This window comes from Zwartia vadi (genome assembly GCF_030410375.1).
Classification (GTDB): domain Bacteria; phylum Pseudomonadota; class Gammaproteobacteria; order Burkholderiales; family Burkholderiaceae_B; genus Zwartia; species Zwartia vadi.
The window spans coordinates 112,164-168,410 of sequence record NZ_JAUHHE010000007.1; the positions used below are offsets into that span (position 1 = coordinate 112,164).

The 56,247-nt window shown below is 49.1% G+C and carries 53 protein-coding genes (1 of these 53 cut by a window edge); 22 read left to right on the top strand and 31 right to left on the bottom strand.

Annotated elements, in window-relative coordinates:
* Positions 1 to 184, top strand: the end of a protein-coding gene (locus QWY27_RS07935) for an aspartate carbamoyltransferase (RefSeq protein WP_290196443.1). It extends 1,079 nt beyond the left edge of the window; the window shows 184 of its 1,263 coding nt (coding positions 1,080-1,263); its start codon lies off the left edge, out of view; it ends in the stop codon at positions 182 to 184.
* A 57-nt stretch (positions 185 to 241) separates the two neighbouring features.
* Here the strand turns inward: QWY27_RS07935 and QWY27_RS07940 are convergent, their stop codons facing one another.
* A complete protein-coding gene (locus tag QWY27_RS07940; RefSeq protein ID WP_290196445.1) occupies positions 242 to 1,084 on the bottom strand; it encodes a PhzF family phenazine biosynthesis protein in 843 nt (280 codons plus the stop codon).
* 16 nt (positions 1,085 to 1,100) lie between these two features.
* Complete coding sequence (locus QWY27_RS07945; RefSeq protein ID WP_290196447.1) at positions 1,101 to 1,706, bottom strand: TMEM175 family protein; 606 nt, start codon at positions 1,704 to 1,706, stop codon at positions 1,101 to 1,103.
* A 90-nt stretch (positions 1,707 to 1,796) separates the two neighbouring features.
* Between QWY27_RS07945 and QWY27_RS07950 the strand changes: the two genes are divergently transcribed.
* From QWY27_RS07950 to QWY27_RS07975, 6 genes are read left to right on the top strand one after another with little or no spacing between them, the layout of a single operon-like run.
* Positions 1,797 to 2,660, top strand: a complete 864-nt coding sequence (locus QWY27_RS07950) for an ABC transporter ATP-binding protein (RefSeq protein ID WP_290196449.1) — start codon at positions 1,797 to 1,799, stop codon at positions 2,658 to 2,660.
* Positions 2,650 to 3,849, top strand: a complete 1,200-nt coding sequence (locus tag QWY27_RS07955; RefSeq protein ID WP_290196451.1) for an ABC transporter substrate-binding protein — start codon at positions 2,650 to 2,652, stop codon at positions 3,847 to 3,849. Before QWY27_RS07950 ends, QWY27_RS07955 begins: the two co-directional genes overlap by 11 nt.
* Positions 3,850 to 3,858: 9 nt before the next feature.
* Positions 3,859 to 4,608, top strand: a complete 750-nt coding sequence (locus tag QWY27_RS07960; RefSeq protein ID WP_435433461.1) for an ABC transporter permease — start codon at positions 3,859 to 3,861, stop codon at positions 4,606 to 4,608.
* Positions 4,605 to 5,156, top strand: a complete 552-nt coding sequence (locus QWY27_RS07965) for an OsmC family protein (protein WP_290196454.1) — start codon at positions 4,605 to 4,607, stop codon at positions 5,154 to 5,156. Before QWY27_RS07960 ends, QWY27_RS07965 begins: the two co-directional genes overlap by 4 nt.
* Positions 5,157 to 5,170: 14 nt before the next feature.
* The gene (locus tag QWY27_RS07970; RefSeq protein ID WP_290196456.1) at positions 5,171 to 6,289 is read left to right on the top strand and encodes an acyl-CoA dehydrogenase family protein; all 1,119 of its coding nucleotides are present in this window, start codon (positions 5,171 to 5,173) and stop codon (positions 6,287 to 6,289) included.
* Positions 6,286 to 7,539, top strand: coding sequence for an FAD-dependent oxidoreductase (locus tag QWY27_RS07975; RefSeq protein ID WP_290196458.1), 1,254 nt, complete (start codon positions 6,286 to 6,288; stop codon positions 7,537 to 7,539). Before QWY27_RS07970 ends, QWY27_RS07975 begins: the two co-directional genes overlap by 4 nt.
* On the opposite strand, the gene QWY27_RS07980 is transcribed toward QWY27_RS07975, so the two are convergent.
* Together QWY27_RS07980 and QWY27_RS07985 are read right to left on the bottom strand one after the other, a co-directional pair.
* Positions 7,536 to 8,339 (bottom strand): DODA-type extradiol aromatic ring-opening family dioxygenase, encoded by an 804-nt coding sequence (locus tag QWY27_RS07980; protein WP_290196460.1) that lies wholly within the window; start codon positions 8,337 to 8,339, stop codon positions 7,536 to 7,538. The genes QWY27_RS07975 and QWY27_RS07980 overlap by 4 nt on opposite strands.
* Before the next feature lie 47 nt (positions 8,340 to 8,386).
* Positions 8,387 to 8,806, bottom strand: a complete 420-nt coding sequence (locus tag QWY27_RS07985; RefSeq protein ID WP_290196461.1) for a DoxX family protein — start codon at positions 8,804 to 8,806, stop codon at positions 8,387 to 8,389.
* Between the two features lie 118 nt (positions 8,807 to 8,924).
* Here QWY27_RS07985 and QWY27_RS07990 point away from each other — a divergent pair, with 118 nt between their 5' ends.
* A complete protein-coding gene (locus tag QWY27_RS07990; protein WP_290196464.1) occupies positions 8,925 to 9,818 on the top strand; it encodes a LysR family transcriptional regulator in 894 nt (297 codons plus the stop codon).
* A gap of 14 nt (positions 9,819 to 9,832) precedes the next feature.
* Here QWY27_RS07990 and QWY27_RS07995 read toward each other — a convergent pair whose 3' ends face one another.
* Positions 9,833 to 11,557 carry a thiamine pyrophosphate-dependent enzyme gene (locus tag QWY27_RS07995; RefSeq protein WP_290196466.1) on the bottom strand — a complete coding sequence of 575 codons (1,725 nt, stop codon included), beginning with the start codon at positions 11,555 to 11,557 and terminating at the stop codon, positions 9,833 to 9,835.
* A 161-nt stretch (positions 11,558 to 11,718) separates the two neighbouring features.
* Between QWY27_RS07995 and QWY27_RS08000 the strand changes: the two genes are divergently transcribed.
* Entirely contained in the window at positions 11,719 to 12,876 is a 1,158-nt protein-coding gene (locus tag QWY27_RS08000) for a thiolase family protein (RefSeq protein WP_290196468.1), read from the top strand.
* A gap of 4 nt (positions 12,877 to 12,880) precedes the next feature.
* Positions 12,881 to 13,282 carry a Zn-ribbon domain-containing OB-fold protein gene (locus QWY27_RS08005; RefSeq protein ID WP_290196470.1) on the top strand — a complete coding sequence of 134 codons (402 nt, stop codon included), beginning with the start codon at positions 12,881 to 12,883 and terminating at the stop codon, positions 13,280 to 13,282.
* A gap of 24 nt (positions 13,283 to 13,306) precedes the next feature.
* Here QWY27_RS08005 and QWY27_RS08010 read toward each other — a convergent pair whose 3' ends face one another.
* From QWY27_RS08010 to QWY27_RS08025, 4 genes are read right to left on the bottom strand one after another with little or no spacing between them, the layout of a single operon-like run.
* Entirely contained in the window at positions 13,307 to 14,464 is a 1,158-nt protein-coding gene (locus tag QWY27_RS08010; RefSeq protein ID WP_290196471.1) for an ABC transporter ATP-binding protein, read from the bottom strand.
* On the bottom strand, positions 14,461 to 15,126 hold the full coding sequence (gene modB / locus QWY27_RS08015; protein ID WP_290196473.1) for a molybdate ABC transporter permease subunit: 666 nt from the start codon (positions 15,124 to 15,126) through the stop codon (positions 14,461 to 14,463). Before modB ends, QWY27_RS08010 begins: the two co-directional genes overlap by 4 nt.
* A 4-nt stretch (positions 15,127 to 15,130) precedes the next feature.
* Positions 15,131 to 15,916 carry a molybdate ABC transporter substrate-binding protein gene (gene modA, locus QWY27_RS08020; protein ID WP_290196475.1) on the bottom strand — a complete coding sequence of 262 codons (786 nt, stop codon included), beginning with the start codon at positions 15,914 to 15,916 and terminating at the stop codon, positions 15,131 to 15,133.
* A 59-nt stretch (positions 15,917 to 15,975) separates the two neighbouring features.
* Entirely contained in the window at positions 15,976 to 16,749 is a 774-nt protein-coding gene (locus QWY27_RS08025; protein ID WP_290196477.1) for an IclR family transcriptional regulator, read from the bottom strand.
* A gap of 113 nt (positions 16,750 to 16,862) precedes the next feature.
* On the opposite strand from QWY27_RS08025, the gene QWY27_RS08030 reads away from it, so the two are divergent.
* From QWY27_RS08030 to QWY27_RS08040, 3 genes are read left to right on the top strand one after another with little or no spacing between them, the layout of a single operon-like run.
* Positions 16,863 to 17,849, top strand: a complete 987-nt coding sequence (locus tag QWY27_RS08030) for a tripartite tricarboxylate transporter substrate binding protein (protein ID WP_435433462.1) — start codon at positions 16,863 to 16,865, stop codon at positions 17,847 to 17,849.
* Positions 17,850 to 17,861: 12 nt separating this feature from the next.
* Positions 17,862 to 18,656, top strand: coding sequence for an enoyl-CoA hydratase/isomerase family protein (locus QWY27_RS08035; protein ID WP_290196479.1), 795 nt, complete (start codon positions 17,862 to 17,864; stop codon positions 18,654 to 18,656).
* Between the two features lie 8 nt (positions 18,657 to 18,664).
* Positions 18,665 to 20,761, top strand: coding sequence for an acetate--CoA ligase family protein (locus QWY27_RS08040; RefSeq protein ID WP_290196481.1), 2,097 nt, complete (start codon positions 18,665 to 18,667; stop codon positions 20,759 to 20,761).
* Here QWY27_RS08040 and QWY27_RS08045 read toward each other — a convergent pair.
* The 3 genes from QWY27_RS08045 to QWY27_RS08055 form a co-directional block, all read right to left on the bottom strand.
* Positions 20,748 to 21,692 (bottom strand): CapA family protein, encoded by a 945-nt coding sequence (locus QWY27_RS08045; protein WP_290196483.1) that lies wholly within the window; start codon positions 21,690 to 21,692, stop codon positions 20,748 to 20,750. The genes QWY27_RS08040 and QWY27_RS08045 overlap by 14 nt on opposite strands.
* On the bottom strand, positions 21,692 to 22,033 hold the full coding sequence (locus QWY27_RS08050; RefSeq protein ID WP_290196485.1) for a hypothetical protein: 342 nt from the start codon (positions 22,031 to 22,033) through the stop codon (positions 21,692 to 21,694). The genes QWY27_RS08045 and QWY27_RS08050 overlap by 1 nt, the downstream gene beginning before the upstream one ends.
* An 88-nt stretch (positions 22,034 to 22,121) precedes the next feature.
* Positions 22,122 to 22,991: a pirin family protein gene (locus tag QWY27_RS08055; RefSeq protein WP_290196487.1), complete on the bottom strand. Its 870-nt coding sequence runs from the start codon at positions 22,989 to 22,991 to the stop codon at positions 22,122 to 22,124.
* Between the two features lie 281 nt (positions 22,992 to 23,272).
* On the opposite strand from QWY27_RS08055, the gene QWY27_RS08060 reads away from it, so the two are divergent.
* Genes QWY27_RS08060 through QWY27_RS08070 form a run of 3 tightly spaced genes read left to right on the top strand, consistent with a single transcriptional unit; the run spans position 23,273 to position 29,302 of the window.
* Positions 23,273 to 25,486, top strand: a complete 2,214-nt coding sequence (locus QWY27_RS08060) for a glycosyl transferase family protein (RefSeq protein WP_290196489.1) — start codon at positions 23,273 to 23,275, stop codon at positions 25,484 to 25,486.
* Positions 25,487 to 25,499: 13 nt separating this feature from the next.
* Complete coding sequence (locus QWY27_RS08065; protein ID WP_290196491.1) at positions 25,500 to 28,409, top strand: NfrA family protein; 2,910 nt, start codon at positions 25,500 to 25,502, stop codon at positions 28,407 to 28,409.
* Positions 28,406 to 29,302, top strand: a complete 897-nt coding sequence (locus QWY27_RS08070) for a DUF4434 domain-containing protein (protein ID WP_290196493.1) — start codon at positions 28,406 to 28,408, stop codon at positions 29,300 to 29,302. Before QWY27_RS08065 ends, QWY27_RS08070 begins: the two co-directional genes overlap by 4 nt.
* Here the strand turns inward: QWY27_RS08070 and wecB are convergent.
* Positions 29,282 to 30,442, bottom strand: a complete 1,161-nt coding sequence (wecB, locus tag QWY27_RS08075) for a non-hydrolyzing UDP-N-acetylglucosamine 2-epimerase (RefSeq protein WP_290196495.1) — start codon at positions 30,440 to 30,442, stop codon at positions 29,282 to 29,284. The two genes, QWY27_RS08070 and wecB, sit on opposite strands and share 21 nt — an antisense overlap.
* A complete protein-coding gene (locus QWY27_RS08080) occupies positions 30,429 to 33,806 on the bottom strand; it encodes an EAL domain-containing protein (protein ID WP_290196496.1) in 3,378 nt (1,125 codons plus the stop codon). Before QWY27_RS08080 ends, wecB begins: the two co-directional genes overlap by 14 nt.
* A 113-nt stretch (positions 33,807 to 33,919) precedes the next feature.
* On the opposite strand from QWY27_RS08080, the gene QWY27_RS08085 reads away from it, so the two are divergent.
* Positions 33,920 to 34,588 (top strand): cupin domain-containing protein, encoded by a 669-nt coding sequence (locus QWY27_RS08085; protein ID WP_290196498.1) that lies wholly within the window; start codon positions 33,920 to 33,922, stop codon positions 34,586 to 34,588.
* Positions 34,589 to 34,591: 3 nt separating this feature from the next.
* Here QWY27_RS08085 and QWY27_RS08090 read toward each other — a convergent pair whose 3' ends face one another.
* The 6 genes from QWY27_RS08090 to QWY27_RS08115 all read right to left on the bottom strand — a co-directional run bounded on the left by QWY27_RS08090 (position 34,592) and on the right by QWY27_RS08115 (position 41,619).
* Entirely contained in the window at positions 34,592 to 35,560 is a 969-nt protein-coding gene (locus QWY27_RS08090) for a Bug family tripartite tricarboxylate transporter substrate binding protein (RefSeq protein ID WP_290196500.1), read from the bottom strand.
* A 48-nt stretch (positions 35,561 to 35,608) separates the two neighbouring features.
* A complete protein-coding gene (locus QWY27_RS08095) occupies positions 35,609 to 36,682 on the bottom strand; it encodes a calcium/sodium antiporter (RefSeq protein ID WP_290196503.1) in 1,074 nt (357 codons plus the stop codon).
* 12 nt (positions 36,683 to 36,694) lie between these two features.
* Entirely contained in the window at positions 36,695 to 38,179 is a 1,485-nt protein-coding gene (gene pap, locus QWY27_RS08100) for a polyphosphate:AMP phosphotransferase (protein ID WP_353958768.1), read from the bottom strand.
* 75 nt (positions 38,180 to 38,254) lie between these two features.
* Positions 38,255 to 39,148 carry a hypothetical protein gene (locus QWY27_RS08105; protein ID WP_290196505.1) on the bottom strand — a complete coding sequence of 298 codons (894 nt, stop codon included), beginning with the start codon at positions 39,146 to 39,148 and terminating at the stop codon, positions 38,255 to 38,257.
* Between the two features lie 166 nt (positions 39,149 to 39,314).
* On the bottom strand, positions 39,315 to 39,794 hold the full coding sequence (locus tag QWY27_RS08110; RefSeq protein ID WP_290196507.1) for a hypothetical protein: 480 nt from the start codon (positions 39,792 to 39,794) through the stop codon (positions 39,315 to 39,317).
* A 106-nt stretch (positions 39,795 to 39,900) separates the two neighbouring features.
* The gene (locus tag QWY27_RS08115; protein ID WP_290196509.1) at positions 39,901 to 41,619 is read right to left on the bottom strand and encodes a cation:proton antiporter domain-containing protein; all 1,719 of its coding nucleotides are present in this window, start codon (positions 41,617 to 41,619) and stop codon (positions 39,901 to 39,903) included.
* 150 nt (positions 41,620 to 41,769) lie between these two features.
* Here QWY27_RS08115 and QWY27_RS08120 point away from each other — a divergent pair, with 150 nt between their 5' ends.
* Positions 41,770 to 42,357 carry a YqaA family protein gene (locus QWY27_RS08120; protein WP_290196511.1) on the top strand — a complete coding sequence of 196 codons (588 nt, stop codon included), beginning with the start codon at positions 41,770 to 41,772 and terminating at the stop codon, positions 42,355 to 42,357.
* Positions 42,358 to 42,414: 57 nt separating this feature from the next.
* Positions 42,415 to 42,789 carry a hypothetical protein gene (locus tag QWY27_RS08125; protein WP_290196512.1) on the top strand — a complete coding sequence of 125 codons (375 nt, stop codon included), beginning with the start codon at positions 42,415 to 42,417 and terminating at the stop codon, positions 42,787 to 42,789.
* Here the strand turns inward: QWY27_RS08125 and QWY27_RS08130 are convergent.
* The 4 genes from QWY27_RS08130 to QWY27_RS08145 form a co-directional block, all read right to left on the bottom strand.
* Positions 42,758 to 43,663 carry a lysophospholipid acyltransferase family protein gene (locus tag QWY27_RS08130; protein ID WP_290196514.1) on the bottom strand — a complete coding sequence of 302 codons (906 nt, stop codon included), beginning with the start codon at positions 43,661 to 43,663 and terminating at the stop codon, positions 42,758 to 42,760. The genes QWY27_RS08125 and QWY27_RS08130 overlap by 32 nt on opposite strands.
* 62 nt (positions 43,664 to 43,725) lie before the next feature.
* Complete coding sequence (locus tag QWY27_RS08135; protein ID WP_290196516.1) at positions 43,726 to 43,968, bottom strand: hypothetical protein; 243 nt, start codon at positions 43,966 to 43,968, stop codon at positions 43,726 to 43,728.
* Between the two features lie 112 nt (positions 43,969 to 44,080).
* A complete protein-coding gene (locus QWY27_RS08140; RefSeq protein WP_290196517.1) occupies positions 44,081 to 46,315 on the bottom strand; it encodes a xanthine dehydrogenase family protein molybdopterin-binding subunit in 2,235 nt (744 codons plus the stop codon).
* A 35-nt stretch (positions 46,316 to 46,350) separates the two neighbouring features.
* On the bottom strand, positions 46,351 to 46,812 hold the full coding sequence (locus tag QWY27_RS08145; RefSeq protein WP_290196519.1) for a (2Fe-2S)-binding protein: 462 nt from the start codon (positions 46,810 to 46,812) through the stop codon (positions 46,351 to 46,353).
* A 268-nt stretch (positions 46,813 to 47,080) separates the two neighbouring features.
* Between QWY27_RS08145 and QWY27_RS08150 the strand changes: the two genes are divergently transcribed.
* Positions 47,081 to 47,572, top strand: coding sequence for a cupin domain-containing protein (locus QWY27_RS08150; protein WP_290196521.1), 492 nt, complete (start codon positions 47,081 to 47,083; stop codon positions 47,570 to 47,572).
* Between the two features lie 17 nt (positions 47,573 to 47,589).
* On the opposite strand, the gene QWY27_RS08155 is transcribed toward QWY27_RS08150, so the two are convergent.
* The gene (locus QWY27_RS08155; protein ID WP_290196523.1) at positions 47,590 to 48,069 is read right to left on the bottom strand and encodes a hypothetical protein; all 480 of its coding nucleotides are present in this window, start codon (positions 48,067 to 48,069) and stop codon (positions 47,590 to 47,592) included.
* 141 nt (positions 48,070 to 48,210) lie between these two features.
* Between QWY27_RS08155 and QWY27_RS08160 the strand changes: the two genes are divergently transcribed.
* Complete coding sequence (locus QWY27_RS08160; protein WP_290196525.1) at positions 48,211 to 49,077, top strand: dienelactone hydrolase family protein; 867 nt, start codon at positions 48,211 to 48,213, stop codon at positions 49,075 to 49,077.
* 1,340 nt (positions 49,078 to 50,417) lie between these two features.
* Here the strand turns inward: QWY27_RS08160 and acdA are convergent.
* Positions 50,418 to 51,620, bottom strand: a complete 1,203-nt coding sequence (acdA, locus tag QWY27_RS08165; RefSeq protein ID WP_290196527.1) for a 3-sulfinopropanoyl-CoA desulfinase — start codon at positions 51,618 to 51,620, stop codon at positions 50,418 to 50,420.
* The gene (locus QWY27_RS08170) at positions 51,617 to 52,822 is read right to left on the bottom strand and encodes a CaiB/BaiF CoA transferase family protein (protein ID WP_290196529.1); all 1,206 of its coding nucleotides are present in this window, start codon (positions 52,820 to 52,822) and stop codon (positions 51,617 to 51,619) included. The genes acdA and QWY27_RS08170 overlap by 4 nt, the downstream gene beginning before the upstream one ends.
* 302 nt (positions 52,823 to 53,124) lie before the next feature.
* Here QWY27_RS08170 and QWY27_RS08175 point away from each other — a divergent pair, with 302 nt between their 5' ends.
* Positions 53,125 to 54,576: a DUF1254 domain-containing protein gene (locus tag QWY27_RS08175; protein WP_290196531.1), complete on the top strand. Its 1,452-nt coding sequence runs from the start codon at positions 53,125 to 53,127 to the stop codon at positions 54,574 to 54,576.
* Positions 54,577 to 54,770: 194 nt separating this feature from the next.
* Here the strand turns inward: QWY27_RS08175 and QWY27_RS08180 are convergent, their stop codons facing one another.
* The 4 genes from QWY27_RS08180 to QWY27_RS08195 form a co-directional block, all read right to left on the bottom strand.
* The gene (locus QWY27_RS08180; protein ID WP_290196533.1) at positions 54,771 to 55,046 is read right to left on the bottom strand and encodes a type II toxin-antitoxin system RelE/ParE family toxin; all 276 of its coding nucleotides are present in this window, start codon (positions 55,044 to 55,046) and stop codon (positions 54,771 to 54,773) included.
* Positions 55,043 to 55,315, bottom strand: a complete 273-nt coding sequence (locus QWY27_RS08185; protein ID WP_290196535.1) for a hypothetical protein — start codon at positions 55,313 to 55,315, stop codon at positions 55,043 to 55,045. The genes QWY27_RS08180 and QWY27_RS08185 overlap by 4 nt, the downstream gene beginning before the upstream one ends.
* A gap of 182 nt (positions 55,316 to 55,497) precedes the next feature.
* Positions 55,498 to 55,827, bottom strand: a complete 330-nt coding sequence (locus QWY27_RS08190; protein ID WP_290196537.1) for a type II toxin-antitoxin system RelE/ParE family toxin — start codon at positions 55,825 to 55,827, stop codon at positions 55,498 to 55,500.
* Positions 55,824 to 56,063, bottom strand: a complete 240-nt coding sequence (locus tag QWY27_RS08195; protein WP_290196539.1) for a hypothetical protein — start codon at positions 56,061 to 56,063, stop codon at positions 55,824 to 55,826. Before QWY27_RS08195 ends, QWY27_RS08190 begins: the two co-directional genes overlap by 4 nt.
* Positions 56,064 to 56,247 lie beyond the last annotated feature (184 nt).

Here is a 56,247-nt window from a genome sequence, read left to right on the forward strand (position 1 = left end):
CGATTTGAATGCCGATCCTCGTTTGGCAATTTTCAGACAAACGGATAACGGCATTCCGATTCGTATGGCGATTTTTGCAAAATTGCTTGGCGTGGATCGACTGGTGCAGCGTTCAATGAAAGATGTGACTTGGGTCACACCAGCGCATATCGGACCCGATGACGCGTTGCCGGACTTTGAATAACTCGTAATGTGGAGGCTGCGGCTGCGCATGCGTCTGAGCATCGTGTGCGCAGCTTGTTTAAAGATACACACTGCCCTCAATTAAAATGTGTACTTGCCCGCCAATCCAGGCAACATCCTTTCCGACAGGGGTGACGGTCACTCGTCCCGAGCGACCGATGACGGTCCCCTGGGCAGCGACATAAGGCTTGAGCAAGCGTCCTGAGGTAAGCAACCATTGCGCGATGGCTGCATTGAGTGAGCCCGTAATGGGATCTTCACTCATGCCGCTCGAGGGCGCTAACATTCTCACTTCATAGTCACATTCTTTGCCGGCTGAGTGCGGCGCGATCAGACCGATGGCTTTGAAGTCGGGCCATCTCACTCGAGACGAATCAAGTGCGAGCACCTGTTCGGCGTGTTTGAGCTCGAAGAGTTGCCAGACGGGTCCATTACACAGCTCCGCAGTATTCACGACCGCATCAACTGGAATACTCAGCGCACGCATGATCTCAGCCTGCTTGGCGGGATCCATTTTTTGAATAGTAGTCGGGGGCGCTGAAAAAGAAAGTGTGGATCCCTGCGATACATCCACTTCAACAATACCAATGCCACATTCCTGGCGAACGAGACCGGACGTTTTAGGTTTGCCTCCGCAGTGCAACCAGGAGGCACAGCTTCCAAGTGTAGGATGGCCCGCAAATAACATCTCGCGGCTTGGCGTAAAAATGCGCACGCGGTAGTCAGCGCTCGGATCAACCGGTGGCAAAAGAAATGTCGTCTCCGCCAGGTTGGTCCATGCGGCAAAGCGCTGCATGTGTTCGTCGCTCAGCCCCTCTGCATCAACAACGACGGCCAAACCATTGCCTTGAAAAGGAATGGGGCTAAAGACATCACATTGAATAAAGCGGCGAGTTTTCATATGAAAGGTTGAGAACTTAATGATGGATTGTGTGACGCAAGTAACGAGGTAAAAAAATCAAAGGCATCATCGCCAGCATGTTCCAGCCAGGATACACAAATGCAAGCGCCAAGGCCGCGAGGGAGCAAACTAGTCTGGCCCAAACACTGGTGTGTAATGTTCGTTCCAGTGTGTGTGGAATTTCACTATCGTGAAGATCTTTGTTCGCCAGGACATGTCGAGTCCGCAGTAGTGAGAGTGCTGCGATACCCACAAGATTTAAGCTGTAGATCACTGCGGAAGCGATGTGATCACCGTGCTCGCCGATGAGAGAGGTGGAGAAGGGTAACAAACTGATGAGCGCGAGTTCACCAAAAGCGAAATGCACCATGGGCCGATCAACATTTTTTGTGAGTCGGTATAACTTGACTTGTGCCAGCCAGTAAATCGTCACAACCCAAAAGCTCAATAGCCACGTCAAAAGATTGGGCAGCAGACCGTACAGCGCAGCCATGAAAGCGGCGTCATTGCCGTCAAAGGATTGAGCTGGAAGTTTCAAATCAAGCACGAGTAGGGTCAATGCCACAGCATAGATACCATCTGACAAGCCTTCCAAACGCTGCTTGCTGATTTCAGTGGTCATCGTGTGTGTCCATATGTAAATAAGAAAACAATCGTTTGATCCTTTGGGCGCATTGAATACGATCTTGTTACATCTTAATACTGTTTGCTTATGAATAGCTTATATACAAATTACTCAAAGTTAGTCCTGAGTGCAAAGAGCATCGGTCTGGCATATGGCACGTCGCGTCCTTTGATCGCAGACTTTTCACTTGATGTCGGGGCGGGTGAGATTGTCACAGTGCTTGGACCGAGTGGTATCGGTAAGTCCAGTCTGTTGAGAATTTTTGCCGGCTTGCAGTCATCGAATGGCGGACAAATTTTCGCTGGCGATGAAGAGGTGACTGGCGCGCATCCTCGAGTCGCCATGGCGTTCCAAGATCCAAGTTTGTTGCCTTGGCTCACTCTTGAGCAAAATGTCGCCTTTGGCCTGGACTTTAAACACCAGCCCAAAATCAGTGCTGAAGTTCGACAGGCGCGTGTGGATCTGGCGATTCGCGAGGTGGGGCTTGAGCATGCGCGTCAGCGTTATCCTCGAGAGCTCTCAGGTGGCATGGCACAGCGTACCGCGCTGGCCCGATGCCTTGCACGCCAACCCTCGGTTTTGTTGCTCGATGAACCCTTTGGCGCGCTCGATGAGGTCACGCGCGAGTCGATGCAGGCGTTGCTCTTGCGTGTCCGAGAGGATTTGGGAACGGCAGCTGTGTTGATTACACACGATATCGATGAAGCGTTACGCGTATCGGATCGAGTAGTTTTGCTGGGGGGTACACCAGCCCATGTGTTCGGTCAGTGGACCTTGGGATGTGCGCAAGAAAGAGATTTGCTCGATCCGTCTGTCCAAGCACTCCGCCTGGAGATCCTGCAGGCCTTGAGACGATCCATACAGGGTCAGCCTGCCTCACTTCCATCCGCATTTGAATTCAAACTCGCGCGGCCGGATTATGCGCATCAGGAGTACTCAAATGTGCACTGAATACACTTCGCGTCGCGACTGGTTGAAGCTCGCTAGTCTGTTGACTGTTGCCGGGGCCGCGCCGTTATTGTCTGCCGCACGTGCAGCGGCGCAAAACAATCCGGATCAACCCGTCAAGATCGGCTATTTGCCGATTACTGATGCAGCGCCTTTATTGATCGCACATCACAACGGATACTTTCAAGATGCAGGTGTGAAGGTTGAAAAACCAACTTTATTTAGAAGTTGGGCGCAGCTGGCCGAGTCTTTCATTGCAGGACAAACAAACGTTGTGCACCTCTTGTCACCCATGACAGTGTGGGCGCGTTTTGGCAGTAACGTGCCTGCAAAGGTCGTCGCTTGGAATCACATCAATGGTTCAGCGTTGACGGTATCACCCAAGGTTAACCAATTAAAAGACTTAGGCGGTACCACGGTTGCGATTCCCTTCTGGTATTCGATTCATAACGTTGTGTTGCAAGACATGCTGCGTAACGAAGGACTCAAGCCCGTTGCGCGCCGTGTCGGTAAGGTGGAAGCAGATGAAGTGAGTCTGGTGGTGATGCCACCTTCAGATATGTTGCCTGCACTCGCTGCAGGCAGTATCTCGGGTTATATCGTGGCTGAGCCATTCAACGCCGCTGCTGAATTGATGGGTGTGGGTAAAGTCTTGCGATTTACGGGAGATGTCTGGCGCAATCATGCGTGTTGCACAGTGTTTATGCATGAGCGTGACTTGAATGGACGTCCGCAATGGTCTCAAGGCGTGGTGGATGCCATTGTTCGCGCACAGTTGTGGATTTTGGAAAATAGAGGGGAGGCGGCCAAGATTCTGTCACGTGAAAGTGGCAAGCAATACACGCCGCATGGTTTGAGCGCGTTATCCAAAGTGCTCGCTCCCTCTGCGACGGATGCAGAAGCCTATTTAGCGAGCCGTGCAATTCGCCATGCAGATTGGAAAGAGGAAAGAATCGGTTTCCAACCCTATCCCTTTCCGAGCTACACCGAGGAACTCGTGACGCGGCTTAAGAATACAACTGTAGAGGCCGATCGGGGATTTTTAAATCAATTGGATCCGGTATTTGCCGCGCAAGACCTGGTAGATGATCGTTTTGTTAAGAAAGCGATCGAAGCTGTCGGCGGTTTGCAGAAATTTGGTGTGGACGCTTCTTACTCACGTAAAGAGACGATCGATCTCTCGAAGGCTTGAGCAGTGAATGTGAAACTATCAAACCTTGTGCGTGGCTTGACTGGCTTAATTATGCTGGTTGGGGTCTGGTGGGTGATGACAGTCCCTTTCTCCGAAAGCACCGGTATGGTTCGGCGATTCGCCCCGGGTCCTGCTTTGTTGACGCTGGCAGAGATGCTTAGCCGCGCAGAAATCTGGACGCATATCGGGGTGAGTTTGCAGCGTGTTTTTGTGGGTCTTGGATTTGCATTGCTTATCGGTGTCCCACTTGGCTTGTTATTGGGCGGATCGACAAAACTAAATGCCACGTTCTCTCCGGCCTTTCAGTTTTTGCGAATGATTTCACCGTTGTCGTGGATGCCGATCGCCGTCATCGCCTTTGGTGTCGGCAATCAGCCAGTTTATTTTCTACTGGCTTTTGCCGCAGTGTGGCCCATCATGCTGAACACGATTGCAGGGATGCGCGCATTGGATCCTCGTTGGTTGCAGCTGTCTAAAAGTCTTGCCGCGACACGTTGGGAAACACTTCGCGGTGTTGTGTTGCCAGGCGTGCTCGGACATATTTTGACAGGCGCGCGACTAGCGATTGGCATCGTATGGATTGTGTTGGTGCCGTGTGAAATGCTTGGAGTGACTGCGGGACTTGGATATTTTATTTTGGATACGCGAGACCGCTTGGCCTATCACGAATTGATGGCCACGATTGTATTGATTGGAATTCTCGGATTCCTTCTCGATTGGATTTTCAGGGAAGTTTGTCAATTATGGAGCAAGGCATGAGCAATACTCAACACGCAGAGACCGTCAATGTATATTTGCGTCCAATCGATGCAACAGGCCTTTCCGCCTTTGCCGAGAAGGGTCGGTCCAATCCCGCAGCCAAGGGAACGAACAAGGTTCACACGGTACTGGAGGGGCAGTACAGATCTTTGAGCTATGTCGGCGATCACGAGCCTGTGATTGTGGATGAGCCACTGCATTTGTTTGGTCAGAATACTGCGCCTGCGCCAGGAGAAATTGTTCTTTCTGGTCTGGGCGGTTGTCTGGCAGTCGGTATTCAGGCAGTGGCCACATGGAAACAAATCAAGCTCACCAAGCTTGAGATTTTTCTTGAAGGAGATATTGGAAACTCCGCGGCATGGGGGGCGGGCGGAGCTTTGGATAAACAGCCTACGCAAATGGGGTTTCAGGCTGTTCGTGTCAAGGTTCATGTCGAGGGAGATGCGCCGCAAGAAGTTCTCGACGAGATCGTCAAGCATGCCAATTACTACTCGCCAGTGGCAAATAGCATTCGTAATCCCATCCCTTTTGAAATCAGTCGCGCTTAGTCAGAGAGAATGAAATGAAACCGTTCGAGGCTGGTAAAGAATCATTATTAGGAATCGTACGTTCGATTGCGCAGGGGGATTTGGCTAAGAACGTCCAGGCGATTGACCAGCAAGGACTTTACCCGGAGAGCATACTGCGTCAGCTTGCAGCGGCAGGTGCAATGAGCGCCCATCTGCGAGCGCCTCACGGTTTCAATGATTTCGGATTGGCTATTCAGTCAATCGCCGAAGTTTCGCGAGTGTGTGGCTCAACAGGTTTCATGATGTGGTGCCAGGCAGTGTGTGGTCTCTATCTACAAGAGGCCTCCTCAACTGCGTTACAGGGACGCACTCTTTCTATGCATGTTTCAGGTGAGCGCCTGGGCGGCACTGCTTTGTCCAATCCCATGAAGACCTACGCCAAAATTGAATCTTTTATGCTCAAGGCGGTTCGTGTGGAAGGTGGTTACCAAGTTAGTGGTAGTTTGCCTTGGGTGAGCAATCTTGGTCAGGGTCATTACTGCGGAGCAATCGCCTCCATCAACAATGGAAATGATGCGCGGGAGTTGATGTTTCTATTACGTTGCGACGCTCAAGGCGTGACCTTGCGCGAGTGCCCGCACTTTTCCGGAATGGAAGGAACAGGTACATACGCTTTGCATTTGAATGATTATTTTGTACCTGCGGCAGAGGTGATTGCCGAGCCGGCAAGACCCTTGATTAAAAAAATCAGAGCCGCCTTTGTCATGCTGCAATGTGGCATGGCGGTCGGTGTCATACAAGGTGCAATTGATTCGATGTGGGCGGTCGAGGATCAACTGGGTCATGTGAATCGCTATCTCGAAGACCGGCCAGATGCCCTGGAAGAAGAGCTAAACGAGTTGTCCGCCCGTATCGCGATGCTTGCACAAACGCCTTTCGATGACAGTGATGCGTTTTTTATTCAAGTACTTGATGCGCGTGCGCACGGTGCGGAGCTCAGTCTGAGGGCTGCCCAATCCGCACTGTTGCATCAGGGTGCACGAGGTTACTTGTTGAGCTCTGAAGTGCAGCGACGCGTGCGAGAGTCGCATTTTGTCGCGATTGTGACCCCTGCGATCAAGCATTTGCGTAGTGAGATGGCCAGGCTGAGTCAGGAGACGCTGCCGGCATGAGTACGCAAGATGACTGGAGGGAATATCTCTGCAAAGCTTGCGGCTACATTTATCGTGAGCGCGATGGTGATCCGGATAGTGGATTGGCGCCGGGGACACGCTTTGAGGATATCCCGGAGGACTGGTATTGCCCTGTATGCGGAGTCACCAAAGCTGACTTTGTGTTGTTGGATCGTCGACAGAATGAGAGGAGACAGACTCAGCGACCTATTTCCCCTGTTTCCGATCTCACAAGTCGTCGAAGCAGAGCGGATAAGCGAGATTTCGATGTCGTGATTGTCGGTGGTGGAACAGCGGCATGGACGGTCGCGGAAACCTTGCGAGAGTTTTCTGAAGAGCTAACGATCGCAATCATTGCGCAATGTGATGCAGATCGTTATGACAAACCGCTTTTATCAGTTGCGATTGCCCGAGATTTTCCTGTGGACCAGCTTGTCAAAGAGTCGGGTGAAGAGGCTGCTCGACGACTCAGGCTTTCACTTTTTTCTCGAACAACTGCGATCAGTATCCGAACCTCTGCGCAGGTTGTTCGCACCACCCTCGGAAGTCTTCGCTATACGTACTTGGTGATTGCCCAGGGGGCTCAATCTGTCATTCCGGCCAATTTGTCGGCCGAATATTGTTGGCGTATTAATCATTTGCATCAATATGCTCAGTTTCGTCGTGCTTTAGGTTCAACCTCGCGCCGCGTCTTAGTGATTGGAGCAGGCTTGATTGGCTCAGAGCTTTCCAATGATCTGGCTTTGGGTGGACATACTGTGACACTTGTTGATCTGGCAGATAGACCGCTTGCACGGCTGTTGACGCAGGCAGATCAATCAGCGGCTTTGTTAAAGGCATGGGAAGGTTTACCTCTCGAATTCATCGGCGACACCGAGGTGCTTGAGATTCGAAAAAACTTGATTAGCGGTTATGAAGTTCGTTTAAGTCACGAGAGAAAGCTGCATGTCGATGCGATCGTCACGGCAACGGGCCTGCGTACATGTGATCGCCTCGTGAAAGGTGCGGAACTTGCCTGGAACAATGGCATCGCTGTTGACCGGAGAACATTGATGACGAGTGTGGCGAATATTTACGCCCTAGGGGATTGCATTTCTGTTGATGGTGTGACCAGTCGTTTTATTGAACCCATTCGTCGACAGGCATTGACGATCGCGAGTCAAATTGCAGGGGAAACGTTGATCCCCTATAAAAATCAACGTGTACCAGTCCGGATCAAAACAACTTCTTTACCCCTGACGGTCTATTAGTTGGGTAATGAAGACTCACCCCAGACGTAAGACTCCATCGATAGCATCCCGTGGCGTACCTCTGTTTCCAAGATACGCATGGCGTCTTCTTTTGAACTCGCGCCAAGCGCGACAAAGAGCGGGAGAAAATGCTCATCCGTCGGATGCGCCCTGACGGCATGTGGTGCCAGTGTCCGGTAATTCAACAAAGTGTGCAGGTCTCGACTTTGTATAGCGTCGCGTACCCAAGTTGAAAATTCCTCAACATAAGTCTGGGCCTTGACATTTTCTCCTCCGCGAAACTCGTACAAGTTATGTGTCATGCTGCCTGAACCAATTATCGCGATTCCTTCTTCTCTCAGGACGGACAGAGCTTGACCGATTAGCAAGGCGGATGCTGGCGTTGCATCCTCGGGAAGTGATACGGGAATAATGGGAATATCTGCCTGCGGACGCAAATGCATAAGAGGAACCCAGGCTCCGTGGTCCAACCCTTGCTCAGGATCAAGTTCCGCCTTCAGGCCTGCCGATTCGAGTGATTGTCGAACCTGTCGGGACAAGTCTTGAGACCCTCGCGCAGGATAGTGAAGCGTGTAAAGGACTCTGGGAAAACCACTGAAATCATGGATGGTTTCAGGACGAAGGTGACCACCTACTTTGAGTCCCCGTGTTTGCCAGTGGGGCGACACCACCACAATCCCGCGTACCTTGTCCAACTGTGCGCCCAGCTTGGCTAGTTGCGCGCCGAGCGCCCCCGGTTCGATTGCCAGCATTGGCGAGCCATGTGAAACAAAAAGTACAGGTGCGGGTGTAGTGGTCATGATGAGTATTGAGTATTCGCGTCTTGTTATGTCGAGCAATCTGATGATTAACCGGCGTTCTGCTTGCCTTGCGCGCCAAGTGCCCAAGCACCTGCTCCGTGTGCAGCCAATATCAACAGACCGCCAACAACGCCCACGTTTTTATAAAACATCAGTTGTTGCATGAAAGCTTGATCAGCTGGAACTGCCCAGTACGCATGAAATGAAACAGAGGCAACAGCGGTGAACACGGCAAGGATCAAAGCCGCTGAGCGAGTAAAGAGTCCTGTGATCAAAGCCAAACCACCGCCGATTTCGACCAAGATTGCGATGACGGCCGCCAACGATGCTAAGGGCAGACCGACTGAGTTGATGTAGCCCACGGTACCTTCAAAACCGCTGATTTTTGAAAATCCGGCGGGCAAAAATAGGGCTGCGAGCGCCAAACGACCAAGAAGCGTTAAACCATTTTGGAGAGTCGTATGCATAAAAAATCCTTAGAGAGTAAGTAGGAAGTGAATTTAAAGAAACAGTTGAAAGTTTATTGGTGGTTTAAATGAAGATAAATACTGTAAATTATTATTTATTATCTTTAAAATAGAGACAATGGACAGATTTGATGCGATGCGTGCCTTTGTGGCGGTAGTGGATGCGGGCAGTTTTGTCGGTGGTGCTGACCGTCTGCAGATTTCCAAGGCGGTTGTTTCACGCCTGGTCGCAGAGCTCGAGGAGCATCTCGGAGTGCGGTTGCTTCATCGCACGACGCGCAAACTCTCTCTGACGCCGGAGGGTGATACGTATGTTGGAAGATGTCGCAACGTGTTGCTCGAGCTTCAAGAAGCTGAGGATGATGTCACGCATCGCAGTGCGCAGGCGCGGGGCATATTGCGTATCAATGTTCCAGTTAGCTACGGCCTTTCGCATCTCGCCGCGTTGTGGCCTGCTTTTATGGAAAAGCATCCGGAAGTTATCTTGGACATCACGCTTTCAGATCGCGTGGTGGATTTGGTTGAAGAGGGTTACGACTTGGCGGTGCGAATCGGCAAGCTAGAGTCATCGACATTAGTCAGTCGCCGGTTGAGTCGAACGAGGATGGTGTTGTGCGCCTCGCCAGGCTACATCGAGAAATATTCCTCACCGCGCATGCCTGAGGATTTGAGCCAACATCGAATTTTTGCCTACAGTTTGTTGTCTTCGGGTGATCAATGGTTGTTCACGTCTGAACATGACGCAAAACGTCAGGTCTCAGTTCGTATCGCACCGGTGATGAGGACTAATAACGGTGATACGTGCCGGGCAGCGGCGCTGCAAGATCAAGGGATTGTTTTGCAACCAGACTTTTTGATAGGAGATGACATTCGAACAGGTCGTCTGGTTGAGCTCATGCCAGCATGGCGGGCAGGAGAGCTCGGCATACACGCTGTGTATCCGAGCCGTCGATATTTGTCGGCCAAAGTGCGGTTGTTAGTCGATTATCTGGCCGATCAGTTATCCAAATAGCTTTGCTTTAATCATCAGCGCTTCAAGTCATGCAATGCGCTTTTCATCAAGTCTTTTACATCACTAATACGACCGCTCAAGAGCGCCTTGGCGCTATAGGTTGCCATGCCCACAACGTTTTGTGCAGAGACTGTTGGCGGCATCACGAGCTCATAGCGATTGGTATGCACATCGAGCAGTGCGGGGCCTGGATGAGATAGAAAATCTTGTACCGCTTGCTCGAGGTCTTCGCTGCGTTTGACTTCAAAGCCTTTCAATCCAACCGCCTCAGCAATTTTGGCGAAGCTTGGATTTTTAAGGTCTGTGTAGTTGTTGAGCAAACCTTCCGTTTTCATTTCCATCTCGACAAAATTCAGTGCGCCGTTATTGAGTACAGCAATTTTGATGGGTAAATTTTCCTGATGAATCGTGAGGAGGTCTCCCATCAACATCGCCAGGCCACCGTCACCAGCCATACAAACCACCTGACGATCGGGATACGCTTTTTTCAGACCCAGTGCCATCGGCATGCCATTGGCCATCGTCGCATGACGCAAGCTGATCATCGTGCGACGTTTACCGTTGGTTTTGATGTGTCGCAAGGTCCACACCATCGCTGTACCCGTGTCCGCAGTGAACAGGGCGTCATCATCCGCGTATTTATTGAGCAAACTTGCAAGATGTTGGGGATGAATCATCTCGCCATGGCCGGGTTGTTCTTCGGCGAGCAGTGTGGCCTCGGTCTTTCTGCGTTGCTCAAGACATTCCTTTAAAAATGTCTCGTCTGAGCGTTCTTTGACCATGGGCAGTAATGCCTGCAGCGAGGCGATGATATCGCCTTCCAAGCCGAGCGTGATGGGATGACGCCGGCCAAGTCGCGCGCCATCGCGGTCAATTTGCACAATCTTTGCGTGCTTGGGATAGAACTGGCCCCAGGCAAAATCCGCGCCTAGCAAGAGCAAGGTATCGCATTCGGTCATCATGTGGAAACCGGAGTGCACACCCAGTAGGCCCGTCATGCCAACATTGTAGGGGTTGTCGTATTCAACAAAGTCTTTCGCGCGAGAGGTATGGGCGATCGGAGCTTTTAACTTTTTCGCCAACTCAACTAACAGGTCATGTGCTCCCTGACATCCTGCACCCGCATAGATACCGATTTTCTTACCTGAATCCAGAATGGCGGCAGTTTGCGCAAGTTCGCTGTCAGATGGACGGCGCACGGGACTTGGAAAGTGTACGGAGTAGGGAATATCATCTTTGATCGCTGTGCTGCTGACATCGACGGGCAAGATAATGACGGCAGGTCCTTTTTTGCTAATCGCTGCCTGGCAAGCCAGTACTGCGACCCGGCGAGCTTGCTCGGCGTTGTAGACCTGTTCACAAAATACTGAACAGTCAGAGAAAACTTTTTGGAAGTCCACTTCCTGCGGCATATCCAGACCAAGACTCATGGTGTCCAGTTGACTGGCGATCACAATCAACGGCGCATGATTGCGATGGGCTTCGTACACGCCATTGATCAGATGCAGGCTGCCAGGGCCGCAGGAGCCCGCACAACCGGCCAGCACACCACTCATGTAGGATTCAGCGCCTGCTGCAAAGGCCCCTACTTCTTCATGTCGTGTGTGGACCCATTCGATCTTGCTTTTTGAGATCGCATCCGTGACGTGATTAAGCGTATCACCAACAACACCATAAATATGCCGAACTCCAGCCGACTCGAGTACTTCGACGATGACTTGCGCTGCATTTTTACCCATGATGGCATCCTGATCAGTCAGACGATAATTAAAAACAAACTAAGTATGCCAGTTTTAAGCTGAAATGAATCAAATGCGTTTACTAACATGGACCCGCATGGTAAAAAAAATGAATATTTCCTTGACCAAACTTCCTACACCACACAAGAGACAAGCATCCGATGAGTATTCGAGGCAAGGCCTATATCGGGGGTATCTATGAACACCCGGCCCGAAAAATTGAAAATAAGTCACTGGCTCAGTTGCATGCTGAATGCGCGAAGGGTGCTCTGGAGGATGCTGGTTTAACCATCCATGATGTGGATGGTTATTTCTGTTCGACTGATGCGCCTGGCGGGTTAGGCGGTATCAATATGATTGATTACATGGGTTTGACAGTCAGACACTCTGACTCGACCAACACTGGTGGTTCTTCATATCTTTATTTAGTCGCCCACGCCGCCGAGGCAATCGCTGCGGGAAAGTGTAGTGTTGCACTGATCACTTGCGCAGGTTTTGGTCGGCCTGGCACGATCGTGCGAGAGCTTGACTCCAATATTCCCGATACGCCCTTTGAGATGCCCTACGCTCCGGTGACGGTCAATTTATACGCGCTGGCGGCAATGCGTCATATGTACGAATTTGGTACAACCAGCGAGCAACTCGCCTGGGTCAAAGTAGCCGCTTCGCATCATGCCCAGCACAACCCGCACGCTTTTTTGAAAAAAGTGGTCACAGTTGAAGACGTGCTGAATTCCCCCATGATTTCAGATCCTCTGCATCGGCTTGACTGCTGCGTGGTGACGGACGGTGGCGGCGCGGTCATCGTGGTGAGTCCGGAGGTCGCCAAGCGGCTCAACCGTCCCTTGGTCAAACTGATTGGCAGCGGCGAGTCTCCAAAGGGCCAGATGGGTGGCAAGGTCGATATCACTTACTCAGGCGCGGTACGCTCGGGTCCGATTGCCTTTGCTGAGGCAGGTGTGACGCCTCAAGACATCAAGTACGCCTCTATCTATGACAGTTTCACTATCACAGTCATCATGACTCTTGAGGATTTAGGTTTTTGCAAAAAGGGCGAGGGTGGAAAGTTTGTCATGGATGGCAATCTCATTTCAGGGGTTGGCAAACTGCCTTTTAATACGGACGGAGGTGGCTTGTGCAACAACCATCCGGTTAACAGGGGAGGGATTACCAAGATCATCGAAGCGGTGAGACAGTTGCGCGGGGAGGCTAATCCTCAGGTGCAGGTTAAAAATTGCGATCTGGCTTTGGCGCATGGTACAGGTGGTTTATTGGGTACGCGCCACGGCAGCGCGACACTCATTATGGAAAGAGAGTGATTCGATGACAACGCCCTATCAAGACAGAAAAATCTCCGATCCCAAATTCAATTATGGGGATGAGCCATATTTCGAGGCAGCGACGCAAGGCAGGCTGCTGATTAAATATTGCAACGACTGTGGTCAGTATCACCACTATCCGCGGGCCTTGTGTCCCTTTTGCTTTAGTGACAAGACCGAATGGAAAGAGTCGGTCGGGACAGGCACTATTTACAGCTTCAGTGTGACGCGTGTGCCTGGACCCGTTCCTTACGTGATCGCGTATGTCACGCTGGATGACGGACCAACGATGTTGACCAATATTGTTGATTGCGATTTGGATAGAATTCGCTGTGGTCAATCAGTACAGGTGACATTCAAGAAAAGTGAAAATGGGACTGGCATACCCATGTTCAAGCCAATATAGATTGACGCTGTGCATGCCGTCGTTTTAGCTGGCTAAGCCGAGCGGCATAATGTGCACCCAATCCGTATCGAGCGAGATTGTCATGCGATGCTCTTGCTTGATCAGCGCGCGTTGGGGACCCGTGATGGTCATATGCAGTAGGACCTCTTTGGGTGCATGCGTCCTGAGCGTCACAAGGGAAGATTCGCCCAGATGCTTGATATCCGCGACAATGCTCTCCAAGGTGGTCTGTTGACCAATATCATCCTGCAGAGTGTTCATTGCCCGGAGAGACAAGCCGTCGGTCTGAATGACCCAAGTCACAGCCTGGCCGACTTCAAGTCGACCTTTGTCTCGTACTTTCAGAATAGGTCCATCTGTATCATTGGGACTGCTTAGCCATTGCAGTAGCCCAGTCCCCGGGCTTGTCGAGACAGGATCGGGTCCCAACCATTTTCCGTAAAAACGATTTCTGATGCCGACAAGGTCAGCAACGCGGGCGTTTCTTGGAGATTTGTACACATCAAGAGGCGTGCCTTGCTGCACGATTTTGCCTGCATCCATCACGGCGATTTGATCCGCGAGCAAGCGCGCCTCGTTGAGATCATGGGTCACTAAGATGATAGGAATATCAAGCTCGGAGCGTAAGTCGGCCAACAGTTCGTAAAGACTTTGCCGGCTTAACTGATCCACAGCGGAAAAGGGCTCATCGAGTAACAAGACTTTGGGTTCGCGCGCGAGTGCACGAGCGAGTGCTACACGTTGTTGTTGTCCGCCGGAAAGCTGTGCGGGTTTTCGTTGTTGTAAATCACCCGTGATATTGACTTTATTTAACCAGGCTTTCGCACGATCGAGACGTTGAGGTTCTGGAAGATACAGTAAAGAAAGCGCCACATCATGCACCGCAGACAGGTGCGGCATCAGTGCGTAATTCTGAAAAACCAGACCGACATGCCTGTTGAGCGTTTTGATGTTGATGCGTTCTTTGCTATCAAACCAGACTTCATCGGCAACATGAATCATGCCAGAGCGCATGGGTAGTAGCCCGGCAATTGAACGTAACAATGAAGTTTTGCCAGCGCCGGAGGGACCGATGAGCGCAACCATTTGACCCGCCTCGCACTTGAGCTCGCCTTGCAAAAAAATAGGTTCCTGTTGATCAATCAACACATGAAGCGCCCGGTGAGTTGAACGTGTAGTCATCGCCGTCTCGTCATCCGTGCCGAGGCGAAATAGGAAGCCGCAACAGCAAACAAAGACAGTATCAGTAATAAGAGCGCCATGCGATCCGCGGCTTGCAAGTCGAAAGCCTGTACACGATCGTAGATGGAAATGGCAATTGTTTGCGTCTCACCGGGAATGCTTCCGCCCATCATCAAGACCACGCCAAACTCCCCAAGCGTATGGACAAAAGTCAGGACCATCGCGGATAACAGGCCGGGCCAAGCTAGCGGTAACTCAACCCTGAGAAAGGTTTGCCAGGCATTCAGGCCACTGACAAGTGCGGCTTCAGACAGGTTGGAGGGGATCGCTTCAAGCGCGCGTTGTATGGGTTGCACCATGAACGGAATGTTAAAAATAATCGAAGCAATGACTAGTCCTGTAAAACTGAAGGTCAGCTGTACGCCAAATAAGTTTTGCGCCAGGATCCCCAAGGGCGATGCTGCGCCAAGTGAGACCAGCAAGTAGTAACCCAGTACTGTTGGCGGAAGCACCAAGGGAAGTACAACCAAGGCCTCAATAAAAGACTTTCCCTTGAACTGCTTGTAGGCCAGCCAGCGCGCAAGCAACAGGCTCATTGGCAACAACACCAGAAGTGTGATGCTAGCCAGTTTTAGAGAAAGCAGAAGAGCTTGCCAGTCCACAGGATTATGACCTCGGCAGGGTAAAACCGTATCTCACCATAATGGCTTGAGCGGCTGGCGTTGAAAGATAATCGTAGAAGGCTTTGGCTGAGTCGGGCGCGTCGCGCAACAGTACCATGCGCTGTATCAGTGGGCCATGCCAGCTTTCAGGAATCAAGGCAAACTCACCGAGTCGTGCGACCTGTGGCGCGAGTGCAAGCGAATAGGCGATGATTCCCCCTTGTGCGGAACCAGATGTGGCGAACTGTGCAGCTTGTGACACGTTTTCACCGAATACGAGTTTGGACTCAAGTTGCGACCAGAGACCTGCGTGTTCGAGCGCTTCTTTGGCGCGCATCCCGTAGGGGGCGTGGGATGGATTCGCGATTGCAAAGCGTTTGACTTGATTGTTTTGGAGCGCGATTTTTAAACCGGAGAGAGATGGATCCGCTTTGATCGGAGAGCCTTTGGGCGTCATGATTCCAATGCGACCCAGTGCATAGATTTTACCTTGGCCGATTGTTTTGCCCGCATCGGCTAGTTTGAAAACAAGGGATTCATCCGCCGACATGAATAGATGGAAGGGGGCACCCTGAAGCAATTGAGAATAAAAGTTTCCAGAGGAGCCAAATACCAACCGAATTTTGTGGCCGGTATTTTTTTCAAATTGGGGTGCGATTTCTTCGAGAGCAAACTTCAGATCCGATGCCGCAGCCACAGTTCCGACTGGCTGGGCTGAAACCAGGCAAGTAAAAAGCATTGCGCCTAACGTTGTGAGCGTCTTGAGCAGTATGCTTGCAAGCGGTTGCATGGTCATGAAATGAAAGTAGATTTTTTGTCAGTCAGTTGTCAGTCAAAAGAGACATCTTATTATCCTAGCATGCGGGTCTGATTGGTAATCAAGAGTCCTTTCAGACGCATCAACTCAGGTGCTAGACGAGCAGCCACCTGTTCAGGGCCATCACCGGTATGAAGACTCATGTTAAGCACATGCGTGGGTTGATGCTCAAGCATGATCGGAGTCGCCAGTGCGATGACCTGAGGCTGCCAGCTGGTGATACACCAGCCATGACGTTCAACATCCTGTATTGACTGATTGATTTGTTTGCGTAGCGCGTTCCAGTCTCTAATGTGTTTTGATTTCAAGTGGGTAAGCTGTTTGCGTCTGTCCGCGGCTGTCAATGTGCTGAGGTAGGCGCGACCCAGAGATGTCAGCGCCATCGGGACGCGTTGTCCTGAAACAACCTGGCGCAAGGACGGGTTGCCGGCGAATCGCAGGGTTTCCAAATAAACCATTTCATCACGATCAGCCAAGGCGAGTCCTACATTCACGCGTAAACGTCTGGCTTCTGACAGCATCGGCGCACGCGCGGACTGTAATAAAGAGGAACCACTGCGCATGGCATGAGACAAGCTCAATACTGAGACCCCAAGGCTGTAGCCTTGCTGTTGAGGGGAATGAAAGAGGAAGCCGGCTTTGAGGAGCGTGCCTGTCAATCGGCTGACGGTTGATTTGGGCAGGCCAGTCCGTTCGGCGATTTCAGCGTTTCCCAGCACATCGCTGCCGGGACGGAAGGCACGCAAAATTTCCAGCCCTCTCAAGAGGGAGCGGTTGGGGTCGGAGAGGCTTGGAGAGTTGGGCATGATGAGCTCCTAATTCTACTAGATGGAATTGTGCCATGGGCAAGCTGTCCTCGATGGGACTAGACTTCAGCTTATGCAGTCAATCTGTTTGAATACCTCTGGAGACCATTCAAATGCCCCGCTTAAAAAATCATATTTACAAGGCTCTGGCCCTGCTGCTGCTTGCACCTCTCGCGGGTATGATTTCCCCCGCCTCCGCGCAAAGTGCTTCTGATCGACCGATACGAATTGTTGTGCCGTTTTCGCCCGGAGGCGGGACGGATACAATCGCCCGGACTCTAGGTGCAGCAATGGCTCAGGATCTTGGCCAAACAGTCATTGTTGAAAACAAGCCCGGTGCCGGAACCGTTATTGGTTCGGATACGGTTGCAAAGAGCGCGCCTGATGGCACGACTATTTTGATTGCAACCTTTGCGCATGCTGTCAATCCCAGTTTGCGCAGCAAAATGCCGTTTGATACGGACAAGGCATTTGATCCTGTTGTGCTGATCGGACGCTCGCCCAACATTCTCGTTGTACCGGCAAACAGCCCCTACAAAAATATCAAGGAGTTGGTGGCCGCAGCGAAAGCCGAGCCTGGCAAACTGACCTTTGCTTCGCAGGGTGTCGGTACTTCGGCACACTTGGCTGGAGAGTTATTCAATAACTTGGCCGGTGTCCAAATGACGCATATTCCCTATAAAGGGGCAGGTCCGGCACTGAATGATTTATTGGGCGGACAAGTCAACATGATGTTTGCCACGGCCACCGCAGCGGCACCGCTGATAGAAAGCGGCAAGGTCCGGGCGTTGGGTGTCACAACACCCGAGCGCTCGCCTGTCCGGCCTGAAGTCCCATCGATCGCCGAGGCTGGCGTTCCCGGCTATGCGGCGGAAAGCTGGTATGGATTCTTTGTGCCAGCCGGGACACCAGACGAGATCATTAAAAAGTTGAATGCAGCCACCGCAAAAGCCGCGCAATCAGATGCTTTTCGCAAACGCGTAGAAGGTGAAGGACTGGTCATTTCAGCTGGCACGCCGAAAGAGCTTGCTGATTATGTGAGTGCCGAGCAAAAGCGTTGGGCAGCTGTCGTGAAAGCCGCCAAAATCGAACCAAATTAAAGTGAGCACAACATGAGTGAATTGATTGAATTGAGTGTCACGGACGGGATCGCTACGGTCTATTTGAATCGTCCTGAAAAACGTAACGCAATGAGCGATACGATGCGAGGCGAGTTTATTGAGGCTCTGGAGACGATTGCAACGGATCGAAATATTCGTGCGATGGTGCTGACAGGCAGAGGCAAAGGTTTTTGCGCGGGTGGTGATGTCGCCGGAATGGAAAAGCGCATGAAAGCACCCGCAGGCGAAGTCGCTTTCAACGGCTGGGCAAGACAGCAGCGTGTTCATCATACGCAGTCCTTGCTTTATACGATGCCCAAACCAACCATCGCCGCAGTCAATGGCGCGGCTTCCGGTCTAGGCGCTGATACGGCACTGGCATGTGATTTTGTAATGGTCAGTCCACATGCGAGCTTTACCTGGTCATACATCAATCGTGGCTTGATTCCTGATGGCGGTGGAATGTACTTCTTGCCGCGTCGGATCGGGTTACCAAAAGCCAAGGCCTTGATATTTAGCGGCCGTAAAGTCGAAGCGCAAGAAGCTCTGAGTCTTGGTATTGCCGATCAAATGAGCACCGAGGAAGGACTCGTGAGCGATGCGCAAGCATGGGCAAAGTCTCTGAGTCAAGGTTCGGCGACAGCGCTTGCCTTGGGTAAAACCATTCTCAATCAAACTTTTGAATTGAGTGCGCCCCAGGTATTTGCGCAAGGTAGTCAAGCTCAAGGCATTTGCTACACCAGCAGCGAACATCGCGAGGCCGTCATGGCCTTTCTTGAACGTACAGCGGCAGCCAAGAAGGCTTGAATCAAATAATGGATGCGATCAAACGACTTTTTCAGCCACGTAGTGTTGCGGTGATAGGCGCCTCAGCCGATCCGCGCAAAACAACCGGGCGGCCGATTACTTACTTGATGAAACATGGTTATGCCGGCAAGGTCTATCCGGTCAATCCCAAAGCTGACAAGATAGGCGAGCTTAAATGTTATGCAAGTATCGCTGATTTGCCAGAGGCTCCGGATGTCGCCATCGTATTACTAGGCGCGGCGCGTGCACATGAGGCGGTACGCGAGTTGGCTGAACGTGGCACAGCGGCCGCAATCGTGCTTGCCAGCGGTTTTGGAGAAACGGGAGAGGAGGGGGCTTCGCGTCAGGCTGCTCTGATGCACGCAACCGGAAAGATGCGGATCCTGGGTCCCAATACAATCGGTCTGGTCAACCTGACTGATCGCATCATACTTTCCGCTAGTGCTGCCCTTGAAATGAGTGGTCTTGAAGCGGGTACGGTCGGTCTTGTGTCACAGAGCGGCGGTATTCTTGGCTCGATATTATCGCGCGGTGCGGCACGCGGGATTGGATTTTCAAAGCTGATTTCGACAAGTAACGAAGTCGATCTTGAGCTGTCCGACTTTGTTGAGTATCTGGCCAATGATCCCGCCACGCGAGTGATCGCCTTGTATGTGGAAACCATCAGGCATCCGGAGCGTTTTCGTCGTGCCGTCGCACTTGCGCGTGCCGCGGGTAAGGCTGTGGTTGCGTACAAAGTCGGACGCTCGGAGGCCGGTGCACGCGCGGCAATTTCCCACACCGGTGCCATGGCAGGTTCTGACAGGATGTACGACGCATTCTTTGAACAGATTGGTGTAATACGTGCCGAGCAGTTCAATGACTTGCTTGATATTTGTTCGGCGTTGTCGACTCGTCGTGTTCTCAAGGGTAAACGAATCGCCGTGTTGACATCAACAGGCGGAGCCGGCACTCTGGTCGCGGATAGTCTGGGTGTCGCGAACTTAGAGACGCCCGCTCCTGATCCTGTGACGGCGCAAGCTTTGCGAGCGCTGCAAAAGGGCGATGAGGCGGCTCTGGATAGAAATCCGATCGATGTCACGCTCGCTGGCCTGGATCCTGTTTTATTACGCGCCATCATTCGTACCGTGTTGGCCAGCCAGTTGTACGATGCGTTGGTCGTGGTGGTAGGTTCGTCGAGTTTGGCAATGCCCGATTTGGTTGCGGATGCGATAAGAGACTGTTTGAGTGATTCTGACAAGCCCATTTTGGCGTATGTTAGTCCTCATGCACCGAATGTCGTGCAAGTGCTGGAAGCCAGAGGTGTCCCGGCTTTTCTGAATCCCGAGTCGTGTGCAGTTGCCTTCAAGGCGATGGAGTCTGTTACGCAGAAGCTCCCTGCATTCAAACCCTTGCTCAATCCACACGTTGAAGCATACATAGCAGATCGTGAAGGACCTTTAAACGAATTCGAAGCGGCACAGTTATTTAGCCGTTACGGAATTCCCTGTGCTCAAACCCTGGTTGTGCAGAGCGAACAAGAGGCTGTCACCGCTGCGAGAAATCTTAACGGTTCAGTTGTTCTAAAGGTGTTGTCTGCGGAGATTTTGCATAAGTCCGAAGCGGGTGGCGTGCGGTTGGGTTTAAGTGCGGAAACCATGCCACAGGCTTTCGCCAAGATGGCGAATGACGTTCGCAAGCACACAGGCATTGAAGCAAAAACATTTATTGTTCAACCGATGTTGCGCGCACCCGTCGAGCTCATTATCGGTATGCACAAAGATCCGCTGGGCACGGCACTGATGGTCGGCATGGGAGGCGTCACGGCCGAACTCATGAATGACAGCGTATTGTGCTTACTCCCACCCGGCATGGTGATCACCGAGGAGCAGGCCTTGAGTTTGCTTAAACAGCTGAAGTCCTGGCCTTTGCTTGATGGTTATCGCGGCAAACCTAAACTTGATGTGGATGCCGTCGTTCAGGCGATCGTGGGCTTTTCAACAATGATCGCCAGCGTCGGGCATCGGATTCTTGAGGCCGAAATCAATCCATTACTTGTCATGGAGACTGGACAGTCAGCCGTTGCGGCTGATGCAGTCGTGGTGCTGGCGCCTAAGGAAGCTTGATCTGTCCGTTGTTTCTGGGGATCCCATTCTTATCGAGCTTGGCTTCAAATATTTTCCATGAAATATTTGAGTGAGGCTCGATGCTCATTTCAACGGCCCATCCGGTGTTGGTGTCCTCCGTATCAAAGCTATCGAATACAAAATTACCCAGACTATAAAAAATTATTTTGCCTTTATAGATCTCGATATTTTGTGTGACATGAGGATGACCCCCAATCACCGCATCCGCACCACTATCAATCATCAAGTGCGCCAGAGCGATCTGATTGGCCGAGGCGAATTTTTCATTTTCCCAGCCCCAATGAGGATACGTAATCACAATGTCTGCCTTGTGAACCTTGCGTGCACGCTCAATTCCCGCCCGCACATAGTCGTCCTCGCCCCAGGCACTGCCTGCCCGGTCTTCTAATGCTTCAAAGCTGCGTGGAAAAAACAGGTTATAGGCCAGTAGCGCGATGCGCTTGCCTTTTACATCGAAGATGATCGGTTCATACGCGGCACGCAAGTTTTTGCCACCACCAAAATATCGAATGCCTGCCGAATCGAGTAGATCCAGCATGGAAGAAAAGGCTTCGGGGCCATAGTCTCCGCTATGATTGTTTGCCAGAGACAAGGCGCTGAAGTGCTTATTGAGGAGGGGAAGAACACGCGGATGCGCTCTCAAGACAAAAGGCTTGTCTTCTTTGATGCCAGTCGTACCTACAACGGATTCGAGGTTACCGATCGTGAGATCGGCCGAACGAAACAGCGGGGAGAAAGCCGCAAAGGGGTCCTTGCCCTCTTCAATAAACTTGCCCGGTAGATCGTCCAGCATAATATCGCCGACAAACACAATTTTGATGGTTTCGTTGCGAGCTTGCACAGACTCGCCCACTCCGAGTTGCATGAGGAGCGAAAGCAGCAAGACAAAAAAGTATCTAAGTATGGGCATTATTGGTCGCAAGTTTTCTTGCAATGAAAAAATAACTCTCGTTCATCTGCACTGTCATATATCCGCTGTTTACCAAAGTCTTGCATGCACGCTGGAGAAGTCAAATTGAACTCTTGAAGCGAGATCAGGACGTATCGATCTTTTGGTGTGTGATAAATGTACGCTTTAAATTTATTCAACTCAGATAGATACTGTCCCGCAAAACGAAAGCCACCCGGGAGATCAATCAGACGACGTTCAAAAATGTCGTTTTTAGGAGGAATGGTCAGAGTATGCTTTGTGTCATTCACATCAAAGGCGCACTCTATGCGTACAGCAAACGCACCAGTACTTACAATCATGAGGATCAGTAAAATCATCCGCGTGAACCATTTCCTCAAACTGAAAGGCAAGTCGTAAATATATTCAAAGCGTGATGCGTTCATGAGGCTATGACTGATCCACGATTTGGCCAAACTTACCTTGCTGAAAGTCTTGTATCGCTTGCACGATTTCTGCCCGGGTATTCATCACGAACGGGCCGTGGCCGACAATGCTTTCGTTGAGCGGTTCGCCAGACAGTAAAAGTACAACGGAGTCTTCTAAAATATCCGCGACAAGAGCGGTACCTTCGCGCTCCATCACGGCTAATTCAGCTGACCCAACGGTCTGGTTGCTGATTGCAAGCTTTCCATTAAGCACAAAAAGGGCGATGGTATGATCCGCTGGAAGAGTCACTGAAAGTGTTCTGCCAGCTTTAAGACGGAGATCCCAGACATTCATGGGTGTAAAGGTGGCTGCAGCGCCCTTCGCTTCTTGATAGGCGCCAGCGATGATTCGCGCACTTCCGGCATTGGCAGGCAGATCCACTGTCGGAATTTGATCGGCAAGAATGCCCTGATAGCGAGGTCGGGTCATCTTGTATTTAGCGGGCAAGTTGACCCACAGTTGGATCATTTCGAATGGACCGCCTTGGCGAGCAAACTCTTCACTGTGGAACTCTTCGTGTATCAGACCCGAGGCGGCCGTCATCCACTGCACATCTCCGGGGCCAATTGTTCCGCCACCACCCGATGAATCGCGGTGCGATACACCGCCTTGGTAAACAATCGTCACCGTCTCGAAGCCGCGGTGGGGATGCTGACCGACGCCAAGCTTTTTTTGAGTCGGGGGGAAATTGACTGGACCCGCATAGTCCATCATCAAAAATGGGGAGATTTTCTCGGCAATGTCAGTATAGGAAAAAATACTTTTTACGGGAAAACCATCGCCCACCCAGTGACTGCCATTGCTGCGCTTGATAAAAGAGAGGTTTTTCATGATCAATATCATATCCTTCATTGCCCAGTATTCATAAAATGAGAGCAATTTTCTCGATTAACAGAGTCATGATTAGTATGAAAAGCATCATCCTTTCATAATAAATACTAGTCATATTTAGGTATTTAAATATCTCGATAGAATTTTCCAGCATGATCGAGGGGGATTAATCATTGTTACCACGATGTAGGTAAGATATCTACACAAAGCGCACAAATAACTTTAGTTTTTTAAAAATGCCTCACTATCTAACATGACAGAACTAAGACGGAAGGCATATTATGTTTTGGGTTGATTACTTCGCCCTGTATCTATACGCCTTAAAGTTTATTGTCATCGTCGTGGCGGTTTTCATTACTATCAGCGGCTTCGATGATCTGCTAGTCGATCTGGTTTATTGGGTTAGATGGCTTTGGCGCAAACTCACAGTCTACAAACGCCATACTCGCGCAGATCAGGCATTACTGTTAGCCGTCCCTGAAAAGCCGTTGGCAATCATGATTCCCGCATGGCATGAAACAGGTGTCATTGGCTCAATGGCCGATGCTGCGGCACGCACCTTGGATTATGAAAATTACCATATCTTTGTCGGAACATATCCAAATGATCCTGACACCCAACGAGATGTTGATGAAGTATGCGCGATGTTTCCAAATGTGCACAAGGTCGTTTGTGCCCGTCCCGGTCCCACCAGCAAAGCGGATTGTTTAAATAATGTTCTCGATGCCATCATGCAGTTTGAAAAACGCGCGAACCTCAAGTTCGCGGGTTTTATTCTCCATGATGCCGAGGATGTTGTTTCTCCGATGGAGTTGCGACTCTTCAATTATTTAGTCGATCGTAAAGACCTGATTCAGGTGCCCGTCTATCCGTTTGAAAGAAAATGGTACGACTTTGTCGGCATGCACTATATCGATGAGTTTACCGAACTGCATGCAAAAGACGTCCCGCTCAGGGAGGCAGTTGTCGGGCAGGTGCCCAGCGCCGGTGTGGGAACCTGTTTTAGTCGGCGTGCAATTGAAACCCTGCTGGTGGACGGAGATGGCATTGCCTTCGATACGCAAAGCTTGACTGAAGATTATGACATTGGCTTCAGATTGAAAGAGCATGGTCTCGAGGAAATTTTCGTCAGGTTTCCGGTACCGGATCAATCAAAAAGCATATGGGAAAAAACGCGAATATTCGGTCAAAGTTTTAGAGAATCCAATGTTATTTGCGTGAGAGAATTTTTTCCGAACAAGATTGAGACCGCTGTTCGGCAGAAATCCCGTTGGATTATTGGAATCGTCTTTCAGGGATATGTGACGCACGGCTGGACGAGTAACTGGCGACTGAATTATTTCCTTTGGCGCGATCGCAAGGGCGTTTTTACTAATTTTTTTAGTTTTGCCGCAAACTTGATTTTGTTCCAGTTGATCCTTGTCTGGTTGTACGAATCCTTTTGGCCAGATGCCTATCGCTTTCTATCTATTTTCGAAGAAAGTGACTTGCTGGTGATTTTGTTATGGATCAACGTATTGTTGATGACGAATCGGATATTACAAAGAACATTTTTCGTCACGCAATACTACGGTCTCTTTCAGGGGTTATTGTCTTTGCCCAGGATGTTGCTGGGTAATTTCATCAATTTTCTCGCGAACTGGCGGGCAATTAAACAAGTGATTCAGCAGGGTAATCCCAGGCGTGTGGCATGGGATAAGACCACGCATGATTTTCCGTCGCTAGGCGAAATTTCTCGTGCGCGAAGAATGATTGGTCTGATTTTGGTCAATCAGGGAAGTTTGACCGAGACAGAGCTCAAAGCGGCGTTGCTCAACAAGCCCGAAGGCATGCGACTTGGAACCTGGCTGGTTCACAGCGGTCAGATCAGTCCTAAGCAACTCGCGCAAGGACTGGCTGAGCAAGCTAAAGTCGAATCCGCAACGATTGATGCATACAGTCTTTCTCCCGCGCTGCTCTCAATCGTGCCGGCGCAGGTTGCCTTGCACTACGCTGTCTTGCCAATAAAAAAAGAAGGTAATCGTCTCACAGTGGCATCGGAGTCCTCACTGAGTCCGATCGCGTTATCCGCTCTGCGTCGAAAACTAGGCATGGACATCATCTATGTGATTGCGCAGATTGGACAGGTTACGGTAGGTTTGCGTCATTGTTACGCACGATATCGTTTGTTTGATCCAATGGATACTCTTAATGCTGCAATTGCCTTTGGGCGTATACAGGAAAGTGAGCGAGAGGCTGTATGGATTTATTATGTCTCCAGGCAGGTCATGCTAGGTGAGGTACTCCAAACACTGGGTCGTATCGATACGGCCGCATTTTCCGCGGTCTTGTTGCAGCATGCAAGCTCAACCTTACCGCTTGGTGAGTATCTTGTCGAACATGACATCATCAGTCAGGAGACACTCGACCACGCGATTACTGTGCAAAAAAGTATTCAGCCGACTATTGAAGAAGTCATTGCTCGGTTTGAAATAAAAAATGAGTCCCTGAAATGAAGATCTCTCTTAAATGAAATTTTCAAGCGCACTTCAATCTCTGCGTGCATGGATAATCAACGGGTTCTTGTTGAGTACTGTAGTGTTGCCATTTTCAGCCTTTGCGCAAACCGAGTGGTCACAGGGATTGAGCGCGCGTCAGCGGTTCCTTGTCTTTCCCCATGTTGATGCAGGTTTCCGTGCGCTGAATCAAAAAAGATACGACACGGCACTCAAGGAGTTTCAACGTGCAGCCGCTTTGGCGCCAGATAGCATCCCCATCGTGGAGTATCTTGCGCAAAGCTATGCCGACTCTGGATCACCTGAAAAGGCAGTCGCTGTGATTGATGCTCAGCTCAAGCGCACGCCTGATGCCAAAAGCTTGCAGCAGATGGAAAAGGTGTTTTCACAACGCATCACAGATCATGTGTTGAAACAAGCTGAGTCGCTTAAAGATAATCCTGTCAAACTCAGGAGTTATTTATTAGCAAATCGTCCTGACTTTGAATCTGCATACGCTGAGTCAGTTTGGATAAATCTCTTGGCCGAGGCATCAACGCCAAAAGAGAATGTATTGCAATCCTATACGATTAAGTTTGCTCAAAATAAACCTTTGAAACAGCGTCTGTCCGTCATGATGTTGACGCGTTCCGGTGCCCCCGCTCAGGCGGACCGACTGATCGATCAGTTTGCACCCGAAGATGTGAGCGCCATCTCTCAAGTTGATGGATTGAGTTATGAGCTCCTTAGCCAGGGGCATCCCGATCAAGCGCTCAGGGTCTTGATCAAGGCATATCCGTTCAAAAGTGCATCGACTGTCGAGCGACATCAGCTCGTGACCCGAATGATTATTGCCGACTCGCGCGCAAAGGACCGTTCGCAAATGCAGACTTTTCTCGCGGATCAGAAAAATCATATTGCTTCAGCTGCTCAAGAACGTGAGTGGCTGAGTCTTGCAAGTGCGACCGCGAGTCAGGGTTTAAAAACATTTGCGGCGTATGCCTTGCGAGATCCCAGAAATGCCAGCCTCCTTGAGGCGGAGGTACAGAGAAGGCTTGAGAGTGGGGAGGTGCTCCCTAAAGATATTAATTGGGATCAGACCGTAGCCCAATTGGGTCAGGCAGGCGATCCTCTCTTGGACACATTGACTTTTCGCTTGGTTGAGTCCGGCTCTTATGCCTCGGCCTGGCATCTCCTGATGACGCGTTATCCCTTCAATGGGATGAATGCTTCTTTACGTGAAAAATTAGTCACGCGCATGGATGTTATCGCTGCACGTGTGCCCAGCCTGTTGGCGGATAGTGCGAAAGCCCGCTTATCCGCTCCGCTAGACAATTCTCGTCTACGTGGATTGCAGGCTTCCATGCTCAGGCAGATTGGTGATTGTGATGGTGTTCGCCAGGTCCTAGGCGACCTGTCTGCTCAATACAGTGCGGCCGATTGGACGATGCTCGGGGAATGTTATCAATCACAACAACGTTCGGGACTGGCGCAGTATGCTTTTGAGGAGGCGCTCAAAAGGCATCCTACGGCTGAACTTGAACGAGCCCTTGCCTATGTGGCCTATCAAAATAAAAATACTGCGCTTGCCGTTGAGTCATGGAAAGAAGCTATCAAGCTCGGTCCACTTACAACAGAGAACTGGCTAGCCGCCACGATTACTGCATTGTCGGCAGATGAAAATGATCTAGCTGCTCAGTGGCTTTCTCAGTACGAGCAGGCCCAAGGTAAGCAGACATCAGAGTATTGGGCTGTCAAAGCCCGCGTTGTCAGTAAAGTCAATATTCATGAAGCAATCGAAGCGATGCAGAAGTCGCTCAAGCTTTCGCCTGTCGAGGGTAATTTTGTTCAATTGGCGGGCTGGCAGAGACAAGCAGGTGATCAAAATGGTGCGATTGATTCACTCAAAGCAGCCATTGCACTCCAGCCTAAAGATGGCGCCGCGCGAGCTGATCTGGGTTTTCTTGAATACTCCGAAGGAGATTTGCCTGCCGCGCAGAAAGAAATGGAAGCTGCGCTAAAGCTAAGGCCCGAAGATATGCGTGTGACAGAACAGCTAGCGTATATCGATCAACGGCTTGGTGAAAATGAGCAAGCTAAACACTATATAAAGGTTTCTGTTGATCATTTAATGCGCTATCCACCGCAAGAGCAAACCCCTGAACGAACTGAAAGTCTGTACGCATTACGACGCATGCACGAAGACTTGTCTAGGCGCTGGACATTGAGCGTTGACGGGATGAGTAGTACCTCGCCTGCTGCTTCCGTGCAGTCGCCTGTTCCCGGGCAAGAATTTAAAAGTTATTCGCAAATAGAATTTGATTACAGACTCGGAGATCCAGCTGTCAAAGACGGTAAGACTGTATCTATTTATGGCAGGGTATTCGGTGGGAGTGGTCCACAAAATTCAGCTCTTCCAATCTACGCACCGATGTTGGGTGTGGGCTTGAGATGGAAGCCATTTTCTGATTATGTCTTTTATCTTGCGGCGGAAAAACAAATCCCGCTTGATCAAGGAACAAGCGCGCCTGCAAATACGATGTTACGAATGAGCGCTTCTTTTTTAAACACCGGTGCGTACAGTGATGATTGGCATCCTGCCGGCCCAGGCTGGTTTTCACAAAATTTGTATTTGGATTCGGCCTATTATCTGAGTAATCAAGCTTATGCCCTGACCGCGGACTATCGCTTTGGCTACCATCACAAGCTGGTAGAGGGGCAAACCATCGAGCCTTATACCCGCTTTCTAGCGACTAAAATCAGTGGCGAGAACTCCCCGGACATCAGAGTCGGTGCGGGGGTGCGCTGGAATATTTGGGCGAATCAATCCCGCTACAGTGCGTATGCGAGCCGATACTATGTCGGGCTGGAACTCCAGGGCGCAATCAAGACGTATCAAAATGATCGTGTGGCAGCTCTACTGACGATGGGAGTGCGCTGGTGAAAACTTTCCTATTACGGTGGTTCGCAGGCGTGGTCCTATTAGGTGCGATTGCCTTGAATGCTCATGCCTTGACAGGCATGATTTATCAGCCACAGCTGCGCGACATGAAAGTGCCCGAGGCATTTTGGGCAACAAAATTTAGCGATCTGCGTCAGCGCGGTTTTGATACCTTGATCATCCAGTGGACGCGTTATGGTGATGCTTTTTCAACAGGTGTTGAAAAGAACTGGCTGACTGCGCGATTACAAGATGCCGCCAAGGCGGATCTCAAGCTTGTCATCGGGCTGTATGCCGATCCCGATTCTTTTGCCTCCCTGGATATGCCCACGGACTTGTTGGAGACGTATTTTCTCAAGATGCATGAAACCCATCTTCAGTTGGCCCGGGATTGGTTGAAAACTTTGCCTGCTCAGAGCATTATTGGCTGGTATTTGCCTACAGAAATTGACGATCGCAGATGGCGAGACAATAGCGACCTGACTGTTCTGAACAAACAACTTGCCCGCGATGTGACCGGGCTCAATAGTCTTGGCGATTTACCTGTTTACATCACTGCTTTTTTCAAGGGTCACACCGAGGCAAATGAATACAAGGCTATGTTGAGCGTGATTCAGCGTTCGACCGCTTTGAGAATCTGGGTACAAGATGGTGTGGGGACTCGGAGTCTCTTGCCGACTGAAACCTCGTTATATATCAATAAATTGACTGAGTGCAGTGATACGCCGATCGCTGGGTTGGTCTTTGAAATATTTCGTCAAGTCGGTCCTGATTCGAATTTTAAAGCTGAACCTTTGACGGGACGCACCTTAGAGAAAGCTTTGTCGCAACGATCACCCTGCAGGGGAGATTCTGTATTTTTCTCTTTGCGCTATCTATTTAACTTCGGAAACTGACCACGACACCATCAGGTCCGCAATTCGGTTGGCGGCATGACCGTCACCATACGGGTTATGAGCCTCTGACATTTTTCGATAATAGGCGGGCTCATCGATCAGGCGCGTACAGGCCCGAACGATGTGGTCGACATCTGTACCCACGAGCTCGACGGTACCCGCTTCCACTGCTTCAGGACGTTCAGTTGTTTGACGCATGACGAGAACAGGTTTACCAAGGCTGGGTGCCTCTTCCTGGATACCGCCACTATCGGTCAGTACAAAATAACAGTGACTCAGGAGAAGTGAAAAGGGCTCATATTGAAGCGGATCGAGCAAGTGAACATTGGACAAATTGCCCAGCCTAGATAAGACAGGCTCTCGCACGTTTGGATTGAGATGAACAGGGTAGACGATATGCACATCAGGATAGCGTTGCGCTAAGTTTCTAACCGCATCACAAATCTGAATAAAACCGGAACCAAAGTTCTCACGACGATGGCCGGTCATTAAAATAAAACGCTGATCTTGCCACTTGAAAGGTAAAAGATGATTCAGTAATTGTTTTATCTTCTGCCCATGGCCTTGGTCTGCTCCGAGTCTGTCCAAGGTCCAGAGCAAGGCATCAATCACCGTGTTGCCCGTGACATGGATGGACTCAGGTGCCACCCCCTCATCAAGCAGGTTTTTTTCACTATTTACCGTTGGCGCAAAGTGCCAGCGGGCAACTTTACTAATGACCTGTCTGTTGAACTCCTCTGGAAACGGAGAGTGAATGTCGTGTGTGCGCAGACCTGCTTCAACATGACCAACGGGAATGCCGGTATAGAACGCGGCCATGGCTGCCGCGAGCGCGGTGGTGGTATCGCCGTGTACCAGCACGGCATCGGGTTTGACGTTGCGAAAGCTGTCGCGAAGACCAACAAGCGCCCGGCTCGTGATATCCGCAAGATCCTGATTCGCCTGCATCAGATTCAGATCGATCGCAGGAGTGATGTCGAATAAATCGAGGACCTGATCCAGCATCTGTCTGTGTTGGGCTGTCACACATACAGTTGTCTTGATCTCGGACCGTGATTGCAACGCTTTGACAACGGGGGCCATTTTAATCGCCTCTGGCCGCGTGCCAAAAACAATAAAAATGTTTTTAACTTGGCTCATGAGACATCTCGGCTCGAAGGAGTTTCTCAAAGTCTTGAGATACGAGAGGCTTACTAAACCAGTATCCCTGAATCTCATCACACCCAAGTTCATGTAAGAGCTTCGCTTGCTCTTGACTTTCTACACCCTCAGCAATCGTTGTCATTTGTAAACTATGAGCCATGTGAATGATGGCGTTTACAATAGCCTGGTCACTGGTATTCGTCGCAAGATCTTTCACGAAAGACTGATCAATTTTAAGGCGGTCGATGGCATAGCGTTTAAGATAGCTCAAAGAGGAATAGCCTGTTCCAAAATCGTCTAGTGCTACAGCAAAACCCGCCGCATGCAGTTGATGAATAATCAATCCTGCCTGATCCGCATTTTTGAGTGCAACGGCTTCCGTGATTTCAATTTCGATGCGGTGGGTGGAGACTTCGACTGAAGACATGACTTTCATCAGTTCTTCAACAAAGCCAGGTCGGGCAAACTGAATCGCCGAGACATTTACAGCGACAAATATTTTTTCCAAGCCTATAAGATCCCAGGCGCGCAATTGACGTGCCACTTGTTCTATTACCCAGAGTCCAATTGGCACGATCAGACCTGTTTGTTCAGCAATCGGGATAAATTCAGCGGGTGAAATCAGACCAAACTTTGGATGTTGCCAACGTAACAGCACTTCGGCACCGATGATTTTTTGATCTGAGAGTCTCTTCTGGGGCTGATAGACCAAGAAGAGTTCTCCGCGATCTTGTGCGTCTTTCAAACTCACGGCAAGCTCTAGAGAGCGTTGTGTATGCTCTTGCAAATCGGACGAGAAAAATCTGAGATTATTACGTCCATCCTGTTTGGCGCGATACATTGCGATTTCAGCTGCAGAGGCTAGTGGACCCGCAGCTTTAGCATCGTCTGGATAGATCGCAATGCCCGCAGAAGCTGAAAGAGAAAGTTTCTGATTATCAATTAGTAACGGAGACTGGATCTTGTTTAATAATTCTCTGACCTTCAGGGCGATGAGAGACTGTTTTTCCGTTGGAATAATCGCCACAAAGGTATCGCCTCCATGACGGGCGACTGTCGCGCCGACACCCAAGCTGTGCACGATTCGATTCGCCATTTCAATGAGCAACTCATCACCGACGGAGTGACCGAGACTTTCATTGATGGTTTTAAAGTTGTCAAGATTCAGCCATAACAAGGTCAAGGAGCTTTCCGTCTGAGCAGCGTGATCCAACGCTGCATTCAGGTGATCCTGAAAAGACTTCCTATTATGTAAACCAGTCAGCGAATCAAATTCGGATAGGTCGCGAATACGTTTTTCAGCAACCTTGTGCTGCGTAACATCTATCTTGTGCGCGACATAGTGCGTGAGTTTTCCAAAACGATCACTTATCGGATAAACCGAAACCAGTTCAACAAAGTGCTGCCCATTTTTTTTGCGATTGATAAACTCGCCTTGCCATGACTGCCCTTGCGTCAATCGTTTCCAGAGCGCTTCATAGAGTGTGGGATCTGTTTCACCAGACTGCAATATTTTTGGATTTTTACCGATCGCTTCCTGAGGGCTATAGCCACTGGCCTCACTGAATGCTCGATTTACATACTGAATACGCGCCGAAGTGTCAGTCATGACAATCGCGTGAGGACTTTGTTCGAGCGCTTCTGATAACTGATTGATCACAGCGTCTTTACGTATTTGCTTGAGCATACTCCAGAGCGTGGCAGACATCACTTGGAGTGCTTTTGCTTCCTGCTCTGTGAAGTGTTCCGCCTTGTCTGCGATACCCACGACTAACTGGACTCGATTACCCTCCATAACTGGCAGGGCGAGTAGATTTTTTATCCCGGACGGATTGATGGGTATACCCGCTGTATCCCCGCTTTTCAAATCGGTATTAATTAATATGATCTGTTTCAGACGCACTGCATCTGCCCAGCGTCCTAGCTGGGCCAAATCAAGATCGACGGCGTCGTGAGCGTGTGTGCAGGGATGGATGCCGTTGTTTGAGCATGCCAGAAACTGAAGGGATTGCTGATCATCTCGAACGGCATATACAAAGGCGATAGAGCTGTGAGTCAGACTTTTTGAGTAGGCGAGCCATCGTTCGAGAAAGTCTGACTCTTGTTCAAGTGACTCCCGCTCTTGAAGCTCTAGGAGTGCGGAATTGAGACTGGATTGAAAGGTAAGATGGTTTTCATTTTCAACTGTTTCTGTTATGTCACGCGACAATACAAGAAAGGTGTGATCTGTATCTCCATCAGCCGGAGGTTTTTTACTGACTGATAATTCAAAGTGCTTATGGCCGTCTGGTACTTTAAGTGAAATACGATGTCCACGGCTGGTGTTGTTTCGATCGGCTTCGGCAAGTGCTTCATAACTTACTGCAGCGGCCTCGACCGGCAGCACTTCGTCCAAACGCTTACCAATCAACTCAGAGGTTGGCGCAGCGAGCTTGCTTTCAGTCCGTGCATGGACCGACTGATACACACCATCGCGATTCACTTCAAACAACAGATCAGGCAAAGTATCCAATGTCGCAATGTATTTTGCCTCTGAACGTTGAAGTGATTGGTATGGCTGCCGGATCGTTTCTAAAAACAAAGCACGATAGACAAACCCAAACGCGATAATCTTGTACAGATGACCGGCGACGTTATATATGTCAGTCACATTGGCATATAACGTAAAGAAAAACTCGCTCATCGCCATCGTAAACGAGGCCATTGCAAGCAGGGAGTCGCCGGACTCTTGCTTTTTCCACCAGCGTTTTAAAAATCCGTAGCCAGCAATTAAGTACAGCGCGATGAGTCCATATTCAAAATTGATTTTGAATGGAGTGAGACCCTGACCATCGATATAGGTGCGCGGAATAGAGGATGGATAGACGATCAGAACGAAATGCACGCATCCAACTAATAACAAAATGATGGACAGTCCCCAATACTCGGACTGTCGACCGATAAAGTTCGCGACACGTGACGGCCAAAAAGCCACCCAGACAAAAGCCAAGCCAGCGAGTAGTCTTGCGGCCAACCAAAAATTTATAGCCTTTTCTGGCCCACTCGGCGTAATGAGGTTGGGCATGCCGGCATAAGACAAGGCATGCGTGAGATCGAACAGCGCGACCCCAAGAAACCCAAGGCCTAGAATCAGTGCGCGTCCATTTGGCTGAAATCGATGCGTTGCCCAGGAAACTCCGAACACCATTGCAGCGATGGCGATGGCAACAACTTCCATGATTGTGTGCAGCGGCACATAACTTGACAGCCCGCGCGCCGCATCAGGAGCAGGAAATAACCAAACGCTCACTAAGCCAATGAATAAAACAGCCAGACCAACGACGATGTTGTTTAAATCTTTGCGTCGTATTGATTGAATCATTCGTCTCGTTGCAGTGTATAAAGTTTATTGGAAATCATGGTCATGATTGGTCTGATGTTACGCTTGAGTCCATAGCCTGTCCAATAATTTACCTTAGCCTGATTTAAATAAAAATGAACATCAACTCGGACTTCAGTTTAAAGGTTGTGATTCACTCCGGGGATCTTGCCTGGCAGGACTCGCCCGTAAAGGGTGTGCAAAGAAAACCTCTGGATCGTATTGGTGATGAGGTTGCAAGAGCCACTACGATTGTTCGATATGCGGCAGGTGCTTCTTTTTCGCCGCATGTCCATGGTGGTGGAGAGGAAATACTTGTTCTGGATGGGGTATTTTCCGATGAGTCCGGTGATTATCCAACTGGTACTTATCTACGTAATCCACCCAGTAGCTCCCACACCCCAAAATCTGAGGAGGGTTGTACTTTATTTGTAAAACTCAGACAGTTTCATCCGCTCGATCAAACGACTATCAGGGTTGATACTTCAAAAGCACCTTGGTATCCAGGCATGGTACCCGGATTATCAGTTATGCCTTTGCACGAGTTTGATGGCGTTGGAACAGCCTTGGTTCGTTGGGCGCCTAATACGATTTTTAATCCCCATGTTCACCCGGGCGGAGAGGAAATACTGGTGTTACAGGGTGTGTTTCATGATGAGCACGGTACCTATCCCGCCGGGTCCTGGATCAGGAGCCCCCGATACAGTAAACACGCACCCTTTACAAAGGAAGAGGGTGCGTTGATTTACGTTAAAACGGGACACCTGGCCTATCCACTGAGCTAGGATTTACTCCATTTGTAGCTTGGCGGCTTCAACAATTTTTCTCCAGCTCTCGCGCTCCTTGTCCATAAAGGCGCCAAACTCAGCTGGCGTGTTGCCGCCTGGGATACCGCCCATTTCAGCAAAGCGTTTTTGGATCTCGGGAGTGGCCAACACTTTTTTGGTGGCTTGCTGGATTTTATTGATGATATCGGGAGGTGTGCCAGCGGGAGCGACAAAGCCGAACCATGCTGTCACAACCATATCCTGAATGCCAGCCTCTGCCATGGTCGGAACGTCCGGCAGCTGAGGGGAGCGTTCTGCACCTGTGACAGCTAAAGCTCTAAACTGACCCGAGCGAATAAAACCAATGGAACTGGGCAGATTATCAATAGCAAACGTCACCTGACCACCAAGCAGTGCAGCGACCGCAGGTCCCATCCCCTTGAAAGGCACATGCGTCAGATTAAGACCAGTACGCTGAGCAAACATTTCTGCTGACATGTGGGGAGACTGACCCGTGCCAGAAGAGGCAAAAGAGTAATTCCCTTTTGGATCCTTCTTGATCGCGTCGACAAGTTCTTTGACCGTTTTATAAGGCGACTTGCTGTTGACGACAAGCACGTTTGGCACTGAAATCACCAGGGTGATCGGACTGAAGTCGGTATGTTTATATGGCAGCTTTTTGTACAGGCTGTAGTTGATACCGTTCGGACCGATGTTACCGAAACCAATGGTGTAGCCATCTGGCGGAGCCTGAATCAGTGCTTGTGAGCCAATGATGCCTGCTGCACCGGCACGATTTTCAACAACTACAGTTGTACCGAGTTCAGCGCCAATTTTCTCGCTCAGCAATCGAGCGGTAATGTCGGTTGTTCCTCCAGGAGCAGCCGGTACGATCAGTTTGATTGGCTTGTCTGGCCAGGCGGCATGAGCCACGGGGGTCATAGCGAGGGCGAAGAGGCTCACCAACCCGGCTTTGAATAAAGATTTCATGCATTGTCTCCTAGATCAATAATTTTAGTATTTCAATCTTAGTTGAAATCAGGATCGCTGATCAGGTTTTCGGATCATCACAACGACCAGAGTAATCACCGTGATGGGTACGACGAAACTCATCATGACGGAAGAAAAAACCGGGATTGCGTCATGTTCTTTAGATGCCAGGATTAAATAAGCGACATATGCGATGTAGTAGGCAATGAAAACGACACCCTCCCATCTTGCGATCTCACGGCCCGTCATGAAAACTGGAATACATGCGAAGCAAACAGCTAGCATCACCCAGAGATCAAAGTTCAGAACCGAAGCGGGGACAAGCAAACCCTCTGGAGAGACCAAGCCTGTGACACCTAGGCAGCCAAGAATATTAAAAGTATTACTGCCAACAACGTTCCCCACGGCGATATCGCGTTCACCCTTGATCGCTGCCATGACAGAGGTCGCTACCTCTGGCATGGAGGTGCCGGCGGCGACGATCGTTAAACCAATGACGATATCGCTCACGCCCATAATCTTGGCAAAGATGATAGCCGAGTCGACCAGCCATTCGGAGCCTTGGACCAAAAAAAATAGACCAACCAGAATCAGAAGGATTTGTACGTAAATGGGGGCATCCCATTTCGATTTTTTGTCATGTTCCTGAGCGTATTCATCTTGAATTTCTTTGTTTTCTTTGCGCGACTGGACAATTAAAAAAACCGTATAGGCGATGAGGGCCCCCAGAAGCATCAGCGACTCTGCAAATGCGATGCGTTCATCAAGGGTTAAGACAAATAACAACAGACAAGAGCCAATTAGAATGGGTATTTCTTGCCGGATGATTTGTGCGTGGACGACTAAAGGCGTGATGAGGGCAGATAAGCCGAGAATAAAAAGTATATTAAAAATATTACTGCCCACCACGTTGCCGACAGCCAGGTCAGAAGTTCCTGATAACGCGGCATTAACCGAAACAGCAAGCTCTGGAGCGCTTGTGCCGAATGCAACAACGGTCAAGCCCACAACCAGGGGTGAGACACCCAACGTCGTCGCGAGCCTACCTGCCCCTCGAACGAGGAGTTCTGCGCCTAAGACCAGTGCAATTAAGCCAATTAAAAACATGAGCACTGTCATCATGCACCTCACATATCAAGTTTTAGATGATTTTTCGAGAGCCTGGGTAATGCGTCTAATAACCTCTAGACGCGCGTAACGCTTGTCATTGGCGGATATTACATGCCAAGAGGCATGTGGGGTATCTGTTTTGGCAAACATCTCTTCCGCAGCCTTTGCATAGGACGCCCATTGGCGGCGGTTACGCCAGTCTTCTGGGGTAATTTTGAAATTTTTATAGGGTGAATGCTCACGTGCCCGAAAGCGCTTGAGTTGCTCTTCGGGCGTGATGGCTAGCCAGAATTTCAATACAACCGCTCCGCGTTTAACGAGCTGGTGTTCAAATTGATTGATTTCGCGATAGGCGCGCTGCCATGCTGGTCGTGTAGCATAGCCTTCGATGCGTTCGACCAAAACGCGGCCATACCATGAGCGATCAAATATCGTGATTCGCCCACGTCTGGGAACACTTCTCCAAAAACGCCAGAGGTAGGGTCGATCCATTTCAAAGGGTCTGGGTGCTGCCACCGAAACTGTTCGATATTGTCGCGCATCCAATGCGTGCGTCACGCGCCGAATGGCACCGCCTTTGCCTGCCGCATCTTGACCTTCAAAAACGAGAACTAGGGATTGCTTTTTAAAATCTTTGCCTCGAACAGCGATGGCGAGACGGTTTTGCCAGTGCGTCAGTTCTTGTTCGTATAACTCTTTATCTACGCTGGCTTCATAGTCCAGACGCAACAATCGATGGTGTGTCTTGATAGGTTTGGGGGAGGCTGCAGGGTCATGAGGTGGTGGTACCTTGAGATGTCGAACTTTGAATGCATCCAGAACAGCTTGGGCAGTTCTGAGGGTGCGCACGTTTTTATCCGCACTTGGAATAATGATCCATGGCGCATGTGCGGAATCCGTTGCTTCGATGATGCGCTGACCAATTTGCCTGACTCGATCAAAATGTTTGAAAACATTCTTGTCATTTTTGCCAACTTGCCAGGCTGTAGACGGATTGGACAACAATTGTGCCGTTCGCGTTCGTTGTGCGTCTCGAGAAAGATGAAACCATAGTTTGATTACTTGCACATCATTGGCAACGAGAGTGTTTTCAAAATTACGCACGTCGCTGATCATGCTCTCGATAAAGTCCGAGTATGGATTTTTTTTGCCTACCTCTTTAAATAAAGGCAAGTATCCAGCGCCAAACATGATGCCAACAGAGCCTTTGGGTGGCAAGCCCAACCAGAGTCGTCTGAAAGGGGGGTAGGCTTTCTCTTCTGGAGTGGGCTCGGCGAAAGCAACGGTTCGAACGTGTCTAGGGTCAAGCCATTCGTTCAGTAAATTGATCGTTTCACCTTTTCCAGCACCATCGATGCCAGCCACAACAATCACCAGGGCACGATCTTTTAACTTTAGATGTCGATACTGTTCGTTCAGTAACTGAATGCGAAGAGGTTCTTCGAAACGGGCAAACTCGTCATCCGTTAGCTTCGGGTCGCGTTCCGCTTCATCAAACATGCTGCTCATGAGGACTCCTCAGGATGGCGTAGCTTTTTAAAGGTAAATATTTAGGTAGAGGCAAACGACCCTATTGCAGCAATATCAAAAATGAATCATTTTCTTCATCATATCGCCGAGAACAATCATTCGCCCAATCACAGCATAGGTAAAGTGGTCAATGCTATGGAGAATAGCCTTGACCGAGTCTGACTTTAGTGCCTGGTGATCAAAGCTGGCAGGCGTCCATTGGTTCACAATCAATCCTGCGTGCTCATGCATGGCGATCGCTTCTCGTGTTAGCAATCCTTGGCGTTCCAATGGTTCAACCGAGACCCAAAAGGCGGCAAGAAAAGACGGCCAATAAGATAAATGCCGGTACAGGCTTGGTTCCGCAGGACTCGGTATTGGAGAACCGAAGGAATTTAATATTTTCACAAGCTCTACAACCGGCGAGGTGAGCGCACCAGAAGCGGGTAGTGGACGAGCCGGATTGATCAAAATCTCGCCCTGTGTCGTTCTGTGCTCAAGCGGATTGATCTGCTTGGGCTTACCTTCCTGCTTGGCGATGTTTATCGATAATTCGTGATTGTGAGCTGAGATACTGTAGTGTAGATAGGACAAGATGAGTAGCGCTCGGGAATTTGCGTGGCCATAGTCCTCCAGTAGAGAAATTATTTCTTGTCTGTCTGTGAGACTCAGACCAAGGGACTCTTGGACGCAATGTGGCCAGGGAGTCATTTCATTTTTGAGTGCTGATCGCTCGCGTAGCGATCGAGCCGCCTCATTCATGGTGACGCTTGAGTAGAGAGGCTTGGCCAGCGTCCAAGTCAAACTAAGCCCATCAGGAATCGTAGCCAAGTGCCTCCAGATTAAATTCACGAAGGGTACTTGCAGCGTTTGTTTGATGTCTTCAAACATTGCCTGGACAGACGGAGTCGCATCTTGTTCTGAGACAGTAGGTATAGACGCTAGATGATATCCTGATTGCACGTTCATATTTCATTCCAAGATGAGTATCACATCCCCTATCGTACGCTATTGAGTTCGTCTGTACGAGACAGGAAGCTGCTGCCTCGTACAGACGAAAAAAAACCACTCATTGATGAATGAGTGGTTCATCCAAGTTTGAGGAAGGTCGGTTGATTTGGAACGATAGAGGAATTTAATCCACTAACTCGATGACATGCACGTAAGCACCCGATGCGTTGCGGGTTGTTGAAACCTGGCCTCTCGCACCAATAAATTTACCAGTGCCACCCGTAATGGCGCGAAGCTGGGGCGCATTATCTTTTATCTCACCAAGATATGCACCATAGACTGATTTACCATTTACTACTAATGAATCGCTGTTACCAAAATCTAAAGCGATCGTACCAATCCTGTCCAGCGCGACATCTTGTCCGCCCGTTGGAAGAGAAACGAGCGTGAGCAATCCGTACATCCTACCTTTTTTGCCATCTTGTGTTTCGAATGGTGCTTCAAAGGCGAGCACGTCACCGATAGACATCCCAGTCGTGCCAACATCGACATGCTGAATATCAGGTTTATTTTGAGTAATTGTGAATGTTTGTTTGGCTTCAACAGTTGAAGCAAGCGCGAACGATAAACATCCTAGCGCAGCGATAACGGGAATTATTTTCATATTGAATCTCTTGAAAATAGATCAGTGAAAGGAAAGGCTATAAATAGTAAGACGCCCTCATGTGCGCATCATCAACTATTTAGCGATTGTCGTTATTCGTCGTTATTCAAGTTGACCTGTTAGGGTTGACTCCGAATTTTTCCATCACAAATTCAGTCATGCCTGTTGATAACTCTCGCTCTGCTAAGAAGACTTTCCCAAGCTTATCAGCCTCTAATAATTGTGCTTCTTCTTCGTTGTGCGCGGTGAGGACGACACCGATGGCGGGATTCAGGGTGCGTGCAATTTCCACCATTTTTCTGACATCCAGCGTATCGGATGTCGCAACCACAAGCAAAGCAGCGCGTGCAATGTGAGCTTGCACCAAAACTTCGGGAGTCGTTGCATCACCACTGACAGCAGAGATCCCCTCGCTGCGCAACATTTCAACGACTTCTCTATTTTCATCCGCAACTACGTATGAGATGTTGTTTTGACGGAGCTCCGCAGCAATGCGCTGTCCAACGCGGCCATAACCAACAAGAACAACCTGTCCTGTGAGCAAGGCCTGAGGCGTGGACGTTGGGAGCGTCGTTAAGGGGTCGTGTCTAAACTCGAGCTTTCTTGCGAAAGATGATTTTTTAAGGAGCCAGGCGTGCAAAGGGTTAATCGCACTAAATAAGGCTGAATTCAAGGCAATAGATATCAATGCTGCTGCCAAAATAAGACTTTGTCCTTCCTGAGGTAAAAGATTGAGTGATATGGCGAGCCCTGCCAGGATGAAAGAAAACTCACCGATTTGAGCCAGGCTCGCTCCGACTGTGAGTGCTGTATTAAGAGAGTATCGAAATAGCAAAACGATCCCTATCGCAGCGAGCGTTTTACCTACAACGATAGTCAACACAACAAGTAATAGTTTGACGGGTTGTGTCCAGATCACGCTTGGTTCAAAAAGCATGCCGACTGAAACGAAAAATAAAACGGCAAAAGCATCCCTCAATGGTAGAGACTCTTCGGCAGCACGGTGACTGAACTCGGACTCACGCATCATCATGCCTGCGAAAAAAGCGCCAAGTGCAAAAGAAACATCAAAAAGTTTCGCTGCGCCAAATGCAACGCCAAGCGCGCAGGCCAGCACGGTCAGGGTAAAGAGTTCGCGTGAACCCAGTCGTGCAACCATCCACAGCACACGCGGTAATAGCCGCCTACCAACAATCAACATCAACGCAATAAACGCGGAAACCTTGGCTAGTGTCCAACCAACAGCCATCCATAGGTCTTGCGTACTTTCTGTAGCTGTTGAATCGCCCTCCTGCAGGGCCATGATACTGGCGATAGATGGCAACAGCACTAATACCAATATCATGACGAGATCCTCGACAATCAGCCAGCCGACCGCAATTTGACCTGTCGCCGACTTCAAGATGCCTTTGGTCTCTAGAGCCCTTAATAAAACCACCGTGCTTGCGACCGAAAGACAAAGCCCGAATAAAGTAGCCTCGAGTAATTCCCAGTCCCATATGGATGCTATGGAGGCGCCTAAAAGAACCGCCACGCCAATCTGCACAATTGCACCGGGGATGGCAATACGTTTAACCGCCATCAAGTCTGCAAGCGAAAAATGTAGTCCAACACCAAACATCAGCAGCATCACGCCGATTTCAGCTAATTGCATGGCCAGACTCATATCGGCAACAAAGCCTGGTGTTGTCGGGCCAATCAAAATACCTGCAACGAGATAGCCAACCAGCGGTGGCATTTTTAAGCGGGCTGCTAAAAACCCGAAGATCATTGCCAAGCCAAAGCCCGCGGCAATCGTGGCGATCAAATTCACGTCGTGTGGCATCAGGTAATCCCTAAGTCACTATTTTTAAAAATTAAATCATATGGCCCATTAAGCGTATCAGTTAATTTGCCATAAAATCGATATTATTTTCATCAGCATGCGCTCCTGGCTTTTGCCAATACGGCGGTGTTTGTATAACGAGGCCGAATTTTGAAGCTTTTTTCAATGCTTTATGCGCGCGTGATGCAATGGGCACGCCATCGTCATGCCCCTTGGTATTTGGGGTGCATGAGCTTCGCAGAGTCATCCTTTTTTCCAATTCCTCCTGATGTCATGCTCGCACCGATGTGTTTGGCCAATCCCCACAAAGCGTGGCGCCTGGCATGGCTGACGACTATTACGTCTGTCTTGGGCGGGGTGTTGGGTTATGCGATTGGTATGTTAGCGTTCGATGCGATTGCCCCTTGGCTTCAGGAACAGCCGCGCTACTGGAGTAGCTATCAAACTGCATTGGAATGGTTCGGGACCTGGGGAGTATTGGCGGTGTTCATCGCAGGGTTTTCTCCGATACCTTATAAAGTTTTCACGATTGCGGCAGGCGTGTTGTCCATGGCCTTGATTCCTTTTATCTTGGCATCGATTCTGGGCCGCGGTGCGCGCTTCTTTTTAGTGGCGGGTTTGATGCGCTGGGGCGGTGCGCGCATGGAGGCGCAGTTGCATGTCTATGTCGACAGGCTTGGCTGGGCGACGGTAGGCCTGGTTGTGGTGGGTGCTGCCATCTATACGCTTTTATATTGACGATTGAGATAGATGCGAAATTTTCGTGTCTTTTACTTCATTAGAGAGCGAGCTTACGTGAATATCAAACTAAATAGAGATGAGTTGCTCAATCTAGCAAAGTCCTCAAAGATTACTGAAGCTTGCTCCGAATGCTCATCACTGTCTTGTCCCGGCTGGATATCTGTACCGGGATATTTTGATCTGAGTAAACTAAAAATTTTGGGTACTCTCAAGACTGAACACGCTGATGAATGCTGGGATGAGTTCCACCCGGAGGGAACGAATCTCTGGTCTGAACGTGCCCCGATTTCTATCGTTCATTATCCCTACAGTCGTTCTGATGTTCGGGAGTGCGTCCACTGTAAGAAAAAATTTTTGCACTACACAGAATATGGTGGTTACTACCTCGACGAGCGCATCAGAGAGTTGGATTCGACGTTGATTGTTTAGTGCTATCTTGCGAGGGTTTATTGCGCGGTGTACGGTATCTGTTGTAGCCCCACAGGTATTGCGTGGGCATGAGCCGAATCATGTCTTCCATAGCGCGATTCAATTGGGCTGCTGCGATTTCAACATCCTCGGATAAAGGCTCCTTCAGCGCATGATATCTAACTGTATACCCTTTACCGATTCCGTTGCGCTGCGCCGCCATCACGTAAATCGGTGCACCTGTCAGACTTTGCAATCTTTGAACTAAAGTAGTTGTGTACGCAGGTTTGCCAAAGAATGGTGCCCAAACTCCTTCGCCTGCCACTGGAACTTGATCCGGCAGAATGCCGATCGACTGACCCCGTTTAAGAGCTTTGAGTAAGCTTCTCACACCTGTATGGTTGGCGGGTGCCATCGTCAGATTTTTTCTAGTTCTGGTTTGAATAATCCAGTCTTGCAACCATTTCATTCTGGGCGGACGAAAAAGTACAGTGGCTGGGAATCTGCTTGTGTAGATTGCTCCAAGCGATTCGAAGTTGCCTGCGTGTGGACCAAGCAATATCAAGCCTTTGCCTTGAGCAAGCACCTCTTTTATTTCATCCCATCCATCGCACTGCACTTGATTTAATAATTTGGCATCATTTTGTCGAAAGTGCCAGTAGGGCATTTCGAAAAACAACTGACCGACATTAATGAGCGAGGCGCGTAGTATTGTTGGCGAAGCATCAGGCATCGCGATCGCTAAGTTTTTAGCTGCACGCTTTTTATAGCTACCCGGCAATATCCAGACTAACCAGCCCGCCCCATAGCCAAGAATTTGAAGGACTGTTAGTGGAAGACAGGCTAATAATTTGAATAAGGCTGTAACAAATAAAGGCCCGATTTTGTTGAACATGGATTCATTCTTTATTTAGGACGCGGGCTTTAGATGAAATCAAAATTTAAATGAAAGCGTGATTATTGAGCGATTTCAGAAAACCAACCAATGACTCGTTTCGCCTCAACAATAGCATCTTCTGCGCAGGAATAGAATCTAGGTTGGCTATCAAGCATCAGAAACCAACCGCTGATGTCCTCTGGTTCTCGCCGCCACTCTTGAAATCGGTAATTTTGCTCAGCAACCTGGATGATATCCACGCAGCGATTCTTTTCATGATTATCAAAGCTGTGAGTGACGAAGATTTCGTTAGCATGTGCCATGTGGATTCTGAGTCGGTTCGAGTACAAGAAAAGGGGTGATGGGCATGAGTACTCGGTAAAAAAACAGCCCTTCAAATAGTTCTGAAGGGCTGTTTTTATCGCTAGAGGTCTATCACCCGACTTTCGGAGCTTGACTCATGGCGGTCTTAACGGAGGCGGGCGTGAACGGGATGGAACGTAAACGAACGCCGATCGCGTCGAACACGGCATTTGCAATCGCAGCGGGTACTGTTGTTGGCGTTTGTTCTCCCGCGCCCCAGACAGGTTGACCTGGACGATCAATCAGCACTGTCTCTACTTTAGGGATGTCCGGGAACCTCAAGATCGGATAGCTCGCCCAGTCCACGCTTGTGACGGTACTGCCATTCCACTTCACTTCCTCCATCAGCGTACGACTGACCGTTTGAATCACGCCGCCCTCTATCTGGTTGACGACACCATCCGGATTCACGATTTGACCGCAGTCATGGGCGACGCAGACACGCGTCACTTTAATCTGGCCGGTCGTGCGATTGACCTCGACCTCGGCAACGGTTGCAACGTAGGTAATAGCATTGTTATAGCGAACATATGAAATACCCCGCCCTTTCGCGATTTCACCTTGAGCGCTCGCAGGGTTTGGGCCAGGACGTGTTTGCCAGTTAGAGGCTTTAAGCACTGCCTTGATCACATCTAAGGCGCGCGGATCAGAGAGATGCTTGATCCTGAATTCAGCTGGATCTGCATTCGCGGCTGCCGCGAGTTCGTCCATAAAGGACTCGTTTGCAAAACTATTTTCGATGCGACCGGGACTGCGCAAATGCGAGGCGCGGAATATCGATTGATCGATGTGTTTAGTCGTAACCTTTATATTTGGCAGGACATAGGGAGCGGCGGAGTTTTGAAATAAAAATCCGACCCAGTTGCCCGGACGAGGATTGCCTGTGTCCGCAGAGGCGAGCAGCGGGAAGTTCAAGGGTTTGAAGGCGGCGATGTGATTGAGCGCGATGTAAAAGTCGCTCTGCCATCCCGTCAGATTACCTTGTGCATCAAAGCTCGCTTCAAAATCCATTGTTCGAGGTGGGCTCTTCGGTGCCAGCGCGGTTTCATCTTGTCGCATCCACTGCACACGCACAGGCTTTCCGATCATTTGTGCGATCAGCGCGGCATCGGCAGTGGCATCTTCATGACCATTGCGTCCATAGCAACCAGAACCATCCAAATACACCAAACGAATCGCGTCTTTAGGCAGTTTAGTGATGTTGGCGATTTCTTCTTGCATGGAATGTGTCGCTTGCGAAGCCGACCATAGCGTCATTTTTCCGTCGCGGAAGTCTGCAACCGCGCAGGACGGTCCCGAGGAGGCGTGCGTCTGAACTGCAAAGTTATATGTTGCTTTGACGCGCTTCACGCCCGAGGATAAGGCCGCGTCGACATTACCCACGTTTTGCGTGATGTCGGTCTTTGCAATGGGTAGCTGCCGCCAGTAGTTAAAAATCTGGTCTTGTGGTGGCAGCGCGCGACCTGCAGACCAAGTTACTTTGATGGCGTTGGCGGCTTTGACTGCGCTCCACTCATCCTTGCATACGACAGCGAGGAAATTGTCTTTACGGACAGTCTGGACATAACCTTTTAATTTCTTGGCTGCGGAGTCGTCAACACTAACAATGGTTGCACCCATATCCAAGGGACGGATGACGCGTGCATGTAGCATGCCAGGTAGACGAAAATCGTGCACAAAGGGGTGTTCGCCAGAAACTTTGTCGGGAATATCAACACGTTGAATCGACTTACCCACCAGGGTGTATTCAGTATGCGGTTTAACTTTTGCTTTTGGATCAACCTTGATCTGGAAGCCCTCTCCGATTAAGTCACCATAGGCAAGCGCTTGATTGGGTTTGGATGAGGCGGAGATCACGCCGTCTTTGATGCTGAGTTCGCTCAGCGGAACTTTTAATTGTTCCGCGGCACGCGTCATCAGTGCTGTGCGTGCATTGGCCGCAGCAATCCGTAACTCGCTTCCGCCTTGGGACAAGGTAATTGCCGCGCCGGTCAACCACTGATCTGGGGTTGTTGCGGTATCGCCCATGATCATATCGATCCGTTCGAAAGGGACGTAAAGCTCTTCCGCTGCGATTTGGGACAGTGCGGTTTTTGTTCCCGTGCCTAAATCGACCTTGCCGACAAAGACTGTAATTTTTCCAGAACGGTCAATGGTTAGCCAAGAGTCCAACTGGTCTTTTGCCACGCTTTTAGGTGGCCGCAAACCGTAGTCGGTTGATGCCTCGGCTATCTTCATTGAGAAGCTGACCACTAGCAGGCCAGCACCGCTTGCTTTCAGGAAATCGCGTCGTGTGAGTGCATTCATAAGTTCACCTGTGGGGATGTTTGTTGTGGTTGAGGTCAGGCCGTGGCGATGTAGCGTTTGACCGCTGCCACAATCCGTTGGTGCGTACCACAACGGCACAGGTTTCCAGCGAGCGCTTCAGTAATTTGGGCGTCTGTTGGATTTTTGTTTTTATTCAGAAAAGCACTCGCAGTCATGATCATGCCATTGATGCAATAGCCACATTGCACCGCCTGCTCGTCAATGAATGCTTGTTGTAATTTGCCTGGCTTTTGCGAGCTACCTAGGCCTTCGAGCGTTGTGACACCCTTGCCCTGCATCGCGGTCGCGGGGGTGACGCAGGATCTAACGGCCTCACCGTCAACCACCACAGTGCAGGCTCCGCACTGACCGAGTCCACAGCCAAATTTCGGACCGGTGACTTCGAGGTGATCACGCAGAGCATAAAGCAGAGGGGTATCGTCTTCGACCTCCACTCGATGAGACTTGCCGTTGACATTCAGGTTCACAATTGCCATTTTTGTCTCCAAGTTATTTTTATGTGTCGCGATCAGAACAGATCGTCAATGTGACTAAACGAATGTAACTAAATATTGCGTGTTTGCAAAGCTTAATTGAGGGGTTGTTGGTGCAGCGAGTTTTTTAATGATTATCAAAGCTGTGGATGACCAGGTATTTTTTAAACATCGTACTATTGCTGGTTGTAAGAGTTGGACATTGCAAGAGTCAAGTGAATCACCTAGCCTTCGAACTTAAAATAAACAGCTCACAAGGTAAAACAAACGCATGCATGATATTCATACCATCATCAAGACACTCAATCTAGAGCCGCATCCGGAAGGTGGGTTTTACAAAGAAACGCATCGATCAACAAAAATTGTTCAGGATTCTATATATTCGCGTGATAAGAGTGCATATACCAGCATTTATTATCTGCTTTCTGGAACTGACTTTTCCGCTTGGCATCGCATTCAATCAGATGAGACATGGTACTTTCATCTTGGCTGCGATGTTCTCATTTATTTCATTGATGAAAATAAATTATTGAGAAATGTGCAGTTGGGAGTGACAGCAAGCAATTTCCAGGTCACTATTCCCTCTGATACGTGGTTCGCGGCAAAACCAGTCAATGCCGATGCTTTCTGCTTGGTAAGCTGCGCCGTCGCACCCGGTTTCGAGTTTGATGAGTTTGAAATTGGAAGACGCGAAGATTTAATCCGAGAATTTGGGACGTCAGCGAATACGATCCAAACTATAGAGGCGCTCACTCGTTCATAGCGTCACTGCTATGTAAACTAGTCCAGCAGCTGTATCTCATGTACATATGAGCCCGATGGTTGACGCGAGGTTGAAATCTGACCTCTTGCTCCAATGAATTTTCCAGTGCCGCCAGTGATTGCACGTAATTGAGGTTGGTTGTCCTTGATTTCACCCTCGTATGTGCCGTATACGGACTTTCCGTTAGTTACTAACGAGTCGCTTCCACCGAAATCCAAAACGATTGTGCTGATACGGTCAATGAATGGATCGTTTGCGCCCGTAGGAATTGAAACAATGGTGACCGTTCCATATATCCTGCCTATTTTTCCATCTTCTGTTGTAAAGGGCGCCTCGAATGCGAGGATGTCTCCAATAGACATGCCTTTTGTGCCAATATCAATATGCTGAATTTCTGGCTTGCTTTGGTTAATGGTAAAAGTTTGTTTGGCCTCAGTGTCTGCAGTCCATATCAATGACAAGCATGCAAGAGCGGTATAAAAAGGATTTATTTTCATGACGAACCTCTCAGATGAGTTGAAGGTTGAATCATGAATTCTAGGTGACAAAATTCATTTAGAAAGTAAATTTTGAATTTTGTCGCTTTTAGTCGTTTTTTAAGTCATTATCCAACGCAAATATCAATCCGAGCTAACCAAATGAAAACAATGCATTTACTTGGATTTTTTTCACTGCTAATAACCGCTTCTGCATTTGCACAGTCGAAAATTGTCGAAGAGGTTGTTACAGTACCAGTGTCAGTGCAAAATGCCTACGGAGAAATCAATAATCACAATGTAATTGTGACCATCTTTAGAGATAGCGATCGCAATAAATCACCTTATTTAATACTCAATCATGGTCGTTCAGGCTCTGCTGAAGAAAGAGCAAAATTAGGTCGAGCTAAATACTCTGTTGCATCAAAGTTCTTTGTTGATCAAGGATTTGTTGTCATTGTGCCAACTCGCGGCGGGTATGGCGAAACAGGAGGCGTAGACACAGAATACAGCGGAGACTGTACTTTTCCAAACTACCCAAATGTATTTAATGCTGCCATTCACACATCAAAAACCGTCCTTCAAGCTTTAAGCATGAAGTCCTATATAGACTTCACAAAAGGTATTGCGGTTGGTCAATCTTTTGGAGGAGCAACAGCTGTAGGACTTGCGGCCTCAGAACTGCCAGGCTTAGTCGCAACATTTAACTTTGCAGGAGGCGGTGGCGGCAATCCAATCAAGAGACCAGCGTCTCCTTGTCGTGCCGACTTATTAGAAAAACTTTTCGCTAGCTATGGAGCTAAAAGTAAAGTGCCTGTCTATTGGATCTACAGTGTCAATGACAAGTACTGGGGTGAAAAACTACCGAAAGAATGGTTTGAAGCATTCATAAAAGCTGGTGGAAATGGAAAATTTTACAGTCTGCCGGCTTATAAAAATGACGGCCACCCGTCTTTCACTGGAAATGCAGAAGCATGGAAACCGATCTTTGAGTCAACAATCAAGTCTCTCGGCTTCTTTAACAAATAATATGTCGCGCTCAACGGCATCCTCAGGCTGCCGAATCCGTAGTTGCATTCAACTGTCGCGGGCTGCAGAGAACGCGTGATGTGCTATCTGGGTTGCGCTGTCTACGAGCGTGCCGGAGAAGATGCAAGAAAAAGAAGCCTCGCAGGTTTTAAGTGCGAGGCTTCCGTGCATGGAACTCTGCCATGTGTTCCTTGCGCTTTCGGATTGTTTTTCTATGGCGATTCCGACGAACCCATAATCCACGTCTGGACTTTGGCAATCGTCATTGGCAAGATGACTGCATCACCTAACAGATTGTTTTTTTGTGGCGAACCTGAATAACCCACATTCACGATTGGCTCACACCACCTCGTGAAAGGCTTTCGACAGATTTCAAGAGCGACTTGGAATCTGTCTGCGTTGATTTGTTTTTTATGTGCCGATCTCAACAAACGCACATCCACTTACTGCTTGCGCATCCCTGTGGCGGGTTCCCGTTTCCAGATCCTCATGAGATGCATGGAACACAATTTAAATGTAATTTAAAAATTCATGAATCAAAATATATCAGTGGGGATAAGAAAGATATAAAAAAACTTAACTGCCCCCCCACATCATTTTAGTCTGGTGAATCAATCGTTTCCCCCATTTTTATGAGCGATTCTATTTGACTGTATAGCTCCAAGATGCAGTTGATTGTGTCATGGCATTTCGATTTCATTCTTTGAGGATAATTTCTCGCTCAAAAATTGAAAGTGTAGGTCGACGATCACATACTACGCAGTGAGTGATAGATATTGAAATCGTTAGATGAATATTAGGATCAAAACTTTGATCCTAATATGGCTAAATGTCTGTGTTGCTATTGGCTACAAGATTTATACAAGACCTTGTTTGCAATGCCATTTTGATCGGTTGCTTTTATGGAATTGTTTTTTTTGTTTTGAAGCATGCATTTCAAAAGTCGAGTCGACATTTGATTTCAACTCAACCGTCGGGCACGGTTCAAACGTCTGTCCATCATTGAAAAATTTCCCTTTAAAGGTTTGTCTGTCAAGACTCGTGGCATGATAGCCATAGATTGGGCCCAGACTGATTGTTCCCTTTTCTTTTTCTTCCCCCCATTGCCTTTGCAGGCCAGATTGTCCACATTTTGATGGCATCCTGAACAGATATTGCTTCTTGAGGCTCGAATAATCCAACATCTGACTGGCGCGAGGCTGCTTCGTACATCGATCTGAATGGATTGATATTGTGTAAATAGATTCCTGTCATATCAGTGCCGGCAACAGGATGGCACTTCGGAATGTTCGCATCATCTGAGCCCCGAAAAATATCGATATATGGATAATAGATTGGTTTTATTTCCCTATGGGGTGTTTCACATAGCCGTCGCGCGTTTGTGGAAGTTTTGCACCCAGGACAGCACTTGCGACTTGTGTCCGAAGTATCTGAGCCGTACCCCCTGCAATCGTAAACATTCGGGCATCTCGCACGTGGCGTTCAGCAGCAAATTCACGTGAGTAACCACTGGATCCAAAGAGTTGCAGTGAATCATTGGTGACTTTAATGGCGGTTTCAGCGGCAATGATCTTGGCTTGGGCAGCTAATTTTAAATCTGGGAAGCTACCCACCGGTACATTGGCTGCGCGATGAAGCATCAGACGCGCGGCATCAAGAGCGATAGACATATCAGCAATCATCCACTGTAATCCTTGAAACTCAGCAATCGATCGGCCGAATTGTTTGCGCTCTTTGCTGTATTGAACAGCTTCTTCAAAGGCACCCACAGCGATACCAAGTGCCACTGTTCCTGCTCCTACGCGTTGCGCGTTGTATGCGTTCATCAGCGCAGCAAAGCCTTTACGTAAATCACCGAGTGGCTTTAACGCCATCGATTCATGCACCTCAAGGTTGATAAAGTCTACATAGGTTTCAGGAATGCCGCGCACACCCATTGCGGGTGTGCGTTTAGCGATGACGAGTTCTTTAGGCTCGTTGCCATCGCGTACAACGATAAAGCCACCAATGCCTTGTTCAATACCATCTTCAAACACGCGCGCAAAAATCAGGTGCAAGCGCGACACGCCTCCACCAGTAATCCAGTATTTTTGACCATTGATAATATATCGATCGCCTTTTTTATCGGCGCGTGTGGTCATTTCACTCGCAGCACTTCCCGCATTGGGTTCAGAGATACAGATAGCCGGTTTATCGCCAGATAATACGCACTCAGCGGCAATCTTCTTTTGTTCTTCGGTGCCATACGCCATGATGGCACCGATTGCGCCCATGTTGGCCTCAACCGTGATGCGACCCATCGTTGCACAGGCTTTGGCCATTTCTTCGATCACGAGTGTCGTTTCAAGGTAGCCAAGGCCGCGACCGCCGTATGCCTTTGGTACAGTCATTCCCATAAACCCTGCTGCATTGAGCTTGGCAATATTGTCCCAAGGGTACGCCTCCGTGGCATCAGTCTGAGCAGCTGTTGCTTTGAAAACTGTTTCAGCTAATTCACGTGCTTGGGCTTGAATTGCAAGTTGATCGTGGGTCAAAATAGTCATTTTGATTGTTTGCCAATGGATGATTGTTGTCCGAGCCAGTCACGCAAAATCTCTTGTTCGTGCTGGTTGCGAATGGGTGGCGCATGCCTGTACTGTACTGGTGTTTCAGAGAGTTTTAAGGGGTTGGCGATCAGACTCACCTCCCCAGAACCTGCAAGAGGGTGGGCCATCCGCACCTCGGCGCCACGGTGTTGAAGATGTGGGTCATTAAAAACTTGCTCGAGGTTATTAACGGGTCCACATGGAACACCTACTTTTTCGCAAGCGGCAAGCCAGTAAGCACGTGATTTCTTTTGAAGGGCCGCTGTGACGATATCTACCACTGCCTGACGATTCATCACCCGAGAGACGTTAGTCGCGTATTGAGGGTCTTCTGCAACGGCAGCAATGTCGGCAATATGACAGAGTTTTCTAAATTGGCTGTCATTGCCTGCAGCGATAATGATTGGGTCATCGGCAGTCGGAAAGACCTGATAAGGCACGATATTTGGGTGACCGTTGCCTAGTCTGACCGGATTCTCTTTGGAGTTGAGATAACTGGTGCCGGCATTGATGAGCCATGACACTTGTGTATCGAGTAGCGATACATCAATTTGTTGACCTTTTCCTGTTTGATCCCGGTGTCGCAAGGCTGCCAGGATGCCAACAGTCGCATACATGCCTGTCATGACGTCAGCAATCCCTACACCCACCTTCATAGGTTGTCCCTCCGGCTCCCCAGTCAAGCTCATGATCCCGCCCATGCCTTGAATCAGAAAGTCGTAGCCAGCGCGCGAGGCGTAAGGACCTGTCTGCCCAAATCCCGTAATTGAGCAATACACCAATCGAGGAAACCGCTCTTTAATTTGATCATAGGCAAGACCATAGCTACTCAGTCCACCTACTTTGTAATTTTCAACCAAGATATCGGCATTTTCCAGCAAGCGCATGATGAGCGTTTGGCCTTCCGTGCTTGCAATATCGATTTCGATTGATCGTTTGTTTCTGTTGGCACACAAGTAATAAGCGCTTTCAGACGTGGGCTGGCCGTCAGCATCTTTAACGAACGGAGGGCCCCATTTGCGCGTGTCATCACCTTCACCAGGCTTTTCAACTTTAACAACATCGGCGCCAAGGTCACCGAGAAGTTGTGCTGCTGAGGGACCTGCTAGTATCCGTGATAAATCTAATACACGTATGCCGCTCAGAGCGGTTGGTTGCATTGTCTACTCCATTCTTTGGTTTTTTTAATTTTCTTTTTTTTGATATTAGTACTAAAGCGTCATCGCTTGCAATTAGTAACAAATGATATCGCGGAGATCTTTAATTGCATGTCGGTTTTACGAGTCACGGTCCCGTAACTGGTCGCTGTTGAGTTGTGCGTATGGGAGGCAGGTTAAGAAATTGTAGTCAGATGGGTACTGTAGGTAGCGAGCTGGATTGGGATTCGCTCTATCACCTCTGATATGTATTCTTGGTCACAAAATTGACTATAGAATTCAAGGCATCAACAGGGAGTGAAAACATGGCTCAAACAGTAAGATTTTTAAGCATGGCCTGTGCGCTTTTGTCTGTTTTGATATCTGTGAATGCTCAAGTCAAAGGGGGGCATCAAAGAAGTCAAGAACTTGTCAAGTTGGAGCCAACAGAGATAGAGACAATTGCGGAACAGGGTTATATCTTCGGTTTGCCAATTGTGATGAATTACGTGGTGATGCATGACTACGTGCTGAATAAAAATTCAGGTCAGTTTAAAGCTCCCTTTAATGTCATCAACAACGAGCACCGAGTTTTCACCTACAAAGATACGGCAGTTGTTACGCCTAACAGTGACACCCCTTACTCCATGACTTGGCTGGATTTGCGTACTGAGCCTGTGGTCATTTCTGTACCAGCAGTTGAAAAAGAACGTTACTACTCAGTCCAACTCAATGACGGCAACACATTCAATTATGGATACATAGGTAGTCGATCGACAGGTAATGGCAAGGGAAATTACCTGATAGCGGGGCCTGATTGGCAAGGTTCGAGACCCGATGGAATAGACAAAATTTTTCGTTCGACCACATACTTTTCTTTGGCCATTTTTCGGACGCAATTGTTTAATGCATCTGATATGCCCAATGTCATTGAAGTGCAAAATGGATATAGGGTTCAGGCACTTTCCGGATTTCTGGGTATTTCTAAGCCAGCTCCCGCCCCTGATCTTAGTTGGCCATGGATGAACTCAGAAAAGCTACAGTCGCATTTTTTTGTATATCTGGATTTTCTTTTGCAGTTTGCACCAGCAACATCGGATGAAGTGGCTATTCGCTCCCAGCTTAAAAAAATGGGAGTTGGAAATAGTCAGCCCTTCTCCATCGATCAACTTTCTCCTGAACAACGCGTTGCGATGATGAAAGGTATCGCCAACGGTGAACGTAAGGTAGCAGCAAAAGCCAAGGCCTTGGGTAAAGAGATTAACGGTTGGTTTATTTCTTCAGCTTTTGGAGATCGCGAGTTTTACAAAGGGGATTGGCTTTTACGAGCAGCGGCTGCAAGAGCAGGTATATACGGAAACAATGCTGAGGAGGCCACATATCCCATGACCAGGTCATTGGCTGATGGCGCGTTATTGGACGGCTCCAAACACAACTATAGGTTGACCTTTGCGAAAGATTATTTACCACCCGTAAACGCATTCTGGTCTGTGACCATCTATGATGGTAAAACCCAGTTGCTTGTCCAAAACCCCATCAATCGCTATTTGATTAACTCCCCTATGCTTTCCGAGCTTGGCAGAAATGCCGATGGGTCAATAACAATTTACATTCAGAAAGATTCTCCAGGCAAAGAACTTGAAGCAAATTGGCTACCTGCGCCCGACGGTCCCATCTATATCGCAATGCGACTCTATTGGCCGAGGGTTGAAGATCCCTCTGTTCTGCCGCCCGGAAACGGCACCTGGAAGCCACCAGCGCTCATGATGGCAAACTGACGAAGCTAGAACGATCGACCGTTCCGTAACTGGATACTGATCAATTTGAACAGATGCTTGACACAGCAGTTTGGTTTGCTCGAGTTTAGACAAACAAAAACCCCAGCGCGAACGCAGGGGTTTCTATAAATTCAGTGGTGGCCCGGGGCGGAATCGAACCACCGACACAAGGATTTAATATCCTGTTCATCAAATTAGTAAACTTCGTCGTGATCCCCAACATTGATTGGAATAATTTCACTCTCAGTAATGATGAGTTCAAGAGTAATTCTGTATTTCAGGTTAACAGAGACGCTGTGCAGGCCGTTTAGTTTTCCCTTAAGTGCGTGAAGTCTCAGCGAAGGGTGATGCGGGTTTACGGTTAAAAGCTCAAGTGTTTTGGTGTACTGAACCAGAACTTCGGGGTGTTGTTTAATGAATTTTGCGGCTTTGCGGTTGTATTGCTCTGTAAAAATTAACTGCCAAGTCATGCTACCAACTTTGAGTTCAGCTTGTTGATGCGACGAATGTGTTGGGCAACCGTTTCTTTTACGTAGCGGCCAGCGTCGAGATCGGCTTTAGATTCAGCAAGTGCGGCTTCAAGTTCGCATTCGCGAAGATATTGATATTGTTCTCCGCTCATCACGATGTATTTAATTTGCCCGCGAACAGAAACGGCGACTTCGGGTTGTGTGGCGAGGGCTTCCTCAATTGCTTTGACCCCTTTGGTTTTGAGGTCATTTGCTGAGATTGTGCTCATGATGGATTCCTGTTTAGCATTTCCAACAGTATAGTCAATCGTACGATTAAAAGCACTATCAATCACTTAGAAATATCCAGTTACGGCCTCAGAAATGCAAAACCCCAGCGCGAACGCAGGGGTTTCTTTAGTTTCAGTGGTGGCCCGTGGCGGAATCGAGAAGGGTCTGAGGATGTTTAATCTTAGATGAGACTTTCCTGCCGTAATGGTTCAGACAAATCTCTTTTTTGATGAATTAATCGAACAATTTCGATGGATTCATCCTTGACTATGTAGACAACTAGAAAAGGGAATTTGGTTAATGGCCAAGTTTTAAATTGCTCGAGCTCCAATATTTCACTCAAACGACTTGATCCAGCTTCAGGAAAGGCCAAAATAAATCGCAGAGCTTTTTCAATCGCATCTAAAAATTTTGTGCTTGCTTGGTATGCCAGCGCATCGTTGTAAAAGTCGATTGCCTCAATGATGTCTTTATCCGCAAGTTTGTGACGACGTAATATACGTACCGTCAATCTAATTTCCCATCGCGAATTCGCGCACGCAGAGACTGAAAATACGCATCATCTACTATGCCAACTACTGGCGAATTCATTCCATCTAGTATTTTTTGACGCAAGGCAGCGAGCTCTTCTTCACGCGTCACAAAACGCATCATGAAGTCGTGAGCAGAATCCAGTCCAGCATGACTTGCACTTTCTGAAAGAGCAGATAGCTGAGCATCTGTTAAATCTAAAGTCATCTTTGGCATACCCCAATGCTAGGCGTTGAAATTGAGTTTGGCAATGACTGGACACTCTCCGAAACATTGGCTCTACATCATTAACGGGGGACAACGGTATTCATTAAACTTGTTTTTGCGAAGAAACATTTTTTAATGGAGATCATACCGATGTCCCACATCGATTCTATCCTAGGACTGCCTGGATTAGCCA

Bases quoted from the DNA above. Each gene is read 5' to 3' on its own strand.
- QWY27_RS07940 (WP_290196445.1), bottom strand. From the start codon at position 1,084: ATGAAAACTCGCCGCTTTATTCAATGTGATGTCTTTAGCCCCATTCCT.
- QWY27_RS07945 (WP_290196447.1), bottom strand. From the start codon at position 1,706: ATGACCACTGAAATCAGCAAGCAGCGTTTGGAAGGCTTGTCAGATGGT.
- QWY27_RS07950 (WP_290196449.1), top strand. From the start codon at position 1,797: ATGAATAGCTTATATACAAATTACTCAAAGTTAGTCCTGAGTGCAAAG.
- QWY27_RS07955 (WP_290196451.1), top strand. From the start codon at position 2,650: ATGTGCACTGAATACACTTCGCGTCGCGACTGGTTGAAGCTCGCTAGT.
- QWY27_RS07965 (WP_290196454.1), top strand. From the start codon at position 4,605: ATGAGCAATACTCAACACGCAGAGACCGTCAATGTATATTTGCGTCCA.
- QWY27_RS07970 (WP_290196456.1), top strand. From the start codon at position 5,171: ATGAAACCGTTCGAGGCTGGTAAAGAATCATTATTAGGAATCGTACGT.
- QWY27_RS07975 (WP_290196458.1), top strand. From the start codon at position 6,286: ATGAGTACGCAAGATGACTGGAGGGAATATCTCTGCAAAGCTTGCGGC.
- QWY27_RS07980 (WP_290196460.1), bottom strand. From the start codon at position 8,339: ATGACCACTACACCCGCACCTGTACTTTTTGTTTCACATGGCTCGCCA.
- QWY27_RS07985 (WP_290196461.1), bottom strand. From the start codon at position 8,806: ATGCATACGACTCTCCAAAATGGTTTAACGCTTCTTGGTCGTTTGGCG.
- QWY27_RS07990 (WP_290196464.1), top strand. From the start codon at position 8,925: ATGGACAGATTTGATGCGATGCGTGCCTTTGTGGCGGTAGTGGATGCG.
- QWY27_RS07995 (WP_290196466.1), bottom strand. From the start codon at position 11,557: ATGGGTAAAAATGCAGCGCAAGTCATCGTCGAAGTACTCGAGTCGGCT.
- QWY27_RS08000 (WP_290196468.1), top strand. From the start codon at position 11,719: ATGAGTATTCGAGGCAAGGCCTATATCGGGGGTATCTATGAACACCCG.
- QWY27_RS08005 (WP_290196470.1), top strand. From the start codon at position 12,881: ATGACAACGCCCTATCAAGACAGAAAAATCTCCGATCCCAAATTCAAT.
- QWY27_RS08010 (WP_290196471.1), bottom strand. From the start codon at position 14,464: ATGACTACACGTTCAACTCACCGGGCGCTTCATGTGTTGATTGATCAA.
- modA (WP_290196475.1), bottom strand. From the start codon at position 15,916: ATGCAACCGCTTGCAAGCATACTGCTCAAGACGCTCACAACGTTAGGC.
- QWY27_RS08025 (WP_290196477.1), bottom strand. From the start codon at position 16,749: ATGCCCAACTCTCCAAGCCTCTCCGACCCCAACCGCTCCCTCTTGAGA.
- QWY27_RS08030 (WP_435433462.1), top strand. From the start codon at position 16,863: ATGCCCCGCTTAAAAAATCATATTTACAAGGCTCTGGCCCTGCTGCTG.
- QWY27_RS08035 (WP_290196479.1), top strand. From the start codon at position 17,862: ATGAGTGAATTGATTGAATTGAGTGTCACGGACGGGATCGCTACGGTC.
- QWY27_RS08040 (WP_290196481.1), top strand. From the start codon at position 18,665: ATGGATGCGATCAAACGACTTTTTCAGCCACGTAGTGTTGCGGTGATA.
- QWY27_RS08045 (WP_290196483.1), bottom strand. From the start codon at position 21,692: ATGCCCATACTTAGATACTTTTTTGTCTTGCTGCTTTCGCTCCTCATG.
- QWY27_RS08050 (WP_290196485.1), bottom strand. From the start codon at position 22,033: ATGATTGTAAGTACTGGTGCGTTTGCTGTACGCATAGAGTGCGCCTTT.
- QWY27_RS08055 (WP_290196487.1), bottom strand. From the start codon at position 22,991: ATGAAAAACCTCTCTTTTATCAAGCGCAGCAATGGCAGTCACTGGGTG.
- QWY27_RS08060 (WP_290196489.1), top strand. From the start codon at position 23,273: ATGTTTTGGGTTGATTACTTCGCCCTGTATCTATACGCCTTAAAGTTT.
- QWY27_RS08065 (WP_290196491.1), top strand. From the start codon at position 25,500: ATGAAATTTTCAAGCGCACTTCAATCTCTGCGTGCATGGATAATCAAC.
- wecB (WP_290196495.1), bottom strand. From the start codon at position 30,442: ATGAGCCAAGTTAAAAACATTTTTATTGTTTTTGGCACGCGGCCAGAG.
- QWY27_RS08080 (WP_290196496.1), bottom strand. From the start codon at position 33,806: ATGATTCAATCAATACGACGCAAAGATTTAAACAACATCGTCGTTGGT.
- QWY27_RS08085 (WP_290196498.1), top strand. From the start codon at position 33,920: ATGAACATCAACTCGGACTTCAGTTTAAAGGTTGTGATTCACTCCGGG.
- QWY27_RS08090 (WP_290196500.1), bottom strand. From the start codon at position 35,560: ATGAAATCTTTATTCAAAGCCGGGTTGGTGAGCCTCTTCGCCCTCGCT.
- QWY27_RS08095 (WP_290196503.1), bottom strand. From the start codon at position 36,682: ATGATGACAGTGCTCATGTTTTTAATTGGCTTAATTGCACTGGTCTTA.
- pap (WP_353958768.1), bottom strand. From the start codon at position 38,179: ATGAGCAGCATGTTTGATGAAGCGGAACGCGACCCGAAGCTAACGGAT.
- QWY27_RS08105 (WP_290196505.1), bottom strand. From the start codon at position 39,148: ATGAACGTGCAATCAGGATATCATCTAGCGTCTATACCTACTGTCTCA.
- QWY27_RS08110 (WP_290196507.1), bottom strand. From the start codon at position 39,794: ATGAAAATAATTCCCGTTATCGCTGCGCTAGGATGTTTATCGTTCGCG.
- QWY27_RS08115 (WP_290196509.1), bottom strand. From the start codon at position 41,619: ATGCCACACGACGTGAATTTGATCGCCACGATTGCCGCGGGCTTTGGC.
- QWY27_RS08130 (WP_290196514.1), bottom strand. From the start codon at position 43,663: ATGTTCAACAAAATCGGGCCTTTATTTGTTACAGCCTTATTCAAATTA.
- QWY27_RS08135 (WP_290196516.1), bottom strand. From the start codon at position 43,968: ATGGCACATGCTAACGAAATCTTCGTCACTCACAGCTTTGATAATCAT.
- QWY27_RS08140 (WP_290196517.1), bottom strand. From the start codon at position 46,315: ATGAATGCACTCACACGACGCGATTTCCTGAAAGCAAGCGGTGCTGGC.
- QWY27_RS08145 (WP_290196519.1), bottom strand. From the start codon at position 46,812: ATGGCAATTGTGAACCTGAATGTCAACGGCAAGTCTCATCGAGTGGAG.
- QWY27_RS08150 (WP_290196521.1), top strand. From the start codon at position 47,081: ATGCATGATATTCATACCATCATCAAGACACTCAATCTAGAGCCGCAT.
- QWY27_RS08155 (WP_290196523.1), bottom strand. From the start codon at position 48,069: ATGAAAATAAATCCTTTTTATACCGCTCTTGCATGCTTGTCATTGATA.
- QWY27_RS08160 (WP_290196525.1), top strand. From the start codon at position 48,211: ATGAAAACAATGCATTTACTTGGATTTTTTTCACTGCTAATAACCGCT.
- acdA (WP_290196527.1), bottom strand. From the start codon at position 51,620: ATGACTATTTTGACCCACGATCAACTTGCAATTCAAGCCCAAGCACGT.
- QWY27_RS08170 (WP_290196529.1), bottom strand. From the start codon at position 52,822: ATGCAACCAACCGCTCTGAGCGGCATACGTGTATTAGATTTATCACGG.
- QWY27_RS08175 (WP_290196531.1), top strand. From the start codon at position 53,125: ATGGCTCAAACAGTAAGATTTTTAAGCATGGCCTGTGCGCTTTTGTCT.
- QWY27_RS08180 (WP_290196533.1), bottom strand. From the start codon at position 55,046: ATGACTTGGCAGTTAATTTTTACAGAGCAATACAACCGCAAAGCCGCA.
- QWY27_RS08185 (WP_290196535.1), bottom strand. From the start codon at position 55,315: ATGAGCACAATCTCAGCAAATGACCTCAAAACCAAAGGGGTCAAAGCA.
- QWY27_RS08195 (WP_290196539.1), bottom strand. From the start codon at position 56,063: ATGCCAAAGATGACTTTAGATTTAACAGATGCTCAGCTATCTGCTCTT.